Below are 57,671 nucleotides of genomic sequence, written 5' to 3' on the forward strand. Positions count from 1 at the left end.
GCGCGAGCTGACGGGTGATCGACTGCACCTCGTTCATGTCCAATACCGCGAACAGGCAGGTGGCGGCGGGTTGGTCGCCGGTCACCGGAGCTCCGGTCGGCGACGAGAGGGTCACCGTGTGGGTGCCGCCGGCATACTCGGCCGTGCCCGCGCCAACGCTTCCACCCCGCGAAGCACCGGTATCACCCGACTGGACATCGGCGCCCTCCGAATCAGCTGTCCCATGGCTGGCGTCCCCTTGGTCGGCCGCCTCGCGCTCGGTATCGCCCTGATTGCTCGCTGACTCACCATTGCCAGCAGTATCAGTCTCGGCACCGGCATCGGCTTCAACGTCGCCAGCCACCCCAGACGTCTCCCCCGCCAGCGGATGCAAGGCGTGCTCGAAACGGTTGTTTTCAGTGATCACCGCTCCACCGTCGATGCTCAGACCGAAGTCCACAGTGGCCTGCGTGGATACGTACACGTAGCCGACCGAACCCTCGGGCACTTGGATGGTCCACGTGCGCGTGCCATCCGGATTGTCAGCGGCCTTGGCCTCGACCTGCTTGAACGGGGAAACCGCATGTCCCACCAGCACGGAAGCGAACGCGTTCTGGTTCTCGAACGGATTGGCCGACTTGGGCATCGCACTGCCTGCCACGCTTGCCGGCACGCCGTACGCCAGAGGCAGGGCGTTCGGGTTGCGATACACCGCTTCGGCGCCCACGCCGGCGGCATCCAAGACGCGCGTCATGCCAAGGTATTGCGAGCGCCCACTCACGGACTGCGCGGACGAGCCGGACTCATTCCGGGACGAATCCGACGAGCCGGCATCGTCCGAGGCCGCACCGTCAGAAGCAGCACCGTCCGAACCTGTATCCCCCGAACCGGCAACATCTCCGCTCAATCCGCTGAGCGACGCATACTTCACGCCGAGCAGCGAATCGCTGAGTAGGCTGGGCGCGGCATAACGGGTGAGATTCTCGTCGGTCTGGCTGTAGCCGAGCGCGGCGAGGAAATCCACAGCCGCCGCGCTGTTGGCGGACGAGTATATGGACAGCTGTCTGAATCCAGAGGCCATGCCCTCGTTCAGCGCGCCCAGATTGGCGCGGGTGTAGTTCTTCTCGAACCGGTACACACCGTCGTCCAGTTCGGCGAGGCGCTGGGCCTGTGCGCGCGAGTTCGCGGCATAGGCGGTCGCCTGAGACTGCGGATAATCGCGATACACGACGGAGAAAGTGTGATTGGCGGCGATGATGAACTCGGGGATGGTGATGACGACGATAAGCGCGGTCAGTGCGCGCGCCAAACCGGTCCTGATGCCGATACCAATACGAGCCCCCGCACCGGAACCGATACTGCTACCGGCAGTCGTGGCATCATCGCCAGTTCGCATACCGGTCCCATCGACGGTACTGTTGCCGGGCCCGGTAACAGTACCGGCACCGGCAGTATCGGCTGCAATCGCCGCATCCGCAGCAACGCCATCGCGCGAATCCCGCTTCCACGGCAATCGCCCGGCGAACAGCTCGCGGCACGCTACCGAGGCGAGCAACACCATCAGAAACACGGCATAGATGGCCGGACGCGAATAGAATCCTTTCGGATATCGCAGACCGCACCACAGCATCTCCAGAGGAATCAGCCATGTAGAGGCGAGCGTAAATACGAGGATGACCGCCGCGGTTTTGCGCACGGACAGCGCAATCGACGGCAGCACAAAGAACACGATGGCGAGCACGGTCACGGCGAATCCGGCGAACAATTGCGGAATCTGCTCCTCCTGCCATGCGGTAGGGGTGAAGCCGAGCAGCAGTCCCTTGAGATCCGTGCGCGTGCCGAGCTCCCAGATATGGGCGAGCGCTGGAATGCGCGCGAGCGCAATCGCCAGAACCGCGCTGCCGGCAGCGAACAGCGCCACGCATATGCGCCATGCCACCGTGTGCGCGTATGCGTCCACCAAGCCAAACGATGCGTCTCCATCGTGACGGGCGGCGCTGCCGGCCGCCGCACCGGAATCCGACGCTGTGGCTGCAGGCGTCGTTTCGGTTGTCGCAGCCATCTCGCCGACGCCAATACGATCGCGGTCCGCAACCCCCGAAGCCCCCGAAGCCCCCGCAACATCCGCGCGCCGCGCACGCCCGCGCACCACGGCCAACGCAATCGCCGCGATAATCGCCAATACCACCAAAACTCCGGAGACCAGCAGTACCGGCAGGAATCGCTCCACCAGGCCTCCGGCGAGCTGCTGCGCCTGTGCCACGTATCCGCGCACGCGCGACGACATCGCACCCTGGCTGGCGGATTGCGCCTGAATGGTCGGCAGGAACGTCCACATGCTCAGGAACAGGGCGAGCACACCGCAGCCGGCCATGCCCAATACCTTGCGCCAGAGGTTGTTGTCACGGAATCGCGTGCCGGCGCGGGCGGCGAGCGCCATCTGCTCAAGGACGGCGTAGAAGACGAGGAAGAAGATGGTCATGTAGGCCGTGTACCAGCAGACAATCACGGATGCGGCGAGCAGGGCGACGAGCAGCCGCCAGCGGCCATGGTTGATGAACCGGTAGGCGGCCCAGCAGATGAGCGGCAACAGGATGAGGTTGTCAAGCCACATGGGGCTGCGCAGGTTGCTCGCCGTCCATGTGCCGAATACCACGGCGAGGCCGAACATGGCTGCGATGGGTCCGTTGATCTGGAATCGGCGGCGCAGGAAGAACACCATGCTCATCTCGGCCAGTCCGAGCTTCACCGCCACGATCAGCCAGATGAACAACACGATATGCGCTTCATCGAAAAACACGACGAACAAGTTCAGCGGGCTCGCCAGATAGAAGCTGTACAGCCCCCACGTGCCCACGCCCATGCCTTGCGCGAAAGAGAACAACAAGTTCCCGCCCTGCCCCAGCAGGAGGGAGCGGAACCAGACGAAGAAATCGACGTACTGGTAGCGCAGATCGCCGGAGAGGAACGATTCACCGCCGAACGGGTAGACGCCGCGGATCGCACACAGCAATGCAAGCAGCGCGATGGGCAACGCGAAGCAAGCCAGATACCCCATGACGCCGGGAAGCGTTCGACTGGCGCGTATGGGTACCGATGCATTGCTGGAAGACATGTGGCTTATTATAGTGTGGCTGGTTCTGCGAGCTGAGGAGTGAATAATGAGTGACGCTGATGTTCGCACGTTGACGATCATGATTCCCTGCTACAACGAACAGGAGTCGTTGCCGGTACTGTTCGACCGCATGGACAGGCTCATCGCCAACGCACCTGAGCGTCTGCGGTACACGCTCCTGTTTGTGGACGACGGTTCCAAGGACGACACCCGTCCGCTCATCCGCGAATACGCTTCCCGGCATCCCGATGATGTGGACTATCTGTTTCTCTCACGCAATTTTGGCAAGGAAAAAGCCATGTATGCGGGCATCATGCACACGCATACCGATGGATTGGTCATCATCGACGCCGATCTGCAGGATCCGCCGGAGCTCATTCCCGAAATGGCCGAACTCTGGTTCCAGGGATACGAGGACGTGTATGCCCGCCGGCGCAGCCGCGAGGGTGAAAGCTGGCTCAAGAAGGCCACGAGCCGCTGGTATTACAGTCTGCTGCAGAAAATCTCCGGTGTGGAGATTCAGCGGGATACCGGCGACTTCCGACTGCTCGACCGCAAATGCATCGAAGCTCTGCAGCGGCTCGACGAGTCCGAGCGCAATTCCAAGGCGCTGTTCAGCTGGATCGGGTTCAAGAAGATCGAATTCCTGTACGATCGCGACAAGCGCGTCGCCGGCACCACCAAATGGAGCTACCCGAAGCTCTTCCATCTGGCGATGGACGGCATCACCAGCTTCACCATCGCCCCGCTGAAAATCGCCACTTGGGCGGGCTCTCTTATCTCGGTCGCCGCATTCCTGTACGCACTGTTCCTCATCTTCCGCACGCTGATCTCCGGCATTGATGTGCCCGGATACGCCTCGACGATGGTCGTCATGCTGTTCCTCGGCGGCGTGCAGCTCCTCTGTCTAGGCATCATCGGCGAATATCTCGGCCGCGTCTTCATGCAGACCAAGCACCGCCCCAACTACCTCATCGAGGAAAGCCATCTGGGCAATCCAGACGGCGAGAGCCTAGGCAACACGAGCCCGAACCGCCGGCATTGGCCGGAATCGGAATAGCGGATTAACTGATGGCTTGTAATTGGTTGAGTGTATTCTGGCTCCCCTTGTCAGGGGAGCTGGCCCGCGAAGCGGGACTGAGGGGTAGTGAATTCATCGACGTATTTCTGACGCAGGATACTAGCGGACTGTCTCATAATTGGTTAAGTGGTGCTGGTCCCTCTGACGACTACCCCTCAGTCGGCTACGCCGACAGCTCCCCTGACAAGGGGAGCCATACAAGCCGGTATTGGCCTCCTCTGACGAGGGGGCCAATATCACTCGACGAATTTCTGACGCGGCATACTAACGCGCTGGGCAGTTGAGTTGGTAGAGGGCCCAGTCGGCGGCGTAGTCACCGTAGGTGGTGAGGTCGAGGGTGGCGACTGGCTTCAGGGCGCCGGATTCCACGTATTTGGCGATGAGCGCGGCATCATGGAACTGGTTGAACTGCGCCTTGAACTGGAACTCGAGGCTTGGCGCCTGCGGGCCCATCGAGAGGAAATACGTGGGCTGACTCGGGTTGATACCGCAGGCGTTGCCGAGCATCGTGGCGCTGTCGCCGGAGGCGAAATCGCGTTCCACCTGGCCGAAAATCTGACCATGGATGGTGTCTTGCGGGTTATACACCGGATACAGCATGTTCGCGTTGAACAAGGCGGTGGCATACATGGAGCCGTTGAGCGGGTCGGAGATGATCAGCGCATCCGTGCCCGTCACACCAACCATGCGCTTGAGTGCGTCGAACTTGGCGGTGGTGAGCTGCTCGTTGGGGTCGGATTTCTCCAACGACGCGGCATTCGTCAGCGATTCGACCATCATGGCCTTGACCGGGTTGACGGTCTGCGCGCCGATCAGCACCGCAACCATCAGCGATGCGCAAATCGCGGACACTGCGCGGGAAGCCACTACCCGTGCGGTCATCGCGCTGCCGGTCACCGCGTGGGAAGCCACCGCGCTGGGAGTCTCTGCGCTGACGACCACGGTACGGCCAGCCTCCGCGCTGGCGGCCATCGCACTGCCACCCCTCACGGAGTCATCGCCCGCATTCCGCACACGAATCACCCATCGATCAAGGCAGGCGCCGGCGAAGGCGATCAATGGGAGGATACCCAGCGGCAGCATCGTCATCGTGCGCACTTCGTTGCGATACCAGGCGGCGGTCACGACATTCGGAATCGCACCGGTAAGCGTAGCGCCGCATTCGAACACGAACAGCACGAATCCGAACGCCAGCAGCAGCGCCAGCGCATCCTTGCCGAGGGCGACGTCAGGCCGATCGGCAGCACCGAGCCCGCGGACCACCTTCGAACGCGGAACGAAAGGAACAAGGTTCATGACCACCGCCGCAATCGCCGCCACGATCGCAAAAACCAGCAGCGCTATCATCGCCCGACCAGCCACTGTCGGCACATTAAAGGAAATCAGTCCCTTGGCCGGATCTCCGGTCACCATGCCATCGCTGAACGCATAGGTGAGCGAGGTGGGCAGGGTCATGGCGGGCTTGTGTGTATGGAACCACTGCTCGGGGTGGAAGTAGCGTGAATTCTTGTAGATGTTCACCGCGAAGATGAAGAATCCCACTGCGCACACGGCGAGCCCGGCGAACACCGCCGCAATCAGCTTCCACGGCAGACGCACCAGCACGAACGGCAGCATGACGAGGATGTAGGTGAACATCATCTTCGGCTGTGCGCCCGCGACCACCACGAAGGCGAGCAGCGTGAGCAGTCCGGTCTTGAGCAGCCGCTCATTCCGCTCATTCCGCTCTGCGCGCGTGTCCGTGATCGCGTCCATGAAATGTAATGTGGCCAGCATCAGAAACGGCAGCAGATTGCTGGCGAAGCCATAGCTCAACAGCGGACCGGCATAGAGCATCTGATAGGGATTGGCACCGGAGCTCACCGCCAACACCGGTACGGCAAACGCCAGTATGCAGCGCGTGACCACCGAAGCACGGCGGAAGAAATACCGGCACAGCAGCAGCATGCCCAGCGGCCAGAGCAGTCCGGCACCAAGAATCCACACGCAGTTGACGGCATCCATCACAGCCATGCTGCCGGTGAACGCCGGAATGCCGAGCGCGCCGCCAATCGCCACCAGCAGCGCGGCGCACACGTGGAACAGCGGCGGATAGAATCCGTCGTTGGACTGCAGGGTGAGCAGCACCGAGGGGCCATGGTTGAGCAGCTTACGAACAAAGTAGTAATGCGCGGGAGCGTCGATGCCCTGAATCGGCGTGCCCCACAAGGCGCTGGGGAACCAGGCCACCACAATGCAGAACGCGGCGATTACACCGGCGAGTCCGGCCAGCACCGGCAGCATACGAATCGGCCTGCCAGCGCGCGCCTGAGACTGCGTCCCATCAGGAGCCGCAATCGCGGACAATGGCGAACGCACCGTCATCAGTACTTCACGCCACAGTAGGTGACTTCGATGTACCGCGCCGCGAGACCGATGTACTGGCCAGTGACCTGACTCTTGATCGCACCGGTTTCCGGGTCGATGATGCCGCCGGTCGCCGCGTCGATGATGGTGCCGTCGGCCATCTTGTAGGTGTCGGTGGCGGCGTCATAGGTGGAGCCGTCGGATGTATCCGAGCCGGACGTATCGGCGGTGCCGGAGTCGGTCGAAGTACCAGCGTCTGTCGAAGTGCCGGTATCCGCCGAGGAGCCGGTGTCGGCGGCATCAGAGCCGGCATCGGAACCGTTCGCGGAATCGGTCGACTCGGTTGACGTAGCCTCTTCCACCAGCGGCTTGTCTTCGCGCAGCTTCTTCCACACGTCCTCCGCGCCGTCGGCCAGCTGGCTGCGGTTGGGATCATAGATGTATTCGGTGATCGGAATCGTCTGCGAATACAGGCGATTCATATCGAAGTCCTTCATGCTGGCGGCAAGACCGGCAAGCGTGGCGGCGTCGGCCAGGCCCTGGCTCATCTGCACCGACTTCAATGCGGCCTTGGCCAGCTGATAGAGCTGGCCAGACTGGGTCACCATGTTCTTCGACAGCACGGTATTGATCACGCGCCTGATCAGATACTGCTGACGGGTGGTACGCATGGTGTCCGAACCGTCGGTGCCCGCACCGTGGCGCATGCGCGCGAACTGGGTGGCGGTCTGGCCATCGAGGTGATGCATGCCACGGCCCAGCTCGATGCCGGTGTAGCCGTCGCGCGTGTATGTCGGTATGCAGATGTCCACACCGCCGATGGCGTCGATCATATTGGACAGGCCGCTGAAATCAACCACCATGAACTGTTGGATGTTCAATCCGCTGAGATAGTTGACTTCGGCCACCGTGCAGCTCGCCGCCGAGGCGATATCGCCGCCCTGGGCATACGCGTTGGGGAAGATGGAGTTGAACATTACCTCGGACTGGGCGTACATCGTGCCGTTCGACGTCTCGCAGCCCGGCGTGGTCACTATCAGATCACGCGGGATGGAGACCAGATCGACGAACTTGCGGTCCGCCGAGATGTGCAGGATCATCGTGGTATCGGCGTTGTGCAGAGAGGCCAGGTCGGCGTCATCGCCACCCACCGCCGCATTGCCGTCGCCATCGCGCGTATCCTGGCCAATCAGCAGAATATCGATCGCGCTCTTGGCATATGGGTCCACCGGCAGACTTTCGGTCTTCTTGCCGCTAGCAGTTTTCTGGGGCAGAAGGTCGACGCCCTGCTGCTCCACCGTATTGCTGAGGTCCGCCCACGTCACCCCGGCGAATGTGCCGAAGAACGCCAGAACGGCGAGCACCACCAGAGACGTGACCTTGGCTCCAGTGCGGCTCACGCGGTATGCGCCGGTATGGTGCGGACCCTGCACCCTCTGCCAGCCCAGATTCGGGACCGGTCTGCTGCCATGCGCACTGCGTCTTGCCATAACCATTGCCTTCCTTTTCGCGGGGCGCGCGGTTGCTGCAGACGCAGTAATCCGACGACGACCAACGGACCGGCTGCTTTACGGACGGCTAGCGTCTGCCGGAATCCCATATTCCGGCGTTGCAGCCGTCCACCGATCCCGAACGCAGTGCTCCGACGGCTTTCGGCGGAGCCGCGAACGGCCCCTCAAAGCCGAAAGGACTCACGGAACATGGGACTTGCGAAGACATCGCCGGGCAAACCCCACCACCCGGGAGCGCATCGCCCGCGAATTGATAGGTGTACTTTATACGTCGGTGCATAGTGTAACAGAACGGCCTGAAACAACGGATGCCTCCGGTAAACCGCTACATGATTCACAGAATACTTTCAGACTTCATTGAGAGGTATAACAGTATTGCGCAAGACAACGGTCACGAAGCGCAATAATAGTGGAGCCGTATTGATTAGTTGATGAGTTTCGAGAAGCTCGAACCATCCGAATCGTCCGCATCGCATGGACAGGCGTGAGGCATTCGGATGGGTTCGGCTTAGGAGAGGCCTAGGAGAACGGGAGAGGTACACATGTTCGTCCTCAGCAATGCCTGGCGGGCTTTGATGCGGGCCAAAGGACGCACGGCCCTGACCGCGCTGATTACGCTCGCGGTCACGTTCGGCACGGTTGCCGGGCTGGCCGTCGTGCAGGAAAACACCGCGGCGCACACCGATGAATACAACGCGCAGGCGGCCAATCTGGCCATCCGTCCGAGCGCGGCGGCATGGAAGAAGGTGTCCCCCACTGACTCGGCGAGCACCAAGCAGTACATGACGTGGACGTCGTACACCGAATACGCCACGGTAATCCAGCAGGCCGGCGTGAATCTGGACTTCACTGTGACCGAAACCGTGCCGGCGCGCACGACTGGCGACCTCAAGGCAGTCGAGGGCGAGTCCTCGCTGGGCTCCGCATCCGACGACAAAACCGGCGGCCAGCTGCTCTGGCGCGCCTTCTGGACGGCCGACGCGGCCAAGGCGAGCGACTTGGGCACCTTCAAGCTGGTGGACGGCAAGAACCTGAGCTACGACAACCAGTCCTCCGACCCGGACGTAACCAGCGCGCTGGTCTCCTCCGCCTTCGCCAAGGCCAACGGCCTGAAGGTGGGCGACAAGTTCAAGGTGGCCACAGCGGCCGATGCCGATACCACCTATGAGCTCACCGTGCGCGGCATCTACGAGTACACAGCCGCCGCCGACTCCGACAATCCGGTGGTCACGGCCCGTAACCGCGAGAACGCGATCTTCACCAACTATCAGGCGTACTCCAAGGCCGGCTTGGATCCGTCCGCCGACGACCACTCGGTCTCCGGCTGGCAGGTGCCTGACCTGAATGTGGTGTTCAACGTGACGAACGCCGAAACCTACGACAAGCTTGTCGCCGAGCTGAAGAAGGCGAAGCTTCCGGCGTCCGGCTTCGCGATCTCCTCCCCCGCGCTGGATGCGTACACCAAGTCGCTGGAGCCGCTCGATGCGGTGACTGGCAATGTGAAGACCGGCACGATCGTGCTGCTCGTCGTCGGCGGGGTGCTGCTGCTCGCGCTCGTACTGTTCGGCGTGTGGGGGCCGAAACGCGATGACGAGATCGGCATGGCGCTGGTGTCCGGCGTATCGCGCGGACGCCTCGGCTGGCAGTTCATGCTGGAGGTGTTCTTCGAGACGCTGCCGTTCTACGTGATCGGTCTCGTGGCCGGCATCTTCGCCACGAAGCCGCTGGCCGGCGCGCTGATCGGCACCGGCCATGAGGTGACCGTGGCATCCGGCCTCATCTGGAATATGGTCTGGGGCGGTCTCGGCGCCATTCTGGCGCTGGCGATCCTGGCGGCCGTGCGTCTGGCGTTCTTCCGCGCCGACAAGCTGTTCGCTGCCGACGGCGACTGGGGAACCGTGAGCGAGACCGAAATCATTGAGTCTGAGGCTTCAGCTCGGGAATCCGGCAAGTCCCAGACGGACGGGCAGTCCGAGTCCAACGCGAACGAATCCACGACGTCAACCACCCACGATGATGCGGAGGCACAGGCATGAGCGAGAAGAACACTTCCGAGAACACTTCCGAGGAATTGGAGCAGGACGGCGAGCTGAAGGCGCAAGGCGACGACAATCGCTCCCCCGCCGACTTCATCCAGTTCAGCGTCACCTTTGATGACGAGGACGACGACACCGAGGATACCGATGGTGCCGTCGGCACCGAGGGCGCTGCCGCGAACGACATCTACAGCAGCCTCGCGGCTGCGGAGAACGCGGCGGACACTGCGGATGCCTGCGATTCCGCGGAGTCAGTCGCCGACGCAAATACCGCTGACGCCGCGGAATCGCAGGCAAACAACCGCTCCGAAGAAGCAGTCGCCAATACTGCCGCTGCTGCCGGCGATGCCGAGGCCGCCGATGGCCGCGAGCCCAGCGAAGCCGAGGCGGACGCCCTCGCTTCGGCAAACGCCAGCGCCGAGGTCACCGCGCGGAATGCCGCGCGCGTGAACGAGACGCTCGGACTGGCGAAGTCGGAGAAACGATCCACACTGGTGGATCACGAGGACGCCTCGCACAAGGCCGAGCCGACCATGACGCTGGCCTCGCGCATCGATCGCGTGCTGGTAGGCGGCGGCGCGGATGACGTCCTGCTCAAGACCTACCCCACGTTCGCGCTGAACAAGGTCACGCTGGCGGGCGCCAAGGGCAGGGTCAACGTGTTGGATGACGTGGAGTTCGCCTGCTATGCAGGGCATTCGTATGCCCTGCTCGTCAGCGACGACACCGATGCCGGCATTACAGCGGACCTCAAGCGTCGCGCACTGATGGGCGTGATGACCGGTCTCGTGCAGCCCACCTCCGGTGCGGTGATGAACAAAAGCGCAAACATCGCCGAATTGGAGCCGATCGAGCTGCGTGGACACCGTCTGGGCATCGTGCCGCAGCTGCATGCCGTGCAGCCGTATCTGGACGCCGAGCACAACGTGCTGTATGCGATGGATGCCTCGAACCGCAACTTCCTCAAGCCCCGCCCGGTGATCGCCCGCGAGCTGCTCGCCAAGGTCGGCTTCTCCGAGGCCACGACCGGCATGGCGGTGGGCAAGATGCCGCTGGTGCAGCAGCGACTGGTGGCCATCGCACGCGCCATCAGCACCGAGGCGGAAGTGCTGATTCTGGACGAGCCGACGCGCGGGCTGAACGACGACGACACCGTGGCCGTGTTCGCCGCACTGGCCAAGTTGGCGCACAGTGGTGATCCGAAGCACTGCGTCATCGTGCTGACCGCCTCCCGCGAGATCGCCGAGGCCGCCGACACGCTGTTCGAAGTGTGACGCAGACGATTCCGTGCAACGAATAGAGGCAGTTAGAAGGAACCGCATTCATGGAGCCCCTTCTAACTGCCTAACTGCTTTCAGTGAGGTACATTCCCCTTAGCGCAGAAAGGTATCTCCGTTCAGTGAGGTACCAAATAACAGCAATCCCAAGTATAAGCGGCGTCATTTCAACACTTATACTTGGGATTTCATGTTTGTGGTACCTCACTGAAAGCAGTTATCTGTCCGCGCAAGCGGAAAAGCACCTCACTGAAGGCAGATACTCCCATTCTGTGCAGTGTTGACGCATTACAATGCCCCACGCGCGATATTCTTAGGGAGAGTTTGGCTTACACGGAATGGAGCTGGGCACCATGAGCGGATATATCCCCACGTTGGAGCAGATCGACGAGCTGCACAAGAAGATTGCGCCTTCGCAGGCGGCCTATGATCTGGTGCATACGCATTGCGTGATCGTGGCGACCATCGGCTGCCAGATCGTACGACGTCAGAACGCCCTGTTCACTCGCCGATGCACGTTGCCGGCTGGCGGCGAGTCCTTGGTGCCTTCGCCGGACGGCGTGGTCGGCGGCCAGGTGCCGCCCAGACTGTTGGACGAGCATCTGGTGATGATCGGCGGCCTGCTGCATGATATCGGCACGTATATGGTGTTCAAGCATGACGGCACCGACGGCGAACCATTGAAATTCAGCGGCAAGAAGTACATCACGCACGGGCTGAGGGGCTACAGGTACCTGCTCGACGAAGGCGTGGATGAGTCGATCGCCCAATTCGCCCGTAATCATACCGGAGTGGGGCTTACGCGCGAGGCGGTGGTCGCGCAGGATCTGCCGCTGCCGCCGGACGACTATGTGCCCGTGAACCTGGAGCAGGAAGTGGTGATGTACGCGGACAAGTTCAACAGCAAGTCGCTGCCGCCCAAGTTCCTGACCGTGGACGCCTACACCGCCCGCGCCGAGCGTTTCGGCGAGCAGAACAAGCGGCAGTGGCTGGAGCTGGTCGACAAGTACGGCGTGCCGGACATCCCCGCGCTGGCCGAGAAATACCATCAGATTGTGATCTGAGCCAACCGCCGCCTAGTGGCCGCGTCCGTCCTCTTCACAGCCCCACGAGGTAACGAGGGGCAGTAACGAGGGGTATGAGGCATAAGGGGCCTGCCTCAAGTGAATCAAGTGAATCAAGTGAATCAAGTGAATCAAGTGAATCAGATGAATCAGATGGAACGCAGTCGGAAGGTGCCGTTGCGATTGGAGGCCACGATCATCTGGTCGTTCTCCAGTTCCTGCCAGCCTTCCTGGTCGTAGCCGGAGGAAGACACCACGACGCCGTTCTGCTTGCCGTCGCGATCCGTCAGAGTGCGGTAGCGCATCACACGGTAGTCGGCGGCCTGCTCGCCGCGGCCGTATTCGTCGTAGATTTCGACGATGCGCGGGCTGGTCTTTTCACGGCCCGCGGCGCACAAGGCAACCATCTGGTCCTCGGACTGGATGATGCAGTTGTAGCTGGACTTCGGATATGACTGACGCAGTTCGCGCACGGCCTGAGCGACCGCCTCGTCGAGCGGGAAGCCGAAGCCGACGTACTCAAGGATCACCGCGAAGAAAATGGCGGAATCCGAGCGTCCGCCGGTGGAGAGGAAGACGCTGTGGTCGACCGGATAGGAACGGTTGGTCACGATGTTGCGGCCGTTGGCGTCAGAGATATCGCCGTTATGGATGAAGCTCAAGCCATTGGCGTAGAACGGGTGCTGGTTCTCAATGATGAGCGGCAGATTGGAGCTCGCCAGACGCAGGTGCCAGATGGCCCCGCGAGCCGGCTCGCTGGCCAGCGCGCGGAACGCATGATCGAAACGGGCCGCCACCGTGGACTTGTAGATCTTCACGCCGGTCTCGGGCGAGGGTGCGCCGCCATCACGGACGTACGGCGCCTCGCCGGGGTTGGTCAGTTGCGCCACGCCCCAGCCGTCATTGTGGATTTCCGAGAGTTCGCGGAAGTCCTCGACGTTCTTCGCGCCGAGGATGTCGTTGAGGCTCAGGTCCGCACCTGCCGTCGCGTATCCCAGTAATCTGCACATACCAACACAATCTACCGGGCATATCATCCGACTTGCGGGCTGGGTTATAGGGATTGCTTATAGAGCGCGTCCGGCACCGGGGAACATGCCAATGGTCTGTCTATCCGATAATTGGTTATTCCGGCTTCTGACGCGACGCGCGGGCCATGCGCGCCACGGTGTCGGCATCCGCACGGGTGAAATCGGACTTGCCGCGAGGCTTGCCGGAAGCCGGACGACCGCCCGGCGCGGAGGCTTCGGATTCCACCGCCTTGACCAGTTCGCCGAGGCCGTTGGTAGTGTCGAGCGGATCGGGCACGGCCGCGGGGTCGGCTTTCCGACGCGACGGCACCGGACCACGCACGAAATCCGTACGCTTCAAACGCGGTGGCCGCCTCGTGGAGACGAACAACGGCTGCACTTCGACCAGCGGATTGTAGGGGGCTAGGCCGAACCATTTGACCGGAGAGCCGGCCATGTGGCGGATCGCGTACTTGGCCTGCAGCGAGAGGGCGCCGCGCGAGGACACCTTGGATTCCGGCATGAGCGCCTTGTGAATCAGCACGTACCGGATGGTGCCGATATCCGGGTCGGCGTCCACCTTGGGGTAGAGCGAACGCTGCTTGGGCAGTTCGCCGGTTTTGGACAGGTCGTGCATGATCTGGTGGATGTATGCCGGAATGGACTGGGAGACCTTGAATCCCAGACGGAACCGCACGCGGTACAGGTAGCTGGTGCCGAAGTTCTCCACCGAGTATTCGCGGGTGAACGGCTCGTCGGTGGTCTCCACGCTCACCGCCCACCAGGCGCGGGCGCGCTTGGGGTGATCGGCGAAGATGGAGAAGAAGATGTCCGTATCGAGTCGCTTGGTTTCCGAATCGGAGGTCAGGTAGACGATATTGTCCGCGAAATAGGGGATGCGGAAGTCGCTGTGGAGCTTGTCCAACGCGGGCAGGAAGTCGACGGGACGCATGTGGCGCCGCTGTGCGCGTTCCAGCTTGGTGCCTTCGTTCCACGTGTACATGACGAACAGGATGGCCAAGGTCAGCAGCATCGTGAACCAGCCGCCGTGCAGGAATTTGGCCATGGAGGCCACGAAGAACATGATCTGGATGGCGAGGAACACCACGGTGAAGATCACGGCACCGATGCGGCGACCCGAATACCAGAGGTACACGGCGAGCAGCACGGTGGTGGTGATCATCGTGATGGTCAGCGCCAGACCGTAGGCGGCGGAGATATGTTCGGAATCCTTGAAGATGCCGAGCACGATCAGCGTGGAGACGCACAGCACGCCGTTGACCACCGGAATGTAGAGCTGGCCGCGCGTACGGGCCGGGTAACGCACCTGAAGATGCGGCATCCAGTTGAGGCGCGTGGCTTCGGAGACCATCGTGAACGCACCGGTGATCAGCGCCTGCGAGGCGATGACGCCGGCGGTGACGGACAGCACGACCGCCACGTAGCGCACGTTCGGCGTCATCATCTGGAAGAACGGGTTGAGCGTCTTCATCGTGTTGTATTCGGGGTTGCGGCTGTTGGCGAGGATCCATGCGCCTTGGCCGAAGTAATTGCACACGAGCGCCACTTTGATGAACGGCCAAGTGAAATAGATGTTGCCGCGGCCCACATGACCCATGTCGGAATAGAGCGCCTCGGCGCCGGTGGTGGAGAGGAACACAGTGCCCATCAGGGCGATGCCTGCCGCGTTATGCGGGCTGAACAGGAATTTGACGCCGTAAATCGGATTGAGCGCCTCGAACACGGTCCAGTCGTTGGATAGGTTGACCAGGCCCACGACTGCGAGGAAGGTGAACCAGACCAGCACGATGGAACCGAACACGCGGCCGATGGATTCGGTACCGCGCGACTGCACGGAGAACAGCACCACAATGATGACCACGGTGATCATCAGGGTCAGGCTGGGATTCTCCTCGAATACGTGTTCCAACGGCGGCAGCGTCTGCAAGCCCTCCACTGCCGAGCTGATGGAGACGGCCGGCGTGAGCACGGAGTCGGCGAGGAAGGCGGCACCACCCACCATGGCGGGGATGGCCAGCCACGCGCCACGACGGCGAATCAGCGAATACAGCGCGAAGATGCCGCCTTCGCCGTTGTTGTCGATGCGCATGGCGATGAGCACGTATTTCACGGTGGTGATCAGCGTAATCGACCAGAACACCAGCGAGAGCATGCCCAGCACGGCTTCACGGTCCGCGCTGCCGAGACCGCCCTGGCCGGAGAGGAACGTCTGCGCGGTGTAGAGGGGCGAGGTGCCGATGTCGCCGTATACCACGCCGAGCGCCACGATGGCCATGGAAAGCGTGATTTTGTTCGGACCGGACTGCAGGCGTGCCCACCAGCGGCCGATACGGCCGCGCGCCGCGGTGGAGGCGAGTTTCTCGGCTTCCTTGTTCTCCTCTTCACGCTGCTTGGCGATGGCCTCGCGCTCCTCTTTGGTGAGCGTCCGGCGGGAGACTTTGGGGGCGTTGGTGTATGTATCCGCTCGCAGCAAGGCCGCCTCCTCCTGTTTCAGGGCTTTCGCGGTCTGTTCGGCGGCCGTTTTCGCCGGCTGCTGCTTGGCTGCGGCTTTCGGCTCCGCCTTGGCCTGGGTGGTATTGGATTGAGTCGGCTTGGCTTGGCTCGGATTGGCCACAGGCTTGGCCTGGGTGGTATTGGCCTGCGCCGGCTTGGTATTGCGAGCTTTCGGCTGCCCTTTGGTGGCCGGCCGAGCATTCTGATTGGTTGCTGTGCCCTTGACCTGGGGTTTTTGGGCGCGCGCGGCCTGCTCGTTCGATTCAGCCATACGTTCAGTCCTCCGTGCGGGCGTGGAAACCTCAATCCCGCAATATGTCCCGTTTCTCGATTCTCGAAGTATCGAGAGCCATGGTAGCGCCCTAACGAATTCTTAACAACTTCGCCGCATGACAGTCCTATAAGAGGCCTCGTATGGGACAAACTGAGGTACCGCCGCCCTTCAGTACACCTCAGATGCCGTACACCGCGCGCGTGGTCTCCCGCGTACCCCGCGCCACCTCGGCAATCGGCAGGTCGAGCGTATCCGCCATGGCACGCAGCGTGTACGGAATCATGTAGGGCGCATTGGTGCGGCCGCGGTATGGCATCGGCGTCAGATACGGGGCATCGGTCTCCACCATCGCATGGTCGAGGCCCACGATGCGTAGCGATTCGCGGATGCCATCGTTGCCCTTGTAACTCACCGTGCCGGAGAAGCTCAGGTACCATCCCTGCTCGCGCGCGATCTGCGCCATCTCGGCGTCGCCGGAATAGGAATGGAACACCGTGCGCTCAGGCGAACCGTCTGCCAGCAGTGTTTCGATGACCTCGCGATGCGAGTCGCGGTCATGGATCTGCATCGGCAATCCCAGCTCCTTGGCGAGCGCGATGTGCGCGCGGAACGCCTCGCGCTGCAGTTCCTTCGCGCCGTCGCCGGTGCGGAACAAGTCCATACCGGTCTCGCCGATGGCCACCACCTGCTCGGGGTATTGCGTGGTGAGACGATGCACTTCGGTGAGCGCGTCCTCGAAAGACGTGTCATGGTAAGGCTTGTATTTGAGGGGCAGACCATCCGGCCCCGGCACACCGCGATGCCCGTGGAGCACGGACTCATTGGGGTGTATTGCGAGCGCCGCGTGCACGTTACCTGGATGATCGAGGGCCATCTGGACGGCGGTCATCAGGTGCGGCAGCTCGCAACCGCAGTCGATGATACCCCCAATGCCGACAGATTGCGCCTGCGCCAGCAATTGGTCGACGTCGTACACCGGGACTTCGGGCTGCCCCTTCTCCTGCGCCTCATGGCTCATAGCGCGCGCGAAAGGGATTACGGAGGCCACGTGAGTGTGGTTGTCGATGGTCTGGGCGTCGTCCGGCAATGCTTCAGGTGCCGGGGCCCAGCTACGGTCGCGATGGTGGTGCTTGCTCATGGTTTCTCAGTGTAGGCTGTTTCTCAGTGTAGGCTACCGCCAGCAACGCTCGTAAGGCAGTCCGGTAAGACGTTCGACTACACGACGGGTATCGCCAATCTCGGCCGCCTGAACTTGCCGTCTCTTGCCACGAGCGCAACATTCCCGGGAAAGTAGCGCAACCGGCAAGCGAGATGGCCACCATCCTGCCGCCTTTTCTGCCTCATCAGCCCATTTTCTGCCTCATTTTGATAAAATATGATGCAGAAAAGTTCGTATGATGCAGAAAATGAGGCAGTATGAGATCATTCGACTACATCGAATCAGGTAAGACGTTGCTCACCCCGCACACCACGAGTTTGCTTGCCGCGATTCACGAGGCAAAAGGGCGCCAAAGCATACAGACAACGATCAGACCGGATATATTGGAGACGCTGGTTGCCGTCGCGCGCGTCCAAAGCACAGATGCCTCAAACCGCATCGAAGGTATTTCTACCAGCGATAACAGGCTCAACGATCTCGTCTCGGAGAAAGTCACACCGCGCAATCGCAATGAAGAAGAAATTGCCGGTTACCGTGACGTGCTATCAGCTATTCACGAAAGCCACGACTATATTCCGATTACCCCGAACGTCATTCTTCAACTGCACCGCGACCTCTTCCGGCACACACCACTGACCTTTGCGGGGCATTTCAAGGACAGTGACAACGTCATCATCGAACGAGATGCACACGGGACCAGCACCGTGCGATTCGCCCCACCGTCCGCACTTGCCACACCGGAACTGATCGAACGCGCGTGTTCCGCCTACACGCAAGCAATCCGAGATGAACATACCGATCCATTGCTTGCCATCGCCATGTTCATTCTCGATTTCACCTGCATACATCCGTTCAATGACGGCAACGGCCGCATGAGTCGGCTACTCACGCTCCTGATGTTGTACCGCAATGGCTATATGGTCGGCAAATACATCAGTATCGAACACCTTATCGAGCAAAGTAAAAGCACTTATTATGAGGCGCTGGCCGCAAGCACCCAAGGATGGGACGACAACGCCAATGATTATGCGCCATTCACGAACTACCTGCTTGGCATCATACTGTCCGCGTGCAAGGAATTCGACGAACGCATCAATCTCACGGCAGGCGGCAGAACGCAGGGAGCACCGCGAGTAGCCACCAAGGGAACGCGGATTGAAGCACTGCTTGATCAATCCCTAGTTCCACTCTCCAAGGCCGATATTCTCGCTCGCATGCCCGATACCAGCACCACCACCATTGAGCGCACGCTGAAATCACTGTTGGACTCCGGTACGATCATCAAAATCGGTGCTGGTCGCAACACCCGCTATGTGAAACGCCGCTAAACGCATCCTTGTGCGCAACATCTCGTCACTCTTCCGGCGCTCCGCTGGCCACGCGAATCATCGCGTACTGCGACTCGTAGAGGCGGTAGTACGCGCCCTTGGCGGCGAGCAGCTGCGCGTGCGAGCCGTGCTCGACGATCTGGCCGTGATCGATGTAGAAGATCTCATCCGCGTTCTCGATCGTCGACAGGCGGTGCGCGATGATGAAGCTCGTGCGCCCCTTGAGCAGATGCTGCAGGCCGGCCTGCAGCGCCTCCTCGGTGCGCGTGTCGATGTTGCTCGTCGCCTCGTCCAGGATCAGGATACGCGGGTCGGCGAGCAGCACGCGCGCGAAGGCGATGAGCTGGCGCTGGCCGGCCGACAGGGTCGATCCGCGCTCCTCCACCACCGTGTCGTACCCGTCGGGCAGTTCCATGATGAACTCGTGCGCGTGCACGGCCTTCGCCGCCGCCTCGATTTCCTCGTCGGTGGCGTCGAGCTTGCCGTAGCGGATGTTCTCGCGCACGTTGCCGGAGAAGATGAAGGTGTCCTGCAGCATCACGCCCATCTGCCGGCGCAGCGATGCGAGCGTCACGTCGCGCACGTCGTGGCCGTCGATCGTCACCGAGCCCTCGGACACGTCGTAGAAGCGCGACAGCAGGTTGATGATCGTCGTCTTGCCGGCGCCCGTCGGGCCGACCAGCGCGATCGTGCGCCCCGGTTCGACGTGGAAGTCCACGAGGTTGAGGATGTTGCGGCCGTCCTTCTCGTAGCGGAACACCACGTCGTTGAAGTCGACGCGCCCGCGGATCTGCGGCAGGTCCGCCGCGTCGGGCTTGTTGCGGATCTCCGGCGTGACGTCGAGCGTCTCGAAGATGCGCTCGAGGTACGCCGAGCAGGTGATGAGCTGGTTGTAGAAGTTGCCGATGTTGATCACCGGATTCCAGAAGTTGTTCGCGTAGCCGACGAACGCGATGAGCACGCCGGTGGTCACGTTCACGCCCCCGAAGCCCATCACGCCGACGAAGTAGATGAACGAGATGGTCATCACGGAGATGGTCTGCACGCCCGGCCACATGAGGAACTGGATGTGCACGGCGTGCATCCACGCGGAACGCACCTCGCCCTGCTGCTCCTGGAAGGTCCTGAACTGGGCCTGCTCCTGCGCGAAGGTCTGCGTGGTCTTCACGCCGGCGATCGACTCGTGGATGTAGGCGTTCAGGTTGCTCTGCTTGTTGGAGAGCTTCTGGAAGGCGCGCCGCTGGAAGATCTGCAGCACGCGCACCCAGATGATGAGCACCGGGAACAGGATCAGGCTCCACAGGGCCAGCTGCCAGTCGATCACGAACATCACGATCAGCGTGATCACGAAGGTGAACACGTCGGAGATCACGTTGATCAGACCGGAGCTCAGCGTGTCCGAAAGCGTGTTCACATAGTTGACCACGCGGATCAGGATCTTGCCGTGCGGGCGCGAATCGAAGTAGCTGAAGGGCAGCGTCTGGATATGCGTGAAGATATCGCGGCGCATGTCCTTGAGCATGAGCTGGCCGACGCGCGTGATCGCCACCGTGCGGTAGCGCAGCCCGAACTCGTACAGCACGATCAGCGCGGCGAGGATTACGGCGAGGATGCCGAGCTTGCCGAGGTCCTTGTTCGGGATCGCCTCGTCGATCATGATCTTGGTCAGGTACGGCACGGCGACGACGATGCAGCTCATCGAGATGACGACGACGAGAATGCGCGCCACCTGTGCCATATACGGTTTGAGATATTTGCCGACGCGAGCGATGTCGTGGAGGTCGATGGACTCCTCCAGCTCCTCATCCTCGCGGAATGTATTGCGTTGTGCCATAAGTCCTCTTCTAAAACCCCTGTGCGGCGCCGGACTGGAGTCCGAGCTGCTTGTGGTAGATGTCCCAGTAGCGGCCGTGTGCGGCCACGAGTTCGGCGTGGGTGCCGCGTTCGACGATACGCCCGTGCTCGAGCACCAGAATCAGGTCGGAATCCTTGACCGACGAGATGCGGTGGGCGATGGCGACGATGGTCTTGCCGCCGTCCATCTCCTTGAGGTGCTTCTGGATCTCCGCCTCGGTCTCCATATCGACGGCCGAGGTCGTATCGTCCATAATCAGGATCGACGGATCGTCCGCGAGCGCGCGGGCCAGCGACAGGCGCTGCTTCTGCCCGCCGGACAGGCCCACGCCGCGTTCGCCCACGACGGTGTCATAACCCTGCGGCATCGACCTGATGAAATTGTCCGCGCCGGCGATCTGGGCCATTTTCCGGATATATCGGTCGTCGCTATCATCGCTGGCACCAAAACCGATGTTGCCGCCGATGGTGTCGGAGAACAGGAACGTATCCTGCGCCACGATGCACACCTGCGAGCGCAAGGTGGCCAGCGGCCAGTCGCGTGCGTCGATGCCGTCGATGAGCACATGGCCCACGGTCGGGTCGTAGAAGCGGGAGATAAGGCTGACGAGCGTGGACTTGCCCGCGCCGGTTTCGCCGAGGATGCCGAGCTTGGAGCCGGCGGGCACGGTGAAGTCGAGGTCCTTGAGGATCGGGGTCTCCGGGTCGTCCGGGAAGGCGAAACTGACGTGGTCGAAGCGGATGTCGCCCTTGATGCGCAGCGGGCAGGACTTGCGTTCGGCGGACTGCTGGGCACCGGATGTTCCGGAAGCCCCGGGCGCTCCGGTAGCCTCATCATCGTGCTTGACTTGCTCGACGATCGTGACCGCCTGCTTGACGGCTTCGGCCGCGTCGGGCTTCTCCACGATGCGCGGCTGTTCGGTGAGCAGCTTACGAATCTTGATGCAGCTGGCGTTGAATCGCTGCCAGTCGTTGATGAGCCAGCCGGACTGGCGCACCGGGCCGTCGATCATCCACAGGAAGGAGTTGAAACTCACCAGATTGCCGAGGGTCATGTAGCCCTTGATGACAAGAAAGCCGCCGAGGCCGAGCGTGATGAGCTGCAGCGAGAAGCCGAGGCCGTCCAGCCAAGGCATGTACTTGCGCGAGTTGTAGGCCAGGGCCATGTTGCGCTGCATGTAATCATCGTTGTGCTCGTCGAACTTTTCGGTCTCGTACGGTTCGCGCACGAATGCCTTGACCACACGGTTGCCCTCGATGTTCTCTTCGACCATGGAGTTGAGGGAGGCCAGCGAGTTGCGGATGGAGAAGAACAGCGGGTGGGCGTGCGTGGACAGGCCGCGCGTGAGCACAAAAATGAACGGCGTGACGCAGGCCAGGACGAGCGCGAGTCGCCAATCGATAGCGAACATCACGCACAGGGCGCCCACGAACATGACCACGCAGTCGGCGATCTGATAGCTCACCCAACTCAGGCAGTGGCGGATCGCGTCAGTGTCGGAGGTCAGGCGGCTCATGATGTCGCCGGTGCGTGTGTGGTTGAAGTACGTGAAGTCGAGCTCGTGCAGCTTCTCGTATTCGTCGGAGACGAGGCGGTAGACCGAGTTCTGGCCGAAACGCTCCATCCACATCTGGTAGCCGTATCGCGCGCCCACGCGGATGATGGTCATGAGGATCATCAGTCCACACAGACGCGGCAGTTCGTCGGCATGTCCGCCGACGATGACGCGGTCCACGATGATGCCGGACAGAATCGGAATGGTCAGGGCCATCGTGTTGTTGGCGATGAACAGTAGGAGCGCGCCTACCACGCGGGGCAGGTCTGGTTTGCAGTATGGCAGCACCCATTTGAGGTTGCTTGCGCTGGTATTGATTCCCGGATCGACGTACATGTGAGGGGATCACCGTTTCTTGGGGATTGTTTGCTTGTGGTATGGTGCGGCATGCTCCTGCGCCGCACGCGGCAATCGCTGCCGCCACGATTCACGATCAGCCGTGCCGTGCTTCGCACTGCGCCTGTCATTGGCCGCATGACCGGAGCTCTCCTTCATCGGTCGAAGCACGTTCGACTTTCGCAAACGCGTACTAGTCTAGGCGGCCTGCGTCCAATCGCAACAGCCTGCAACTCTGCGTGTTCCCCGCATTAGCAACGCGGCACGACCCAATTCGCGACGCATTCCCCGGAATGTGTCGCGCGAAACGTTGCGCATGCGGCAATGCACGCTCGAGACCTGTTGCATACCAGTCGACCAAATTATAGAATCACAATTAAGTAAATTACGATTGGCTATTCGCTGTTTGTGGTGGGTTGTGGGGGTTAGGCGGTGACTGCTTTGAGGTCGAGTTTGCCGCAGGTCAGGTAGATCATGGTGGCGAAGTAGTCCATGTTCCTGAATCCGCGTGCTCGTCGTTTGACGTTCTGGATGACGCTGTTGACGCCCTCGAGGACCGCGTTGGTGTACGGGTGGGTGAAGTAGGCCAGGATCTCGTTCCAGTGCCTGCGGATCATGCGGGCGAGGTCCTTCATGGGTTCCAGCCGTGAGTGCATCATCCACGAGCACAGGCGGTGCAGGCGCGACCACGCCTCGCCTGGCGTGCGGCTGGTCTCGTAGATGTCCTGCAGGGTCTCGCGCATCTGGCACGCCCGGCCGGTCTTCAGCCGCTGTTTCATGAGAGCGCGTTTGGTTTCCAACTGCAGTTCGCTCAGCCCGGACTCGTTGCGCAGCCACAGGTACTTCGTCCTCTTCAGCAGCCCGTTGGAGCGTCCTTCGGCCTTCCGGACCTTGTCGACGGCCTCGTTGGCGTGCTTGACAACGTGGAACTTGTCGACGATCCGCTCCGCGTTGGGCAGGTATTCACGGATGCCCTTCCGGAACCCCAGGCTCATGTCGCAGGTGACGAGCCGCACGTATCCGGGCACTCCGTTGTGCGCCGTGAAGTCGTCGACGAACCGCTTCACCGTGGTCGAGTCCTTGCCGGCCGTCACGTTGATCACGTCGTGCTCGACGAGGTCGGCGACCACCGTGATGTAGTTGTGCCCCTTGCGGCTGGTCTCGTCGATGCCGACGGCCTCCACGCCCGTGTAGTCCTCGAGCCTGCGGGCCTCGTCCACGTAGTGCGCGATGAACCGCCACAGGCGGGTGTCGGTCTCGTCGACCTGCTCGGCGAGCGTGCTGACCGGCAGGTGGCGGGCCATCTCGACCGCCCACGCCTCGAACAGGAGCGTGAACCCGCTGCCCGGCCTCGCCCACGGGACAGGCACGGTCCTCACGCCATGCTCCGGGCATGCCACGCGCGGCACGCCGGCATGGATGAACGCCTTGTACTGGAAGAAGTTCAGATGCCTCCACACGCGCCCGCGCGTGTCATGCACCGGGCACTCGTCCCGCCGGCACCCCGGCTCGGGGCAACGGAACCGCGAGCCCGTCTCGAAACCGATCCCGATGTGCAACTCCTGCCTGCCGTCGTCGCCGTCCCGGAAATCCACGGACTCGACCCTCCAAGGCTCCCGCAGCTGGAGCGCGGCCGTGAACAAACGCGAGGTATCCATGCCTCCAACCTACCCGACAGACATCACACCGCACACCATCACCCACCACAAACAGCGAAAGGCCTTACGATTCTATTCTGCGAATGCAAATGGCGCAGCATGCCATCCGGTCTGCAGCAGTTGGAAGTGCTGCGCAATCGCGCCAGACTGCTGCACCCCGAAACCAGCCATTACATGCTGTTCTCCAAATCAGGCTTCGACGAGCACGTCGCCGCCCGCGCGGCGCAAGACGGTACAGTGACGCTTGTCGATTTTGCGGATATGGATTAGTCGGTTCACTCCATTGCGGACGGTAAGGGTGAAGTAACAGGGCTGGGTCAATGGATCGAACCTCTAGGACGGGCAACAGACCCAATCCGCGACACATTCCCGGGAAAGTGGTGCGCGTTACATCACGCTCAAACAACCCAGCATATATATGGGCAGGTATTCGGTTCGGCCAACAGTCTCCACGTTGCCATCATGGAACACGTAGGCATGGGCAAACCGATAATTGTCGGTATCCAGTAGGTTGTTCATGGCCCGATGCCGCGTATAGTCCTTGCTTGATTTGATTTCAACCAGTGAAATATCATCCAGACCTTGCTGCACAACAAAATCAACTTCCCCAATACGGTTCTGGTTGAAGTAATGCAGTTCCAATCCCTGTGCAAACAGTTCCTGAGCCGCTGCATTCTCGAAAATCGACCCGTAATTCATACTGGATCGGTGATTCACAATCTCCAAGTCCACACTGCGTATCAAACGGGAGGTCAGCAAACCGACATCGTTCATGTACAGTTTAAACGTGTTCTCGTCGGTATGCTCCGTCAGCGGGTATTCAGGGTTCTGCACGCGCGAAGTAGGCAAGGCGATACCTGCGTTCGCCAACCAATCGAACGCCGTCTGCATATGAGCGAACCTGATATTCTTGCCCAACTTGGAGAACTTGAATCGTTTGTTTTCCGCATTGAGCTGACTTGGAATCGCCTCGTAAATGCTCTTGATATGACGACGTTCCACCAAATCGGAGACATATTTGGTGATGTCGTATTCATAGGTATCGAATATGGCCTGCTGAGTATTGCGGATCTTGACAATATCGGCAGAATCCACGAATGACTGCACTGCGTCGGGCATGCCACCAATCAGCAGATACTTGTACCACAGGTCGGTGAGCCGTTCATGTAGATAATCGGGAACCTCCCGTCGATCCACATAACATTCACGTTTTACGTATTGTGCGACGGAATCGGCATCTCCCGCAACACGTGAGATATGCAAAAGTGCCGCACGCTGAATGGTGATCAGCGTACGGCACTGCGCGAAACGCATGAAATCCGCAGAACGCACGAAACTCACGAAACAGATAAAACGTACAAAACGCAAGCAAGGCGAAGACAACGAGAACAGACAGAGACAGACATCCTACAGGTCAGAACGCCAGCGAACGCACGTAGGAACCAACTTGCGGGCGAACGGGAACCAACGAGCCGTCCGAATCATAATCGAGCGGCGCGAATACCACTTCGCGATGGCAACCATCGCCTCCAGCCCAGCGACCGGCCGGATTGTAGGCGAACCGGTGATACGCGATAATCCATTCGTCGGTACCGGGAATATTCACGATATTGTGATGACCGGTGGCATACAGCTTGCGCGCCGGGTCTTGTTCGATCAGCACGCGCGGTTCGCTCCAGGGCCCATGCAGCGATTCGGCCATCGCGTACTTGACGCAGTATTCCGGCTCTCGGGCGTCGTTCTCCGACCAGCTGGCGTAGTAGATGCCGTTGCGCTTGTGAATCCAGATGGCTTCACGGAAATCGCCCGGCACCCAGCTGAAAGCGCGCGATTCGTCGAACGACAGACAGTCCTCATTGAGCGGCGCGGCCCAAGCTATGCCGTTGCCCCACAGGAAGTACCGGGTGCCATCATCCTCCACGTATACGCCGGGGTCAATGGTGTGGCAATCGAACGTACCTTCGCGCACGATTGGTTCGGGCTCAGGCACGAACGGCCCGCACGGGGATTCGCCCACAGCGGCGCCGATCTGGGAACCGGCCACAAAGTAGAACACGTATTTGCCGTCCGCGCGCTGTACCACGGAAGGCGCCCAAGCACCATCCGAGCCATCCCACCACGGCACATCGCGCAAGTCGAGCGCCGGATATCGCTCCCATGTGGCCAAGTCATCGGACACATACACACTGAACGCGGTGGTGTCCCAATTATCCACACCGTCATCGGTGCAGTACAGGAAATATGGCTCTTCGGGTGTTTGTGTGGGTGTGGAGCACTGGTCCGGCCTTCTGGTTATTGGCGTCCGGGGAGTTGGAGGTCAAGTCCTCCGCATTTGAGCATGACGAGGCTGATGAGGTTGTCGAGGTTGCGGTAGCCGTAGCCGATCTTGATGGTGGTCTTGATCTTGTTGTTGATGGCCTCGAGCCTGGCGTTGGACAGTCCGGAACGGATGGTTGTGAGGATGTCGAAGTGGCGTCTGGCGATCTTCTCGCCGAGCGGGACGAATCCCGGGATGCCGGACAGGAACGCGTCCACGGCCCATTGGCGCAGCATGGGCGCGGCCTCGTCCGCCGTCTGCTTGAGGATCATCCTGAGGCGTTCCTTGAGCTTGTACGCCTCCCAGAGGGTCTCGTTGGTGTTCGCCACGCACTCCAATTGGGCCTTCTGGCCGGCGGTCAGGTCGCCCTCGTTCTTCAGCAGCGCCCATCTGGCGCCCTTGATCGGGTCCTTGGCGCCTTTCCGGGTCGTGCCGGCCTTTCTGGCCTCGCGCCATGCGGCGGTTCGGACCTTGTCGAGCGCGTCGGTCGCCCAGGACACGATGTGGAACCCGTCGAGGATGCGTTCGGCCTGCGGGCACCAGCGGAACGCGCACTCGTCGATCCACCGCGCCCCGTCGCCGGTGATCACCTGGATGGATGCGCGCTGGGCCGGCGTCAGCTGCTGGAAGAACAGGTCGAAGACCTTCTCCCCGTGCCCCGGGTGCATCCAGACCACGCGCCCGCGGTCGTGGTCGACGACGACCGTCATGTACTTGTGGCCTTTTCTGTAGCTGGTCTCGTCCACGCCGATGGAACGCAGATGGTCGAACAGGCCGGCGCCCTGTTCGGCGCGCAGGTCGTCGGCCACGCGCCGGCAGATCGGCCCCACGCTCTTCCAGTCGACGCGAGTCAGGGCCGACACGGCGCTGCGCGGCGCGTGCACGCTCAGCCACGCGACCTGTTGCTCGAAGTCATACGTGTACGCGCTCTTGCGTCTCGCCCACGGCACCATCGCGACCGTCACGCCATGCCCGGCGCAGGCCACGCGCCGAGGCGCGTACTCCAGGAAAAGCCTCGCGCAGCCGATGTCGAGATGCCGCCATCGTCGCGTGGGCAGACGGTCATACGGCCGGCCATGCCCGCCGCATTCGGCGCACCGGCCCGTGTCCCTCGCATACGGGCGGACCGGGACGACGACGGTCTCACGGCCGGTGCGATCCCGTTCGATGCGGGGCGTGCCGATCACGACGTTGGCGGGCAGATGCAGCATGCGCTTGAGCGCGCCGGCTGATATGGTGGGCACAGGCGTTCCTCTGTTCTTCGGTTCTATTTCTTGGCGGAAACAAACCTAACAGGCGAACGCCCCTTCCATACCCGCATACACAAAAGCCCCGGCCACAACGCCGAGGCTCAACACCCCACCACACAAACTGGCGAAGGCTCATAATTACTTGCATTGCTCAATAAATCCGCTGCTGAAAACGCTTCGAAACTTTCGATAATGTACATGTCCAATGGCGTGAACATAAAAGGAGACGACAATGAAGTTCAAGACCATTGCAGCTGCTACGTAGGCCGTTGCGACGCTGATTGGCATGGCTGGCTGCGGCACTTCGAGCAATGCCAATGACGATAAGACCATCACGTTCTGGCACAATGCCTCATCCGGTGACGGCAAGCAGTATTGGGCCGATCTTGCGGCTGCGTTCGAAAAGAAGAACCCGGGTGTGAAGATCGAGATCCAGGCCATCCAGAACGAAGACTTCGCTGGCAAGCTCCAGACCGCCATGCAGGATCCCGCATCGGGTCCTGATGTGTACATGTCTCTTGGCGGCGCGAAGACCCAGGAGATGATCGACGCAGGCCAGTCTCTGGATCTGACGGACAAGATCTCCGATACCGTCAAGACCGATATGAAGACCACCCTTTCCGCAGCCACCTTTGACGGCAAGGTCTATGGTGTTCCGGTCTCCGTTGAGCCAGGCGGCATCTCGTATTCCAAGGACCTGTTCTCTCAGGCGGGAATCACCGAGGCTCCCACCACCTTCTCCGAGCTCAAGGCCGACGCGCAGAAGCTCAAGGATGCAGGCATCACGCCGATTGCGCTGGGTGGAAAGGATGCATGGCCTGCGGCACATTGGTACTACTGGCTGGCATTGCGCGAATGCTCACCGTCCGTGTACTCCAAGGGCACGGAAAAGCAGGACTTCTCCGACAAGTGCTGGACTCGGGCCGGTGACGATCTGAAGGAATTGGCGGACATGGATGTCTTCAATGAAGGATACATGACCACCACGGCCCAGCAGGGTGCCAACTCCTCCGCCGGCTTGCTGGCAAACCACAAGGCCGCCATGGAACTGATGGGTGCATGGGAGCCGGGCGTGCTGAAGGACCTCACCCCTGATCAGCAGCCGATGGCCGATCTCGGATTCTTCGCTTTCCCCTCCGTTGACGGAGGCAAGGGCGAGGATGGTGCTCTGATGGGTGGCGTCACCTACTTCCAGGTGAACCCCGAAGCTCCCGACATCGCCGTCGACTTCGTGAACTTCATGGCCGAAAAGGACAATCAGGAGAAGTACGCAACCGCCTTCTCCACCATCCCCGCTTCGACCGCGGCCCGCGGAGCCGTGAATGATGAATCCCTCAAGGCAGTGCTCGAATTCCTCAACCAGTCCTCCTCCATGCAGCTGTGGATGGACACCGCTCTGGGAACCAATATCGGCACCGCTTTGAACTCTGGTGTGGTCAACATGCTGTCCGGCAAGGGCTCTTCGCAAGACATCGTCAAGGCCATGCAGGACGCGGCGGCCAAGGGCTGATCGCCATCGTAAGGCAGGCTGCGGATGCGGTTGTCACACCGTTTCCGCAGCCGCCATTCGATGAATCGCTAACAACATCTGTGGAGTAAGAGCATGACGAGTACAAGCAACACCAACGTATCCGTGAAACATCGGAGCAAGCGCGTCACCGACGGCAAGGTACGCCGCAACATCGAGATCTTCATTCTTTCCGCACCGGCCATCATCCTGTTCTGCGCTTTTGTGATTCTTCCCATCATTCTGGGCGCGTACTACGGATTCTATAAGTGGAAGGGCTTCGGCACCCCCTCGAAGAACGGAAAGTTCGTCGGGCTGCAGAACTACGTCACCGCTCTGAGCGATCCCAACTTCCAGGCGGCCATCCTGCACACCTTCGAAATCGTCGTTTGCTCTTTGGTCATCCAAGCGCCGCTGGCGATTCTGTTCGCATTGCTGCTCAATCAGAAATTCAAAGGCCGTGCACTGATCCGCACCCTCATCTTCGTGCCCTATGTGGTGTCCGAAGTCATTGTCGGCACCGGCTGGAGCCTGCTGCTGCAGAAGACCGGAGCGGTCAACCAGCTTCTCGGCAAGATCGGTATCGAAGGGCCGGACTGGCTGGCCGATCCGAAGATCGCAATCTGGACGCTGCTATTGCTGATCAGCTGGAAATACATCGGTTTTGCCGTCATCCTCATGCTCGCCGGCATGCAGTCCATCCCCGAGGAGCTGTATGAGGCCGCCAGGGTGGATGGAGCCGGTTTCTGGCAGATGCAGAAGAGCATCACGCTGCCGCTGCTGGCGCCGACCCTGCGCATCTGGGTGTTCTTGTCGATGATCGGTTCCCTGCAGCTGTTCGATTTGGTCTACATCATCTGGGGCCAATACGTATCCACCACGGCGGGAGTGTCCACCATGGCCACCTACATGGTGCGTGAAGGCCGAGGAGCCGGCAACTACGGCTATGGTTCCGCAGTCGCCCTCATTATCTTCATCATCTCCCTGATTGTGGCTTTGACATATCAGCGTTTCGTGTTGAGCCGTGATCTGGACGGTGCGCTGACCGAGCAGAAGCAGGCGAAGAAGCGCGCGGCGAAGCGCGCCAAGGAGGCCCAGCGTCTTGCTGAGGCCGCACAGTGAACGAGGTAAGTGAAATGTCAGCAGCAATCTCCACGTCAACAAAGTTCACCGCCAAGAACGGATACCGGCTTTCGTCCAAGACACCTTGGGGCAACCCTGCCGTGTATTTCTTCTCACTGGTCCTGGTCGCCATCTGCGTCACTCCGGTGCTGTACATCATCTTCGGCGGCTTCCGCACCAATTCCCAGATCACGAACGATCCTGCCGGATTCCCGAATCCCTGGGTCATCGACAACTACGTCGAGGTGATCGCCAGCGACATCTTCTGGGGTGAATTGGTCAACTCACTGATTGTCGGCATCTCGACGATGATAGGTGTGGTAGTGCTCGGCATCATGGTGAGCTTCGTCATCGCCCGATACCGTTTCCGCTATGCGCCCCTGATGTATGCGCTGTTCTCCGCGGGCCTGATGTTCCCGATGACGGTCGGTATCACTCCGCTGTATCTGATGATTCGCAACTTGGGACTGTCGAACTCGCTTGCAGGCATCATTCTGCCGCAGATCGCCTTTGGCCTGCCGCAGACCATCATCATTCTGGTGCCATTCCTCCAGTCCATTCCGATGGAGCTTGAGGAGGCGGCGCTGCTGGATGGCTGCTCGCGTCTCGGATTCTTCGCCCGCATGGTCATCCCGCTGTCCATGCCCGGTGTGGCGACAACAGGCATTCTGACATTCGTCGGAAGCTGGAATTCATACATGCTCCCGCTCTTCGTGCTCAGCAGCGACAGCAAATACACTTTGCCGCTCGGCGTGCAGATGTTCAGCTCGGAACACTCCGTGGACACCGCCCGAGTGCTTGCCTTCACCTCTCTTGCCATGCTGCCCGCCTTGATCTGCTTCACCATCTTCCAGAAGAAGATCGTGGGCGGTCTGACAGGAGCGGTCAAGGGCTGATTCGTGTGACCGACAATCACACCTCGACCATCAACCATCACATTCCATACCTGTACCGCGGGAAGGACGGCTTCCGAGCTGTTTTCGGGGTGATTCCTTTCCCGGAACCTTCCCGCGGCACGCCCTATTCTTTTCAATGAGGAGAAGAACATGAAAATCTCCAACCCGGTGCTTCCCGGATTCAATGCCGACCCCTCGATGATCCGCGTAGGCGACACCTATTACATTGCCAACTCCACATTTGACTGGTGGCCGGGCGTGAGGCTGCATGAGTCCAAGGACATGGTTCATTGGAATCTCCTGCCCAGCCCCCTGAACCGCATCTCCCAGCTGGATATGAAAGGCAATCCCTCCGGTGGCGGTGTCTGGGCCCCGGACCTGTCATATGCGGACGGCAGGTTCTGGCTAGTCTATTCGAACGTGAAAATCGTCAACGGAGCGTTCAAGGATTGCGCGAATTATCTGGTCACAGCCGAAGACATCCACGGTCCGTGGAGCGAACCGATCCGCATCAACGGAGTGGGCTTCGACGCCAGCCTCTTCCATGACGACGACGGGCGCAAATATCTGGTTCAGCAGACTTGGGACTTCCGCGAATACCATCACGCTTTCAACGGCATCACCTTGACCGAATTCGATACGGCAACCATGCAATTGAAGCCGGAAACAGCCCGTACCATCTGGCAAGGCACCGATGTCAAGCTCGTCGAGGGACCTCACCTCTACAAAATCGACGGCTGGTACTACCTCTTCGCGGCCGAGGGCGGCACACAGTATGAGCATCAGGAATCCGTGGCCCGCTCGCGTACGCTGGATGCCGATTCCTTTGAAGGTGATCCGCACAACCCGTTCATCTCCAATTTCGATACACCTGACACCTACCTGCAGAAGCAAGGACATGGCGCATTGGTGGAGACCCCCGGCGGTGAATGGTATTACGCTTCCCTGTGTGGGCGCCCATGGAGGCATGATACGGAATCATCCCACGGAGTGCGCGGATGGTGCACACTCGGACGGGAAACCTCAATCCAGAAAGTCGAATGGGATGAGGACGGCTGGCCATATGTGGTCGGTGGACATGCCGGTGAACGGTATGTCGAAGCCCCACATGATGCCATCGTCACCGATGCCCCTACTGGCCACTCCCAGCATGATGAGTTCGAGTCGGATGTTCTCGACCCCAATTGGAACACGCTGCGTGTGCCGTTTACCGATGCCATGGGGCATGTGGGCGGTGGGGCGCTGACCTTGCGCGGGCAAGGTTCGCTGTCCAACCTGTTCGAGCTTTCGCTGATCGGACGCCGTTGGCAGGCCTTCGACTTTGACGCCGAAACCAAAGTGACCTTCAATCCGGACAACTACATGCAAATGGCCGGACTGGTGAATTTCTACAACCACATCTGCTGGTCGTGGGCATTCGTCACTTGGTGCGAGGATTGCGGCAGACGGGTGATTGAGGTGGCCCAGAACGATTTTGACGGGTACACCTCATTCCTCAAAGACAAGGCCATCGCAATACCGGACGACGTCGAATCCGTATGGCTTCGTACCAAGGTTCGTACCAAGACCTACACCTACGAGTACTCATTCGATGGCGAAGCCTGGCATGAGATTCCGGTCACCTTGGATGCCGCAGTGCTTTCCGACGATTATGTGGCCAGCCATTATGGCGGTTTCTTCACCGGTGCCTTTGTATGCCTTGCCGCCGTGGACCTCGCCGGTTATGGCAAGGAGGCCGTATTCGATTACTTCGATTACCGGGAGACTGAAGCCGAATAGAAGGATCCCTGATGGGATCTGCAAGCTTGGAGCCGTGCGTGGGGCACGACTCCAAGCGTTGTTCCGATAGAGCCGGAACAACGCATCCATGTTGCCGAAATGAAAGGAGACAAGCATGGAGCACAGTCAAGAGTATCGGAATGGCGGGATGCGACGATGGTCCCGCATTGCGATTGCTGCGTCTACGGCATTGCTGCTGATGGGCGGTGCACTTGTTCCCAGTGCCTATGCACAAGAGCAGCCGGCGGCGTCCGAGACTCCAAGTTCGATCAAGGACGCCTATGGCGCACTCGGCATGAATGCCGGTGTGGCCATCGATACCCGAGAGGTCGGCAATGATGCGGCCAAACAGGTCGTGCTGAAGAACTTCAACCAGATCACGGCGGAAAACGATATGAAGCCTGAATACTGGTACAACGATGCTCACGAATTCAGCATGCCGGAGAACGCGAAGACGCTGCTCCATTTCGCTGCGGACAATGGTTTGGCGGTATATGGCCACGTATTGGCTTGGCACAGTCAGACGCCGGATTGGTTCTTCCAGGCCGATGAGAACTGCGCGGATCAGAATCCGACTGCGGGCGTTATCGAAGGCTGCGCGTTGGCCAGCAAGGATCAGATGCTGGAGCGCGAGCGTGCGCACATCGAAAATGTCGCGAAGGCCATCGCCGACGAGTTCGGCAAATTCGGCAGTGACACGAATCCGATCAAGGCGTTCGACGTGGTGAATGAGACCATCAATGACGGCGATAGTCCGGAAACCAATGGTATGCGTAACTCGCTGTGGTATCAGATCACCGGCGAGGATTACATCGACAAATCATTTGAATACGCCAACCAGTACCTGAACGGTGAATACGCCGAACCTGGCGTGACCCATCCGGTGACGCTGTTCATCAATGACTACAACACTGACAGTGCCGGCAAACTGGGACGTTATCAGTCATTGATCAAACGACTGGTCGAGCGCAACGTACCATTCGACGGCATCGGTCATCAGATGCACATCCAATTGACCACCAGCACAGCCAACGTGGAGAACGCGTTGGAGACCATGAGCGCTTTCGGCAAGAAGCAGGCCATCACCGAGCTGGATGTGGCCACCGGCACTCCCGTCACACAGGCCAAGCTGGTTGAGCAAGGCCAGTTCTACTACAAGATGAACCAGATCATCAAAGAGCAGCAGGAGAAGCACCACCAGTTCTTCTCGGTGAGTGTGTGGGGTGTCAATGATGGCAGGTCATGGCGAAACTCCGAAGGAGCTCCGCTGCTGTTCAACGACGAGTATCAGGCCAAGCCCGCCTACACCGGTTTCATCGGCGACAAGGACAATCTGCCTGAGACCATCAAGACGATGAACGTGTTCAAATCCGCCGAAGCCACGGTGGATGCGGCACTGCCTTCCGATGGCACTACGGCAGGTTCGGCCTCCATCTGGTCGAAGCTTCCTTCCGCGCCGTTCGCTAAGAGCGAGGGTGCGGTGACCGGCACATTCCTGTCGTACTGGAATGACGGCACCCTGACCACTTATACGGATGTCAACGACGCGACCAGAACCGAAGGCGATGCCGTGACCATTACCGTCGGCGATGCACGATATGTGGTCGACCGTCTTACCGGCAAAGCCGACAACGGCGCCACTGCCACGGTTGCCGAGCGTGCTGACGGCACTGGTTACCAGGCCGTGGTGACCGTACCTGCGGCCACTGCCGAAAACACGACCATCGACGCCAATGTGCAAGCCACCGATGCCGCCACCAATGAGACCAATGGGTGGAATGCCGGTAACGTCAAGGGCACCATGTCGTTGATTCAGCAGCTGTACTACACCGAAACCAATGCGGTTCCGGCAGATGCGCAGGCGCCGGTCGTTGACGGTGATGGTGCGGATGTCGTGTGGCAGCAGGCGAATGAGGTGTCGCTGGACGCGGTCACCTCGGGAGTCGGTCAGGTGGAAGCCCAGGCCACTGCCAAAACACTGTGGAAGGGCGACAAGCTCTACGCACTGGTGCAGGTCAAGGATCCGAATGTGAGCCTGACCAACAGCAACCCATGGGAGAAGGACTCCGTCGAGGTGTTCATCGACCGTGGCAATACCAAGGGCACGGCATACACCGATGACATCCAGCAGATTCGTGTCTCCGCGGACGGCAAGGAACTCTCCTTCGGCTCCGGCGCCGCAACGGATGTGCAAGCCGCAAGGGTCTCTTATGGTGCGAAGATCGTGGATGGTGGCTATTCGGTCGAAATAGCCATCGACCTGGGCGAAGGTGACCATGCGGGAACCTTCCAGGGTCTTGATTTCCAGATCAACGATGCCAAGGACGGTGCCCGAGTGGGCACTCTCAACTGGGCCAATCTCAAGAGCGACGGTTACAAGACCGCCGAAGATTGGGGTGTCACCCGTCTTGTCACCGAGAAGCAGACGCAGCCGGTCAGCCCTGATGACGGCAAGGACAATGCCGGCGATAACAATGTCGGCGATGCGGGCAACAAGCATTCCAACACCGCTGCCAAGCAGGATGGCACATCGATCGCCGACACCGGCTCCAGCGTGCTGTCAATGCTGGCGGGAGCGATTGTGCTGCTCGCCGTTGCCGGTGCACTGACTGTCTTGCGTAGGCATTTGCTGTGAGACAGTTGAGCATCTGAATTGATTCGAACGGATGCGGCCGTTCTGCTCACACACACTGTGCGGCAGATGGCCGCATCCGACGAATTGCGCAAAGACATGCACGTCGCTCGTCAGCCTATTCATACGAAAGGAAGGACATATGCTGCGATTGCCAAAGTTGTTGGACGACGGCTGCGTACTGCAATCGTCCATGCCGGTCGCCATATGGGGGTGGGCGGAGCCGGGATGCCGCGTATCGGTCGGGTTGCAAGGGCAAACCGTTGCCGGGACGGCAGACCAGCATGGTTCCTGGTCCGTGGAATTGGATCCGTTGACTAGCGGTGGCCCATATACGCTCTCCGTGCGAGCTGAGGATTCCGAACGCATGGACCGTGAAGTCTATGTGGGCGAGGTCTACCTGTGTGCCGGTCAATCCAATATGGAACTCCCCATGGCGTGGGTGAAACCGGAATATCCCAGTGAATTCGAACGTGAGCCTGATACCTTGCTGCGACAATACAAGGTTGTTCCCCAGTACGATTTCGAGGGGCCGCGGCACGATCATGAGCAGGCGGGCTGGTCGGTATGCGATGAACAAGGTGTGTCCGGCTTCAGCGCAATCGGCTATTTCTTTGGCCGTATGCTGCGGGAACATCTCGGCGTACCGGTGGGACTATTGAATGTCTCTCTGGGAGGGTCTCCCATTGAATCATGGATGAGTGCGGAGTCGCTGCAGGACTTCCCTGAAATACTGCAGAAGCTGCAGCCATATGCAGGGAAAGGCGTTGCCGAAGAGCGCAGCCGCAAGAGCATAGCGGCTCGGGATCATTGGTATCAGCAGCTTGGATATGACCAGGCGCCCCATACCGGAAGCTGGCTGCCATTGGGCCAATGGGATTGGCGGCATGACAAGAGTGTTGACGCAGATCCGAAGCTCCTGCAGTGGTGTCCGATGTCATTGCCGAACTTCTTCTCTGACCAAGGTCTATCGGGATTCCGCGGTGAACTTGAATTGCGGAAAACCGTATATCTTCCGGCTTCGGCGGCTGGGAGGCCGGCGTTGTTGCAGCTGGGCACCATGTCCGACGCCGAACATACCTGGCTGAACGGCCAGCTGCTAGGAGGGCGGACGAATCAGTATGAGCCGCGCGATTACGACATTCCCGCCGGCGTGTTGCGAGAAGGACGCAATGAACTGCTCATCAGGCTTGTATGCGAGCATACTGCAGGCCGTGTGACGCCCGGAAAGTCCATGACTCTGACTGTCGGCGATGATGTGCGTGATCTTGGCGGTGTGTGGCAATATGCTGTGCGCCATCAAGCTGATCAGGATTGCCCATGGGAGGATTTCGCTCGTTGGAAGCCAGTTGGTCTGTATAACGCCATGCTCGCTCCGTGCATGCTATATCGTGTGCGTGCGGTGCTGTGGTATCAAGGAGAGTCAAATACCGGTGGTTTTGCTCCTCTTTATCAGGATATGCTTGCCGATCTGATTGATTCATGGCGCAATGGTTGGAATCAGAAGCGGCTGCCGTTCCTGATCGTCCAACTACCGAACTTCGCCATCGATTGTATCGGAGAGGATGGCGGCTGGCCGGTCGTGCGCGAGGCGCAGTGGAAGGTTGCCCGAATGGTGCCTGATGCAGCCACTGTCGTCACTTTGGATGCGGGAGACTGGAATGATTTGCATCCGGCGCATAAAAAAACGATTGCAGAGCGTCTCTTCCAAGCGGCCCGGCAACTGGTGTACGGTGAATCGCTGCCGGTCAGGCAGCCTCAGCTGACCGAAGCAAAGGTGTCAGATGGGTCCGTGGTGCTTGCTTTCGGGGATTATCCGATTGCCTCGAACAAGGGAGATGCTGCTGCGGGATCGGTTCCCAGCCGCATATCCACCATTGACGGACACGAACCCGGAGAATTCGCATTTGTCTGGTCCGATGGCGGTACTGTATCGGCAAACGCCTCAATAGAAGGCAGCCACATAACCTTGCCGATGCCGAATCGCACGCCTGATGAATTGCGCTATGCATGGCGCAACAATCCGGATGACGGGTTGCTTTGCAACGAGTATGGCGTCTTGGTGGCACCGTTCCGATTGCGTTTGCATGACCTCGCCCTAGGGCAGCGACGGCAATCCCGTGAGGTACAATAAGAACAACAAAGGAAATAAGGAGATTGTGATGACGGATACCAACGGCGGTGCGGCACAGTCGCTGTTCGCTGCATGCGGATATTCCTGCAGCCAGATTGATGCGCGTGTGGCACAGGTCTGGCATGAGATTTTCGAGGGGCCGAACAAGTTCTATTGGCAGACGGATGACGGCCTTGGTTATGTGATGGACACCGGCAACAACGATGTACGCACCGAAGGCATGAGCTATGCGATGATGCTCGCCGTGCAATACGACCGGCAGGATGTGTTCGATCGTTTGTGGGGCTGGGTCATGAAGTACATGTACATGGCCGACGGTCATCATGCCCACTACTTCTCTTGGTCGGTGCGTCCGGATGGTTCCGGGCGTGCGGATGGCCCGGCGCCGGATGGTGAGGAATACTTCGCGATGGATCTGTTCCTTGCCGAACGACGATGGGGCGGACGCGATGGCATCTATGATTATGCCGCCTGTGCCCGTGAGCTGCTGCATTATTGCGTGCACAAAGGGCGTGACGAATCCGGCGAGCCGATGTGGAACGCCGGAAACAAGCTCATCAAGTTCATTCCCGAAACCGAATGGAGTGATCCGTCGTACCATCTGCCACATTTCTATGAGATATTCGCCGCGCATGCAGATGAACGGGATCGTGAATTCTGGCATGAGGCGGCTTCTGCAAGTCGCGCGTATCTGGAGGTGGCGTGCGATGCACGGACAGGCATGAATCCTGAATACGCGCTATATGACGGCACGCCGCATACCGAAGAACGATTCGGACGGCATGATTGGTTCTTCTCGGACGCCTACCGAACCGCGGCCAATATCGGTCTGGACGCAAGCTGGAATGGCGTCACCGATCCGATACTGTGCGATCGCGTCGCCGCATTGCAGCGTTTCCTCCTGACTCACGATCGTACGTGCGCCTATGAGGTGGATGGCACTCCGATTGATGAGCGGGTACTGCATCCGGTCGGGCTCCTTGCCGCTACGGCTCAGGGATCTCTGGCGGCGATGCATTCGGTGGAACCGGATGCCGTGGCCAATGCCCGGTCCTGGGTTCATATGTTGTGGAACACGCCTATGCGCGTGGGACATCGTCGTTATTACGACAATTTCCTGTATGCATTTGCCGTACTGGCGTTGAGCGGCGTCTATCGGTTCGAATGGTGATGAGGAGCGGATATGAGCGGCGCCAAAGAGGCCATCGCGGCGACTGATATTACCGGCCGTAATCCGGTCATATACAGTGATTTTCCGGATCCGGACATCATACGGGTCGGTGACGTCTACTATATGGCGTCAACCACGATGTTCCTTATGCCTGGGTGCGACATTCTTCGCTCTTATGATTTGATTCATTGGGAATTCGTGGCGCACGCCTATGACGAACTCGAGAGCACCGCTGCCGAGCGGCTGGAGGAGCCGGGGCGCAACGCGTACGGCTGCGGAATGTGGGCGCCTTCATTGCGTTATCACGATGGGATGTTCTCCATTGTGTTTACCGCCAACGATACGCAGAAGACATATATGTTGGAAGCCACCGATCTGGCAGGTCCGTGGTCGAAGCGTGTGATTGAGGGCTTTTATCATGACAACAGCGTGCTCTATGACGACGATGGCCGCGTATATATCGTCTATGGCAATATGCAGCTGCATCTGACTGAATTGGAGCCGGACCTGAGCCGCCCAAAACCAGGAGGGCTCAATCGGGTCATCGCGCAGGACGATCCCGAATCCGACCTTGGCTATGAGGGTAGCCATATTTACAAACATGCAGGCCGTTACTACGTATGGACTTGCCATTACAGACGTGGGCACCGTAAAACCGAAGCCTGTCTGATGTCCGATGCTTTGGACGGTCGGTTTGTATCACGGGAGATTCTTGATGACGATCTCGGGTTCCATGGTCTGGGTGATGCTCAGGGTGGCATGGTCGATACGCCGGACGGCCGATGGTATGCCTTCATGATGCATGACCGGGGAGCGGTCGGCAGAGTGCCGACAATCATGCCGATGCGGTTTGGGGAGGATGGTTTTCCCATACTCGGCATCAATGGAACGGTTCCGCTCGAAATACATACGCCAACCGGCGCTGCGGAACGATGCTATGCGCCACTGAACGGCGATGATGATTTCCGCTATGACTCCGATGCGGATGGTGACGTATCGTCCAGTATGCTGAAGCCGTTCTGGCAGTTTAATCACATTCCTCATCGTGAAGCTTGGTCGGTAACTGATCAACCTGGTTCCTTGCTGTTGCGCGGCGTCAAGGTGACTCAGAGTCTCAACCATGCCTGGAATACGCTGACACAGCGTACAGTCGGTCCACGTTGCATGGCGGAGGTCGCAGTCGATGCCTCCAAGCTGAAGACCGGTGACTTCGCGGGTTTGGCGGCAGTGCAGGGATATTACCGGTTCATTGCCGTGACCAAAACCCGTGACGGTGCGTTCAGAGTGAGTGTACAGGGCAAACCTCGCACTGATGGGTCGATCTGGGGCGATGGCGATTACGACAATCCCGCTACCGAATATGATTCGGCGGAATTGTTTGGCTCTTCAGTGGTGTTGAAGGCCATTTATGACTTCACCGACAAGAAAGACGAAGTCGCTTTCGAGTATTTGGATCCCGCGTCGCCGAATCCGTGCTGGACGCGCTTGGGCGGCGTGCACTCCCTGTATTACACGCTGGATTACTTCATCGGCTGTCGAATAGGTCTGTTTCTGCTGCCGACCGAGGAATGCGGCGGTTCAGCCGCCTTCAGCGCTTTTCGTTTCTTCGGGCCGGAAGAAACACCTGAATTGCAGTAAACGAGATACGGCATTCGCACGCGTCGATACGAGAGAAAGGTTCTATCTGTATGAACAACGAAATCTGTATGCACAACGAAACGGTTCAATCATTGTCGGCAGACGCGCACACGCGCATTACGGCCAACCCTGTGATGCGGGGCATGTATCCGGATCCCTCATGGATATGGGATGACGTGCGCGGTGAGATCGTGTTGGTCAACTCGTCATTCGAATTGGTGCCTGGACTGCCTATTCATGTGACGCGGGATCTGGTGTCTTGGGAACACGTCGGCGATGCGGTGGATCAGGCGATGGCCCATCGGCTGCTGATTGACGGGGTTGAGGATTCCGGTGGCCTGTATGCACCCACCATCCGGCGCATCGGCGAGCGATATGTGATTGTCTGCACCGTGGCGCGTGTGAACGAGCCGCAGGCGCTCGCCGCTGGATGTCTACCGGAGGATATTGATCACTGCCATGCCGCTCAAGGCAATTTCGTTATCACAGCCGATTCGTTGGAAGGGCCGTGGCATGGCCCGTATTGGGTTGCGGGTGCAGAAGGCATCGACCCGGACATCTTCGAAGACAGTGATGGAACCGTTTGGTGGACGCAGACCCGCCCGGCGGTCAAGCCGCAATGGGAGGGACAGACCGAGGTCTGGACGCAGCCAATCGACCCTGGTAACTGGATGCTGCAAGGCCATAAAACCGTGATCTGGCGCGGATATGGAGTCAATGCCGTATGGGCGGAGGGGCCGCATCTGTATCGTTTGGGCGATTGGCTGTACCTGATGACCGCCGAAGGTGGCACGAGTTTCGAGCATAGCGAGATGATAATGCGCACCTATGCGCCCCGTGGTTTTGCGGCGGCACTGCATGGGTTCGAGCGGGAGCTTGCCGCTCACGATACATGGATCGAGCCGTCGCGTGAAACCGAACACAGTGTTGTGGGACAATATGATCGCCTGTTCGAAGCGTGCAAGAAGAATCCAATACTCACGCATCGTCATCTGGGCAATGGCGAATTGATTCAGTGTGTGGGCCATGCCGATCTGCTATGTCATCCTCAAGCTGGTTGGCTCCTCACTTGCCTTGGCGTACGTGAAACGCCAGGTGATGAAAAGGGGGAGCTGTTCAGCTATCTGGGTAGGGAGACGTTCGTCGCGCCGGTTGTCTGGGAGCGTAATCCTGCCTCATGGAAGCTGGAGGGCAATGGTCCCATCAAACAGGATGATGCTTCGGATCCCGGTTGGCCGGTGGTCGCCCCTGGCGCGGGGCGGCTGCCTGATGCACTTGCCGTCACCATGAACGATGACGGTTCGTTGCATGCTGTGGAATCTCTTGCGCAGTGTGTTGGAAAAACCATGGATGATGCCCGCGGCTCTTACATCTGCGCTGAGCGCATCGGTTCGCAAGACGATCGTTTGATTGGTGTCCGCGGTCGTGACGGCTACCGGTTCATGCGGGTGGATTCACTTGACTATGCGGTAATGGTTCGCCCGGGTCATGAACTGATGTTGCATCAGGATTCCACGCATGCCGTGACGATGAGACTTGTTGATGGCCGACTGCAAGCATCCATTGTCGATCGGGGCGAGGAATCCCTGTTGGATTTGGGGCATGCCGAACCAGGGGAATGGTTCGGCATCCATCTGCGGAATAACCGTCTGCGATTCCTCGCCGTCCGGGTGTCGGCTGCGGACATCGACAATGCCGGTCGTGATGTGACGATGATCGTTCATGCCGACGTTTCGAAGGCTCGCATGCTGGGACAATGCGATGCACGCTTCTTGAGCACAGAGTGGGCGGGTGGATTCGTGGGATGCCTTGCTGGTATCCGGGTCATTCCCAGCCGCTGATGATAGCCGAATGATTCACTGCCGTCCGCCGGATTATACGGGCGGACGGCATGGCGTTTCGGCTTGCGATAATTGCACTCATGCTATATGGTTAAATCATCAAATTAAATATGTGACTATTCAAACAACACCTGCAACGTCAATGGAGATATTGTCATGAACGCTCATCAGAAGCTGCTGTTCTCATTCGCTGCACTTACCGTGGTCTATGCCGTGCTGTTGTTCGTGGCGCCGATCGCGGCTCCGGTCGGGGTCGTTCTCACTGCCGCCGGGCTTGTTCTTGTTTCGACCAGATATGTCTGGAGACCCAAGTTCCTGGCGTTGTTTGAGGCAGCGGAAGAATCCCGCTGAACTCTGTCTCGGGCTTTCTCTGCGCCGGTCTCGGGCGAGGGCGTGACAGGTACGGCAATAATCCAAACAAAAAAGGCGTTATGCGCGTGGTGCCTCATGGAACCATGCGCATAACGCCTTTTACCATAAAAACGGGAAAGCCTACTTCTTCTTGGCCTTCTTCACTCGCTTGGGCACTGCGGTGGGCTTCTTGGGCTCAAGGAACGGCCATTTGGCCAGCGCCCATGCGTGCAGCGGCGGAATCTTGCCGATGGCGAAGCCGATGACCAGTCCGATGACGATGCCCCAGGTCTCCAGATCGCGGCCGGCGACCAGCAGGCCGATGAACACCAGCGCTATCACGAAGCAGAGCATCTGTGATGCTTTCGACTGCTTGTCGGTGACCTGGTCTGCCTTCATCGGGATAAGCCCCAGGAACAGGCCGCACGGAATGCAGACGACGCCCAAAACAATGCTGATGATAGTTGACATGGTTGCAGTTGCCTCCATTACGCTTAGTGTTCCTGTGCGGAAGAATGACCGGAGATGTCGGAATCGGTCTTATCTTCCGCATCTTCCGCTTCGCTTTCGGCTTGGGCGTTCTTGCCGTCGCCCTGATTGGAGGAATCCTCCTCGCCGCCCCTGCCGGGTTGGCGCCACCATAGGATCAGGGCATTGACGAGGCAGAACACGGCGGCGATGCCGATGCACACCAGGAAGATGATGGTCGTGGTGCTCAATGCCGTGCCGTTCGACACCGCCTCTTTGACGGACTGCCAGATCCAGACAATGCATGCCATGGCGATCAGGGCATACGTCATCATGCGTGAGCGATCATTCATCGATTTCTCCAGACGTTATCCAAATGTCTTGATTATAGGTCGCATCGCCTGACGTCTGTGCATATGGCAAAGCCGCCAATCGAATCCTCGACGGCGACCAAGGAGGAGAATGGCCGCCGCCAAGGATTCGATTGGCGGCTTCGACGAATCAATCGTTATTCAGTTGTTATCAGTTGTTACCAGCTTGATTGCAGTTGATCACCCACGAGCCTTGGCGTAGGCGGCGTACACGGCTTCGGTGGGCTCGCCGGTCTCCACGCCCTCGATGGTGAGCTTCCATGCCGGCGGCTCGGCTTCACCCGAAAGCACCCAGGCGGCCTGACGTGCCGCACCGATCGCCACATACTCGTCGGTGGCCGGGCGGGTCACATCCATGCCGAGGATAGAGGGGGCCAGTGTGCGGATCGCCACGGACTTTGCGCCGCCGCCGATCAGCAGAATACGGTTGATTTCAGCACCGAGCGAACGGATGAGCTCAAGGCAGTCGCGCTGCGAGCATAGAAGGCCTTCGACGAATGCGCGCGCCAGATTCTCCTTGGTGGTGTTGTGCAGCGTCAGGCCGGTCAGGCTCGCCTTAGCATCCGGGCGGTTCGGTGTGCGCTCGCCGTCGAAGTATGGCACCAGCGTGATGCCGCCTGCGCCTGGCTCGGATCTGAACGCCAGCTCGGCCAGCTCGTCGTAATCCACGCCGAGGGCGGCGCGGCCGGCGTCAAGGATGCGAGAGCCATTGATGGTGCAGGCTAGCGGCAGATAGTGGCCGGTGCAGTCAGCGAAGCCGGACACCGCCCCGGTCAGGTCGTAGACCGGGTTCTCGGCGATGGCTGCAGCCACACCGGAGGTGCCGAGCGAAATGGACACATCGCCGACTCCCATGCCGAGACCCAGCGAGGCCATGGCATTGTCGCCGCCGCCGGGGCCCAGGATGCAGCCGCCATCGATGTTCTTGCCGGCAATGGCGGGGGAGGCCTTGACCGGTGCGGCTTGCGTGGGGCCAAGTACCTGTGGCAGCACGATCTGTTCGGCATGGTCGCGCGCCGCTTCCTCGCCCTCGGCTGCGGCAAGGACCATAGCGATCAGATCGCGGCGGTATTCATTGTGGGCGGCGTCATAGTAGATGGTGCCGGACGCGTCCGAGCGGTCGGTGAACAGGGCTTCAAGATGGGCGTCCTCGCCTTCGGACACCGGCCCATAGCCGGCGATGCGCCAGCTCAACCAGTCATGCGGCAGACAGATGGCGGCGATCTTCTTGGCGTTCTCCGGCTCGTTCTCGGCGACCCAGGCCACCTTGGTGAGGGTGTAGGAGGCCACGGGGGAGGAGCCGACGGCCTTGACCCAGCGCTGCTTGCCTCGGGCGATGACATCCTCCGGTTCGCCGTCTTCCGCGGGCGCTTCGCCGAGCTTTTCGATCAAAGCGGCGGCCTGGGGCGCGGAACTGATGTCATTCCACAGCATGGCGTCGCGGATCACATTGCCCTGCTTGTCCAGAATCACCATGCCATGCTGCTGTCCGCCGACCGCAAGGGCGGAAACGTCGTCCAGCCCGCCTGCCTGCTCGGCGGCCTGAAGAAACGCCTGCCACCAGAACTCGGGATTGACCGAAGTGCCGTCCGGGTGCTTGGCCTGCCCGAACCTCACCTGTTCGCCTGTTTCAGCGTCGGTGATGCGCACTTTGGTGGATTGGGTGGACGTATCAATGCCCGCAACCAGGATTGTTGCCATAAGTTGTTCCTCCTCGACGAGGCTGGGGCGCCTGCCCGGCGCGCCTGAATGAATGGTGCCGGTATCATTGTATCAATAAGTTAGACGAATGAACTATAGTGTGTTCGTGTTGCAGCGTTCATGCCATTGATCGTTGTGCGTCGATGCGGCGGAAAGCCGCCGCGGCATGTAATGAAGCCTGCCGTGGTCGGTGCCGATGGCGCATAATGCATAATGGATGAACTTATGTCGTTGCGGTCGGCAAATCTTCAGTTTGGGGATGTGCCGGCCCGGCGGTTTGCGGCGGCGGATGTACGGTGAGGAGATGATGCGCGATGGGCGGACTACGCAGAATAAATCAGGAGGATTTGCGCAACCATAACCTTTCGGTGACGCTTGACACGATGCTGCGCGCGGACAAGCCGATGAGCCGCGCCGATCTGGCCAAGGAAACGGGACTCACCAAGGCGACGCTGTCGCTGTTGTCCGCACTGCTGCTCGATAGCGGTATCGTGCGTGAAGGCGAGCCGGTGGCGAATTCCCCCTATGGCAGACCGAGCACGCCCCTGACCATTTGCGGCGGAAGCGTGGCTGGAATCGGCCTCCAGATCAATACCGACGGGTACGGTTGCCTGGCGCTTGATCTCAATGGCGACACTTTGGGCAAGGAATGGGTCGATGAGGACATGACCGACACCGACCCCAATGTGATCTTCGCCAAATTCGATGCGATGACCTTCCCGCTCGAACGCAAACTGAAGCGCAAGGGATACAAGGTCGTGGGGGCCGGCCTTGCCCTGCCCGGCATTGTAACTGGTGACATGCGGCTGCTTGTGGCGCGCAACCTCGGTTGGGAGAACGTGGATCTGGGGCGGTTCAATATCGTGCGCAGGCTTGACGCCGTGGCCGGCAATGAAGCCATGATGGCCGCCATAGCGCAGATTCCGGGGTATGCCACCGTACGCGCCGATTTCCTGAACGTGGTGAATCGCACCGATTCGTTCATTTATCTTTCGACTGATATCGGCATCGGCGGCGCTGTGGTGCGTGACGGCACTGTGGTGACCGGTTCCCATGGCTTCGCCGGGGAGATCGGCCATGTATCCGTGGCGATGGATGGCCCGCTGTGCCGGTGCGGCCGCCACGGTTGCCTGGAGGTGTTCGCCGGCCGCCGGGCTTTGGTGGAGGCTGCCGGAATCGCCCAAGGTGATGAGGCCACCAGTGCCAAAGCCATCGAGTCATTCCTGAATAGGTGGCGATCGGGGGATGCGTTGGCCGCCACGGTGGTGGACAAAGCCGTGGACGCGCTGGTTTCCGCCATCGCCTCCGCAGTGAATCTGACGGATGTCGACACGGTGCTGCTGGGCGGATTGTGGTCCCATTTCGGAGATGAGCTGGGCAATGTGCTCGAAGGGCGATTGCGTTCGGAGATCTTGGGCTATCCGGCTATCCAGATCCGCGTCTGTGTGCCGCCGGTGGCGCAGCATCCCTCGATGTACGGTGCTGCGGAACTGGGGTTGCGCAGGTTCATCGACAACCCGCTGGAATACCTGACGGAGCAAGGGAAGTAGCGAAGGGCGCGGCATGGGCTGGCCGCCGTGCTACACTTTTGCGAGTTGGCTTTTGCCGATGCAAACCAATGTGGGGCCGTAGCTCAGTCGGTTAGAGCATGCGACTCATAATCGCCCGGTCCAGGGTTCAAGCCCCTGCGGCCCCACTCATTACTCGCAGCAATGCCGCCGTTCTTGGATTCATCCGAGGCGGCGGTTTTTAATATCTGCTCAGCCGTAAACGGCGTCAAATCAGTGCGCACGAGCGTATCAATACTCACATTGAAGAAATCAGCAGCGTTGCACATGTCCTCAAAAAACCACGTCTGTTTGTTCTGAAGCATCTTCGACAGGGCTTGAGGAACTTTATCCATGCATTCGGCTAGATCCTTCTTCTTCTTATGAGAGACAGCCAAGAACAGATTAATGTTCGCTACGGCAATCTTCTGCCGCTCTAGTCCATTACTTGTTTTCCTCAGCATTGTGTTAACCATGTCTTCATTATAAACCATAGGTTTAGTTCTGACGACACGCGGAATTGTTTTAGTGTCAGCGCACTTGTGCTTTACTGTTTAACTGTGAGTTTAGTAATCAGCGAACAAAGAGTGATTGCGCGAAGAGTGCGCGGCCTGTTAAGAGCCAACCACCTAACACAGCGCGAACTAGCCGAGTCCGTCGGCATGAGTGAACAAGCAATGTCAAACAAGCTTCGCGGCCTGAAGAACTTCACTCTGCGAGACGTGTCCCGCATGGCATCAGACCTAGACGTTTCGCTTGATTACCTCACTGGTCGTTCTGACTGCCCGAAGCCGTTGGAGGTGAAGTGATGTCTGTGTTTGGTAAGGGCTCCCGGAATCATTTCGACGTGGACCGCTTCGAGGTGGACGACACGTTTGGTTTCCGTATCAGTGTTGATGGCGATTACTTCACTGTTGCCGGTATGAGTCTGGGTGACCTCGTGACCATCAACAAGCACATTGCCGAAGCGATTAGGAAGGGGCGTAGAAATGCGCTTTGAGATATCACAGGAGCCTAAGGACGTGCGGCCGGGTGATATCGCGGTTATGCGTCTCGTGACCACTAAGGGCGCCGCGAAGTGGATGTGCGGCACTGTGCGTTGCTTCACGGATGACGAGGAAGACCCCGCAATCGTGCTTACCACGGGCAAGATTCCCGAGTATGACGGCTACGCGCTGGTGTTCGGTATCAGGCCGATACCGGACGTTGAGCAGTTGGCTGTTGACGAAGACGGCGAGGTGGCGGCATGACCACGGGCCAGAAGATTGTGCTGCTGCCGTTGTGCTTGTTGCTGATGGTGGCGGCGTTGTCGTGGCGGTTATGGCTTATCGCTCTTGGCTTCGCGGTGGCGGTTGCGGCCGTTGTGTGGCTCGAAACCGAGGAAGGGACCGATTGTGAGAGGGATTAGAACCGTTCTGGCGGCACCGTTCGCGTTGCTGGCGTTCGCGCTTGTGACTGTTGCCATGTTTTGCGCCCGAGCCGCCATGTGGGTTGGCGGCGGTTACAGGGGTGCGGTGAAAGTGGAGGCCGAACTATGAGCATGTTCCAGACACCGACGCGCGTGTGGGCGAACGCTCACACCGAGTATCCGGGATTGTTCGAGCTGCATTCGGACAGCGGCGACATAGCCGTGAATCAAGTGGCGACGCGGCAGACGCTTGAGGCGCTGCGCGCGTCCATCAACGAGGCCCTGGCCGAAGACGATTTGCGGCGTCGAAGACGCTAGCAATGTGCCGATAACTGAATGTGCCGTAATCGGTGAACGACCCTAGGTAAGCCGTAGCACGACAAAGAACCCTAGCGCGCCTTGCCCAGCGCGTTACAAACACGCCGCATGTGGTGCGGTGGTTAAGACGGCGGCGGGGACGCCATGCGGGATTACTGAACGACTTGGGGCGCATTGTCAGGGCGCAACAGGGTGCAGTACCGCCATGCGTGGCGGGCCTCTTGTCGTGACCTTGCGCGCGGGCTTCGGCCCGCTGACCTATGCGACGGCCGTGGCTCCGTTTTCAGAGCTTTGCAATCGCGTGGCGAACCTTGCGGACATTGGAACGGCGAAGCCTTGCGGCTTCGCCGTTTTCCTTTGTTTCGCGTTCAGGTTCCCCGCTCTAACCGCCCACCATTTTCAGAGACACAAACAATCAATCTGACCACGCCAACAACGAGACGAACGAAACGAGGTAACGAAATGGGATATGCAGTCGATTACAAACCACGCAAGACAAGGGCGCGGCGTCAAGTCCCGAAGAACAAGGCGCAGCGCACGAAGGACATCAAGAACGCTATCCGCTGGAATCTCGGACGACTGGAACACGACACCGTGAGCAGCGACACCGTTAGCCGTCCAATGGCTATCCAGCTCTTGAACCTGAACAAGATCGCGCCGACCGCCGACCCGACCGGAGACCACGTTATGCAGCAGCTCATTAGCGAGGGTATCGTGCTGCGTCCCAAGAAGCGCGCCGGGGTGCAGGTGTTCGACCGCGACGACCTCGTGCGTTCCCTCAGGGCGTGGGCGGGCGTCAAGTGAGCGGCGGTAGGCTCAGCCCGCGCGCGAAGCTGACCACGGCACAGGCGGCGCGATACCTGCACTTGTCGCAAAGGCAGATGGAACGTATGAGGGGCGACGGCACCGGGCCGATATGGTTCAAGGCAGGCGACAAGATCAATAGCCCTTGCATGTACGAGGTGTACGACCTTGACGTGTGGGTGCGCACTCAGAAGGCGAAGTGATGGCGAGACGGCAGACCATAGATCCGCTCATTAGGGCGAAGGTCATAGAGACGTGGGGTAATGCGTGCTGGCTGGAATTGCCGGGCTGTACGCGCGTGGGCACCGAAGACGATCACATCGTGCCGTACTCGCACGGCGGTATGGATACGGTGTCTAATATCCGTCGCGCGTGCAAGCACTGCAACGCATCAAGGCAAGATCGCGTCTTGTACGGCTATGGTGCCCGGCTGCATATGGTGGTGGTGCCGCCCGGCAGCTGCGACCGTGAGGCGGTGGACTACATCGACAGTCACAAGGCGCAGGGCGACCCCGTGGTATCCTTCAGCGCCTTGGCCGCTGCAATGGGCCTCACGTCGCCTAGTCTTGCCGAACGGCGTGCGGTGGCTATGGCGTGGTCGGGCGCTTACAGGCAGTTCGCCATAAGCCAGGAACCTATCGACGTGTGGTGCACGCGAACGACGCCTAGCAGCAAGCGGCACCCCCGCATGTTGGAGGAATGGATAGCGCTCGATTACGACGTGAGGGTTATCGACCCCGGCTTTAGTGTCGAGTGGGAGAGGGCGAAGGACGACGCCACACGCAAGCGGGTACGGCAATGGTACGCGCTGCACTTGTCTCAAGAGCTTGTGGACACACGGCAGCAAGAGCGTCGCGCGAAGCTCGTTGCCCTTGGCCTTCGCAGTGATCGCGCGCCCGCGTCGTCGCGGCCGCAATGGTGACCCGGTTTTTTAAACGGCGACTCCGAAGGAAGACCCCGCGCCCACTTTTTCACTCTCTCGAACCGGACAAAAAAATCTAGAAAACGGCGGAATGCCAACGAAAACAAGCAATCGAACGAGGTAACGGAATGCAAATGACGCTAGAAGGTTTTGAAGACTACTACGGCCCCAACGAGGGCCTACAGGAACGCGCCACGAAGGAACTTATCGACAGTTTCGTGGAAGGCCGTGCCCTGAACCCTAGCGCCCGGTATGTGTGCAAGACCATGATCAACATTGCTAGGAACTTCGACGCCCTGAACGCCAAGGGCCGCGACACATCGCGCGTCATGGCGCAGCTATTGGCGTGGTATCAGGAATTGGAAACCAAGTTCCCGGCAGAAAAGGAGATCGACCCCGCTCTTGCCGGACTGCTGCAAGAGGCTCAGGCATGACCACGCCCATGCGCGGCGGCACCCCGCGCAACCATGACCGTAGGACGGACGGCCACATAGTCGCCAAGTTCGCGCAGCTCTTGGGAACGCCATTGCTGCCGTGGCAACGCATGGTTGCCGACGTGGCGGGCGAAATCGACCCCAACACCGGCACGTATTACTACGATACGGTGATACTTAGCACGCCTAGGCAGTGCGGCAAATCGACGCTTGTGGACGCGGTGGACACACGTAATGCGCAGTGGGGGCCTAACCGGTTCATCTACTATCTTGCGCAGACCGGCAAGGACGCGGGCGACCACTTCAAGAAGTACTTGAAGACCATACAGGCGTCACCCTTGGCGGCCATCACCACACGGCCGTACCTTGGCGCGGGAGACTTACGCCAACCGTTCGCCAACGGCAGCGTGATAATGCCCAAGAGCGTGACGAAGGTGGCGGGCCACGGCGTTCAAGGCGACAAGATCACGCTGGACGAAGCGTTCAGCCTCAGCGAGGAAACCGGCAACACCATTCTTGACGGCTTCATGCCCACGATGGCGACAAGGCTTAAGGCCACCGGCGTGCAGCCGCAACTATGGATAACATCGACCGAAGGCACAGCGGAATCGACGTTTTTCAACCGCCGTCTTGACACATGTAGGGCGGGCGAGCAATCACGTCGCACATGTTGGTTCGACTTCGGACTACCCGCCGACGAAGACCCTGAAGACCTTGACGCCATCATGCGGCATCATCCAGCGGCGGGCCTCTTGTGGGACAGATCGCAATTGGCGGACTTCCGGGAACAGTTCAAGGGCAACCCGGCCGGTTGGGCGCGCGCGTTCGGCAACCGACGCGACGAAGGCATAACCGACAGGGCGATTGACGAAACGACGTGGGCGCAGACCGTCACCGCACCCATAAGCCCCGCCGACCTGGACGACAGACCGGTGGTGTTCGGCGTGGCCGTGGACGTGGACAGCACCCACACCAGCATCAGCGCCGGAATCGTGAACGGCGACGGCACCATAACAACGCAGCTCCTGAAGATACTGGACGGCACCGGCTACGCGCCTGAAGAGCTACGGCGTCTATGCGCCACCTATGGCGCGCCGGTGGTGATCGACAACAGGGGCACCGCCGCCGACCTATCCGACCGGCTGCACCACATGACCGACAAGGACGGCGACCCCGCCATAATGTTCGTGGACATGGACGCCGCCGACTACCTGACCACCGGCCAAAGCTACGTATCAGGACTAGCCAACCGGGCGATATGGCACGCGGCCGACGCCGACCTTGACGCCAGCGCTGCCAACTCGGCACGCAAGTGGGCGGGCGACGCATGGCGCGTGAGCCGACGCGGCAGCACCGGGCTGACGTCACCCTTGGAATCGTGCATGTTGGCGGCATGGGGCGCGGCCCACCGTCCCGAAGAGGCCGGGCCGCTGCAAATCTTCTAGCCCCGCGCGGCGGCGATTGGCGGCGATTGGCGGCGATTGGCGGTACTTGGCGGTACTTGGCGGCACTTGGCGGCACGATGGTAGACCACCACCGTGCCGCCGTCGCATACTCGGCCACATGAACCTATGGCAGCGTATGAAGATCGCGGGCCGCGTGCTGACACGCGGCGCTGACGACGACATGCCGGACGGCATCAAACCGCCCGCGCGCGCCACCGTGTGCGACCCGCTCTCACTCAGTACCGTTTTTCGTGGCGTTCAGGTGCTTCAGACCGCAATCACCGGTCTACCCATTCATGAAATGCGCGGCGGTGTCAAGCTGGACACCGTCAGCTCTCTTGTGCTCCAGCCCGACGTCAACAGAAGCCGTCGTGACTTCCTGGCCGACATGGTGGCGTCTATGGTCATCGATGGAAACGCTTTCGTTCGGCTTGTGCGCTTCGGCGGCGACATCGTGTCCTGCGAGGTGCTGCCGCCCGCGCTTGTCGTCGTGTCGGACGACGGCAACGACCCCGCCGCGCCGAAACTGCGCTATTCCTATCTCGGCAAGGACTACGGCCCCGCCGACATCGTGCATTGCAAGTTCCTGAATGTGCCCGGCCGCCTACGCGGCCTTGGCCCCATCTCGGCGGCACGCGAGGAAGTGGAAGGCGCGCAGATGGCCCGCGACTACAAAGCCAAGTTCTACACCGACAGCAGCAACATCAAGGGCTATCTACAGACCGAGGACAAGGTGACGCCCGAGATCGCCAAGAACGCCAAGGAAGCGTGGAAGGCGACCGGCACCGCCGCCGACATCAAGGTACTGGGAAGCAAGCTGAAATACGTGCCGCTGGACATGAAACCGGCAGACCTTCAGTTTTTGGAGACGCAGAAGTTCGACACCACGCAGATCGCGCGACTGTTGGGCATCCCGGCGTCAATCATGCTTGCCGCCGTTGACGGCTCGAACCTGACCTATAGCAACATCGAGCAATCTTGGATTGAGTTCGCAGACTACACGCTAGCCGCTTACGCGGGCGAGATCGAGGAACTGTTCAACCGTCTCTTGCCGCGCGGCCGGACGGCTGCGTTCGACTGGGACAGCAGCCGCCGCGCGGACATGTCAGACCGTTACGCGGCCTACGCTTCGGCGCTCGGCGCGGGATGGATGGACGTCAACGAAATCAGGGCGCGTGAGGCGCTGCCGCCAATGATCGCAACACCGCAAACGGAAGGGGTGACCAATGAGGCATGAAATCGGATTGAAGGGCCTATGCCTGCGCGCAGCCGAAGAAGGCGACGGCCGGACGCTGGAAGGCGTGGCCGTCCCGTTCGGCCAAGTCATAGACACGTGGGACGGTGCCGAGACGTTCGACGCCGATTGCGTGTTTGACGATGTGGACGACGCCAAGCTCTGCTATCAGCACGGCGAGCTCATCGGCCGCATCACCAACGCCGACAGCCGGGCGGACGGCCTGCATATCACGGCCCGCATCTCCGACACGCAGCGAGGCAGGGACGTGGTGGCACTCTTGCGAGACGGCGCTCTTGACAGCCTCAGCGTCGGTTTCATCCCCGTGGAGAGCGAGACCGACAAGGATGGCGTGACCCACCGCCGCCGCGTGCGGTTGCTCGAGACATCGGTGGTGTCATGGCCGGCCTACGAGGCCGCGAAAATCACCGGCCAACGCAGCGCCGACCCCACGAAAACGTGTACCAAACCGGAAAACGACAAGGAAAACGAGGAAACCCGTATGGAAACGGAACTCAACGAGGCCCTTGAGGCCATCAAGGAAGAGCAGCGAAGCATGAAGGCGGCCATCGCCAAGGGCGTGAACGCTGAAGCGCCGAAGGTGCTCGGCGGCGAATACCGCACGGCCGGCGACTACCTTCAGGCCCTCTACCGTGGCGACGAAGCGGCAGTGAAGCTCATGCACGAATGCCGCGACCTTATCGCAACCGGCGACACCGGCAACAAGGTGGCATGGATTGCGGACGACTTGCGCCTTATCGAGATGCGCCGCAAGGTCACGAACATCCTCACTCACGACACGCTGCCGGCCAAGGGCATGACGATGGAGTACAACGTGGTATCTACCGACACCACGAACGTTGGCAAACAGACGGCCGAAGGCGGCGCGCTGCCGTTCGGCAAGGTCACGTTCGGCACGAAGTCGGTGAACATCGACACCTATGGCGGCTACACCACTCTGTCTCGTCAGGTGATCGAGCGCAGCACCACGCCCATGCTCAACACCGCATTGAACGCTTTGCGCAACGCCTACGCCAAGGCCACCGAAACCGCAGTGCGCACCTACCTGTACAACACCATCGCGTCACAGCGCGACGCGGCCACCGGCGCGAACAAGATCGACGCGCCCGCCACGCTCACCGCCATGAGCATCGACCAGTGGGCCGCCCTGATTATGGACGCCGCCGAACTCGCTGACGACCGCAACGTCAGCCTGACCCGTCTCTGCGTATCCAAGGACGTGATGGCCGCGCTCATCAAGCTCAAGGACACCGGCACCCGCTTCTTCGACCTGTCAGGCGACGGCAGCGACACCATCGGAGACTTCGACCTCACAGGCATCGCCGGCCGATTCCTCCGACTCCCCGTGCAGATGCTTCCGAACGCGCCCGCTGGCACCGCCTGCTTCATCGACCCCGAAGCGGTCACCGTATGGGAGTCGGGCGGTCCGACCCAGCTCAGCGACGGCGACCCGACCAAACTCACCGAAAACTACAGCGTCTATGGATACATGGCCATCGCTGCCACCCAGCCGCTCGGCCTTATCCCGGTCAAGTTCGCCCCAAAAGCGTGACGCCCACCGGCATCAAGGCCACACCGGCCAGTATGACCATCAAAGTGGGTGAAACCGCCAGCATCGAAGCAACTGTCACACCAGACACGGCACCGCAGACCGTGACCGCCGCCGCCAACAGTAACGACATCATCAGCATAGGGGGAAACCGATGAGCACCATCAGAATCACCGGGAAACAACCGGGAACAACCAACGTCACGATTGCCAGCACAGTCAACCCAGCGGTGAAAACCGTCGTGCCAGTCACCGTGAAAAGCCTCAACCTGCTTCGGTACGGGCCCGCGTCGGGCAACGGCCTGAACGTCACCGTGAACAAGGACGGCTCTCTTGACCTTGCGTCAGCGCAGGCAATCGAGGTAGGCAAGGGCGTGGTCTGGCCTGCGCTGGACCTGACCGCGTACATCGGCAAGACGCTCACCCTCGGCTATGAGGGCGACCTCGCCGGGTTGCCCGGCGTGATTGTCAGCTTGCGCAAAGCGGACGGTTCGGATGGCACCGGCATCTACCAGGGCCGCAATAACCAGCCGCTCACTGTGACCGCCGACAACGCGAAGACCCTGCATCTGAGGATTTATAAGGGAGGGGAGAACGCCACTGCGCTGAACGGCAACCTGAAGATTAGGCTCACCGAGGGTTCTGCGCCGCAAGCGTGGATGCGCCCCGACGTGACGAATATCTCGGGGGGGGGATTTGAGCTAAAGAACCTGTTCCCCGCATTGGATCCGGGCACCAAGAGCGGCGTCACCTGCACTCGTGACGGCGAATCATACACGCTCACCGGCACACCCTCCGAGTGGGGAGGCTTCGCCAAGAAAGCCACACTGCAGGCGGGCGACTACCGGCTCACCACTTCAGGGGCGGACAAGCCTAGGGTTACCTGCATCCTGCCGGACGGCACGCAGTACAACTCGCCCATCAGCTTCACGCTCACCGAGCCTACGACATGCACATTGCAGATCACCTTCAGCCCGAATGAGACATATGACAATGCGACTGTCACGCCGTACCTGAGAAGAATCTAAAAGGAGTCAGCAATGACGGACTGGCAAACATACGAGGCGGCGGTACGCGACGAAATCGGAGTGCCGGCCGGCGACACCGACCGAGTGCGCCGCGCCATCGACAACGCTATCGGCTATGTGAATGGCGCGATAGGCGGCTACAGCGTGCCCGAAACAGTGAAAACTGATTGCGTGACCGCCTGCGCGGCCGACCTATACAACGCCAGGGACGCACGATTGGGCGTGATGAATGTGGGAGACTCCACGCTCGAACCCTACCGCATCAGCACCGACCCGTTGCGCAGCGTATGGCCGAAACTCAACGCGGTGGGTGTCCCCACCGGGGGCATGGTGATCGCATGAGCACGCAGACGGTACGCGAACGCGACCAATTGATTGAGAAGCTTACTGAAATGCTCGGCGATATGGCCAATGTCGTCACCCTCGACGCGCAGGAAGCCAGACCATTGCCAGGTAAGGTGTCTGTGCTCATCGACCCGCCAACCATCAGCTTCGAGGGATGGCAGTACGTCAACCGCACATGGCGCATCGCGATCATCGCAGCGACGCCCACCACACAGGCCGACGCCTTCGACCTGCTTATGGAAGCCCTCGAACGGCTTCACGAACGGCATCTGAACATGAAGGAAGCACAACCCGCGTCCTTCAGTCTTGCGGGCGTCGGCAGCCTCGCCGCCTACGAGATCACACTCAACCCATTGGAACTCATAGAAGAAGGAGAATGACCATGGCCACTAGAACACTCGGCCCCGGCAGCCTGAAGATCGGAGCAACCTCTTCGGCCCGCGACTTCAGCGCCGATGTCATCAACACCGCACTGGAGCCGTCCACCGACACGGAGGACAGCGACAACTTCCTTGATGGTCACACCGAAGGCGGCTTGCAGACGGAGACATGGGCGCTCACCGGCAGCATCAAGGAAGACTTCAGCATGGACGGCCTACAGGTTTGGTGCCTGAACCACAGCGGGGAGACGCTGCCGTTCGAATGGGTGCCCAACACCGAAGGCACCATGAAGCTCACCGGCAGCGTGGTGGTCAGCTCCATCAAGTTCGGCGGCGACGTAAAGACCCGCAACAGCAACGACTTCAGCTTTACCGCGCTGGATGTGGAAGCGAAGGCATACCCGGACCCAAAAGCCTGACCGTCTCACCAACAGCAGCGACTCTTAAGTCAGGGGAGACGGTAGCCCTATCAGTCCGCATCCAACCGGCCAGCGCGGACCAGACCGTGACCGCGCTGCCGGCAGACCCGAACATCGCGGCCGCCGTGGCCACGTTGACATGACCGGCAACATCGCCTCGAACGGCGCTGCAAGCATCCAGCTCAAGGGCGCCGGCCAACTCGCGCGCGGCCTCAAAAAAGCCGGCGTGGACATGAAAGACCTGCGGCAGATCAACAAACAGGCCGCGCAAGTCGTCGTGCCCGAAGCCAAGAACCTAGCCCCGAAGGGCAGGACCGGCAAACTGGCCGCGTCGGTGCGCGCCGGCGCCACGCAAAAGGCGGGCGTCGTGCGCACCGGCAGCAAGCGCGTTCCCTACGCGGGCGTCATCAACTACGGATGGCCCAAGCACAACATCAAGCCCACACGCTTCGCAAATCAGGCAGCGAAGAACACGGAACCGCAATGGACGCAACTCTACGCGGACGCCGTGCAGAAGATCATAAACCGAATCGCAACAGGAG

49 protein-coding genes and 1 tRNA gene (2 of these 50 running past the window's edge) are annotated in these 57,671 nt (G+C 60.1%); 35 read left to right on the forward strand and 15 right to left on the reverse strand.

Translation table 11 applies throughout. The features are described from left to right. Positions 1–3,094: the 5' portion of a YfhO family protein gene (locus BREU_RS09825; protein ID WP_044095949.1), read on the reverse strand. Its footprint begins 596 nt before the window's first position; 3,094 of the gene's 3,690 nt are visible here — the first part of the coding sequence; the start codon lies at positions 3,092–3,094; its stop codon lies off the left edge, out of view. Between the two features lie 46 nt (positions 3,095–3,140). Between BREU_RS09825 and BREU_RS09830 the strand changes: the two genes are divergently transcribed. Then, the gene (locus BREU_RS09830) at positions 3,141–4,154 is read left to right on the forward strand and encodes a glycosyltransferase family 2 protein (protein ID WP_044090435.1); all 1,014 of its coding nucleotides are present in this window, start codon (positions 3,141–3,143) and stop codon (positions 4,152–4,154) included. Between the two features lie 285 nt (positions 4,155–4,439). Here BREU_RS09830 and BREU_RS09835 read toward each other — a convergent pair whose 3' ends face one another. Beyond that, positions 4,440–6,539: a DUF6541 family protein gene (locus tag BREU_RS09835; RefSeq protein WP_152598628.1), complete on the reverse strand. Its 2,100-nt coding sequence runs from the start codon at positions 6,537–6,539 to the stop codon at positions 4,440–4,442. Then, complete coding sequence (locus tag BREU_RS09840; RefSeq protein WP_044090437.1) at positions 6,539–8,011, reverse strand: LCP family protein; 1,473 nt, start codon at positions 8,009–8,011, stop codon at positions 6,539–6,541. The genes BREU_RS09835 and BREU_RS09840 overlap by 1 nt, the downstream gene beginning before the upstream one ends. A 563-nt stretch (positions 8,012–8,574) precedes the next feature. On the opposite strand from BREU_RS09840, the gene BREU_RS09845 reads away from it, so the two are divergent. From BREU_RS09845 to BREU_RS09855, 3 genes are all read left to right on the forward strand, one after another. Next, positions 8,575–10,068: an ABC transporter permease gene (locus tag BREU_RS09845; protein ID WP_044090438.1), complete on the forward strand. Its 1,494-nt coding sequence runs from the start codon at positions 8,575–8,577 to the stop codon at positions 10,066–10,068. Then, the gene (locus BREU_RS12110) at positions 10,065–11,342 is read left to right on the forward strand and encodes an ATP-binding cassette domain-containing protein (RefSeq protein WP_044090439.1); all 1,278 of its coding nucleotides are present in this window, start codon (positions 10,065–10,067) and stop codon (positions 11,340–11,342) included. The genes BREU_RS09845 and BREU_RS12110 overlap by 4 nt, the downstream gene beginning before the upstream one ends. A 356-nt stretch (positions 11,343–11,698) precedes the next feature. After that, positions 11,699–12,409 (forward strand): HD domain-containing protein, encoded by a 711-nt coding sequence (locus tag BREU_RS09855; RefSeq protein WP_044090449.1) that lies wholly within the window; start codon positions 11,699–11,701, stop codon positions 12,407–12,409. A 149-nt stretch (positions 12,410–12,558) separates the two neighbouring features. Here the strand turns inward: BREU_RS09855 and BREU_RS09860 are convergent, their stop codons facing one another. The 3 genes from BREU_RS09860 to BREU_RS09870 all read right to left on the reverse strand — a co-directional run bounded on the left by BREU_RS09860 (position 12,559) and on the right by BREU_RS09870 (position 17,345). Continuing rightward, a complete protein-coding gene (locus BREU_RS09860; protein WP_044090441.1) occupies positions 12,559–13,419 on the reverse strand; it encodes a class II glutamine amidotransferase in 861 nt (286 codons plus the stop codon). Positions 13,420–13,534: 115 nt separating this feature from the next. After that, positions 13,535–16,204, reverse strand: coding sequence for a KUP/HAK/KT family potassium transporter (locus tag BREU_RS09865; protein WP_308810340.1), 2,670 nt, complete (start codon positions 16,202–16,204; stop codon positions 13,535–13,537). 181 nt (positions 16,205–16,385) lie between these two features. Next, complete coding sequence (locus tag BREU_RS09870) at positions 16,386–17,345, reverse strand: TatD family hydrolase (protein WP_044090442.1); 960 nt, start codon at positions 17,343–17,345, stop codon at positions 16,386–16,388. Between the two features lie 278 nt (positions 17,346–17,623). Here BREU_RS09870 and BREU_RS09875 point away from each other — a divergent pair, with 278 nt between their 5' ends. Further along, complete coding sequence (locus tag BREU_RS09875) at positions 17,624–18,694, forward strand: Fic family protein (RefSeq protein WP_044090443.1); 1,071 nt, start codon at positions 17,624–17,626, stop codon at positions 18,692–18,694. 25 nt (positions 18,695–18,719) lie between these two features. Here BREU_RS09875 and BREU_RS09880 read toward each other — a convergent pair whose 3' ends face one another. From BREU_RS09880 to BREU_RS09890, 3 genes are all read right to left on the reverse strand, one after another. Further along, entirely contained in the window at positions 18,720–20,528 is a 1,809-nt protein-coding gene (locus BREU_RS09880; RefSeq protein WP_044090445.1) for an ABC transporter ATP-binding protein, read from the reverse strand. Between the two features lie 10 nt (positions 20,529–20,538). Beyond that, positions 20,539–22,440 carry an ABC transporter ATP-binding protein gene (locus tag BREU_RS09885; RefSeq protein WP_044090448.1) on the reverse strand — a complete coding sequence of 634 codons (1,902 nt, stop codon included), beginning with the start codon at positions 22,438–22,440 and terminating at the stop codon, positions 20,539–20,541. A gap of 425 nt (positions 22,441–22,865) precedes the next feature. After that, entirely contained in the window at positions 22,866–24,098 is a 1,233-nt protein-coding gene (locus tag BREU_RS09890; protein ID WP_081886676.1) for an ISL3 family transposase, read from the reverse strand. A gap of 99 nt (positions 24,099–24,197) precedes the next feature. On the opposite strand from BREU_RS09890, the gene BREU_RS09895 reads away from it, so the two are divergent. Then, the gene (locus BREU_RS09895) at positions 24,198–24,368 is read left to right on the forward strand and encodes a hypothetical protein (RefSeq protein ID WP_003829636.1); all 171 of its coding nucleotides are present in this window, start codon (positions 24,198–24,200) and stop codon (positions 24,366–24,368) included. A gap of 117 nt (positions 24,369–24,485) precedes the next feature. Here BREU_RS09895 and BREU_RS09900 read toward each other — a convergent pair whose 3' ends face one another. The 3 genes from BREU_RS09900 to BREU_RS09910 form a co-directional block, all read right to left on the reverse strand. Next, on the reverse strand, positions 24,486–25,412 hold the full coding sequence (locus BREU_RS09900; protein WP_238567064.1) for a DUF4143 domain-containing protein: 927 nt from the start codon (positions 25,410–25,412) through the stop codon (positions 24,486–24,488). A gap of 100 nt (positions 25,413–25,512) precedes the next feature. After that, positions 25,513–26,394 (reverse strand): family 43 glycosylhydrolase, encoded by an 882-nt coding sequence (locus tag BREU_RS09905; protein ID WP_044095951.1) that lies wholly within the window; start codon positions 26,392–26,394, stop codon positions 25,513–25,515. Then, positions 26,391–27,659: an ISL3 family transposase gene (locus BREU_RS09910; protein WP_156100228.1), complete on the reverse strand. Its 1,269-nt coding sequence runs from the start codon at positions 27,657–27,659 to the stop codon at positions 26,391–26,393. The genes BREU_RS09905 and BREU_RS09910 overlap by 4 nt, the downstream gene beginning before the upstream one ends. Before the next feature lie 292 nt (positions 27,660–27,951). Between BREU_RS09910 and BREU_RS09915 the strand changes: the two genes are divergently transcribed. From BREU_RS09915 to BREU_RS09960, 10 genes are all read left to right on the forward strand, one after another. Then, entirely contained in the window at positions 27,952–29,175 is a 1,224-nt protein-coding gene (locus BREU_RS09915; RefSeq protein ID WP_238567066.1) for an extracellular solute-binding protein, read from the forward strand. A gap of 93 nt (positions 29,176–29,268) precedes the next feature. Continuing rightward, positions 29,269–30,294: a carbohydrate ABC transporter permease gene (locus BREU_RS09920; protein WP_044089649.1), complete on the forward strand. Its 1,026-nt coding sequence runs from the start codon at positions 29,269–29,271 to the stop codon at positions 30,292–30,294. A 14-nt stretch (positions 30,295–30,308) separates the two neighbouring features. Next, positions 30,309–31,190: a carbohydrate ABC transporter permease gene (locus tag BREU_RS09925; protein ID WP_044089650.1), complete on the forward strand. Its 882-nt coding sequence runs from the start codon at positions 30,309–30,311 to the stop codon at positions 31,188–31,190. 150 nt (positions 31,191–31,340) lie between these two features. Then, positions 31,341–32,969: a glycoside hydrolase family 43 protein gene (locus BREU_RS09930; protein ID WP_044089651.1), complete on the forward strand. Its 1,629-nt coding sequence runs from the start codon at positions 31,341–31,343 to the stop codon at positions 32,967–32,969. A 115-nt stretch (positions 32,970–33,084) separates the two neighbouring features. After that, the gene (locus BREU_RS09935) at positions 33,085–35,604 is read left to right on the forward strand and encodes an endo-1,4-beta-xylanase (protein ID WP_081886677.1); all 2,520 of its coding nucleotides are present in this window, start codon (positions 33,085–33,087) and stop codon (positions 35,602–35,604) included. Positions 35,605–35,968: 364 nt separating this feature from the next. Then, the gene (locus BREU_RS09940; protein ID WP_238567067.1) at positions 35,969–37,735 is read left to right on the forward strand and encodes a sialate O-acetylesterase; all 1,767 of its coding nucleotides are present in this window, start codon (positions 35,969–35,971) and stop codon (positions 37,733–37,735) included. Between the two features lie 28 nt (positions 37,736–37,763). Beyond that, positions 37,764–38,906 (forward strand): glycosyl hydrolase family 8, encoded by a 1,143-nt coding sequence (locus BREU_RS09945; RefSeq protein ID WP_044089656.1) that lies wholly within the window; start codon positions 37,764–37,766, stop codon positions 38,904–38,906. Between the two features lie 12 nt (positions 38,907–38,918). Then, positions 38,919–40,544 carry a glycoside hydrolase family 43 protein gene (locus BREU_RS09950; RefSeq protein WP_044089658.1) on the forward strand — a complete coding sequence of 542 codons (1,626 nt, stop codon included), beginning with the start codon at positions 38,919–38,921 and terminating at the stop codon, positions 40,542–40,544. A gap of 68 nt (positions 40,545–40,612) precedes the next feature. Next, positions 40,613–42,385 (forward strand): glycoside hydrolase family 43 protein, encoded by a 1,773-nt coding sequence (locus BREU_RS09955; RefSeq protein WP_044089660.1) that lies wholly within the window; start codon positions 40,613–40,615, stop codon positions 42,383–42,385. 156 nt (positions 42,386–42,541) lie between these two features. Next, positions 42,542–42,736, forward strand: a complete 195-nt coding sequence (locus BREU_RS09960; RefSeq protein WP_044089661.1) for a hypothetical protein — start codon at positions 42,542–42,544, stop codon at positions 42,734–42,736. A gap of 141 nt (positions 42,737–42,877) precedes the next feature. On the opposite strand, the gene BREU_RS09965 is transcribed toward BREU_RS09960, so the two are convergent. From BREU_RS09965 to BREU_RS09975, 3 genes are all read right to left on the reverse strand, one after another. Continuing rightward, on the reverse strand, positions 42,878–43,207 hold the full coding sequence (locus BREU_RS09965) for a hypothetical protein (protein ID WP_238567068.1): 330 nt from the start codon (positions 43,205–43,207) through the stop codon (positions 42,878–42,880). Positions 43,208–43,230: 23 nt separating this feature from the next. After that, a complete protein-coding gene (locus BREU_RS09970; RefSeq protein WP_044089663.1) occupies positions 43,231–43,557 on the reverse strand; it encodes a hypothetical protein in 327 nt (108 codons plus the stop codon). Between the two features lie 198 nt (positions 43,558–43,755). Beyond that, positions 43,756–45,276, reverse strand: a complete 1,521-nt coding sequence (locus BREU_RS09975; RefSeq protein WP_044089664.1) for a xylulokinase — start codon at positions 45,274–45,276, stop codon at positions 43,756–43,758. A gap of 314 nt (positions 45,277–45,590) precedes the next feature. On the opposite strand from BREU_RS09975, the gene BREU_RS09980 reads away from it, so the two are divergent. From BREU_RS09980 to BREU_RS10055, 19 genes are all read left to right on the forward strand, one after another. Continuing rightward, on the forward strand, positions 45,591–46,826 hold the full coding sequence (locus tag BREU_RS09980) for an ROK family protein (RefSeq protein WP_044089665.1): 1,236 nt from the start codon (positions 45,591–45,593) through the stop codon (positions 46,824–46,826). Positions 46,827–46,898: 72 nt separating this feature from the next. Further along, positions 46,899–46,972 (forward strand) — tRNA-Ile (locus BREU_RS09985). A 453-nt stretch (positions 46,973–47,425) separates the two neighbouring features. Beyond that, positions 47,426–47,632: a helix-turn-helix domain-containing protein gene (locus BREU_RS11725; protein ID WP_269147453.1), complete on the forward strand. Its 207-nt coding sequence runs from the start codon at positions 47,426–47,428 to the stop codon at positions 47,630–47,632. Beyond that, on the forward strand, positions 47,632–47,823 hold the full coding sequence (locus tag BREU_RS09990; RefSeq protein WP_044089667.1) for a hypothetical protein: 192 nt from the start codon (positions 47,632–47,634) through the stop codon (positions 47,821–47,823). The genes BREU_RS11725 and BREU_RS09990 overlap by 1 nt, the downstream gene beginning before the upstream one ends. After that, positions 47,813–48,073: a hypothetical protein gene (locus BREU_RS09995; RefSeq protein ID WP_044089668.1), complete on the forward strand. Its 261-nt coding sequence runs from the start codon at positions 47,813–47,815 to the stop codon at positions 48,071–48,073. Before BREU_RS09990 ends, BREU_RS09995 begins: the two co-directional genes overlap by 11 nt. Further along, positions 48,070–48,231, forward strand: a complete 162-nt coding sequence (locus tag BREU_RS12015; protein ID WP_156100230.1) for a hypothetical protein — start codon at positions 48,070–48,072, stop codon at positions 48,229–48,231. The genes BREU_RS09995 and BREU_RS12015 overlap by 4 nt, the downstream gene beginning before the upstream one ends. A 126-nt stretch (positions 48,232–48,357) precedes the next feature. Next, on the forward strand, positions 48,358–48,549 hold the full coding sequence (locus tag BREU_RS10000) for a hypothetical protein (protein ID WP_238567070.1): 192 nt from the start codon (positions 48,358–48,360) through the stop codon (positions 48,547–48,549). 462 nt (positions 48,550–49,011) lie between these two features. Next, a complete protein-coding gene (locus BREU_RS10005) occupies positions 49,012–49,353 on the forward strand; it encodes a hypothetical protein (protein ID WP_044089669.1) in 342 nt (113 codons plus the stop codon). Positions 49,354–49,555: 202 nt separating this feature from the next. Next, on the forward strand, positions 49,556–50,275 hold the full coding sequence (locus BREU_RS10010) for an HNH endonuclease (RefSeq protein WP_044089670.1): 720 nt from the start codon (positions 49,556–49,558) through the stop codon (positions 50,273–50,275). A gap of 134 nt (positions 50,276–50,409) precedes the next feature. Further along, positions 50,410–50,709 carry a hypothetical protein gene (locus BREU_RS10015; RefSeq protein WP_238567071.1) on the forward strand — a complete coding sequence of 100 codons (300 nt, stop codon included), beginning with the start codon at positions 50,410–50,412 and terminating at the stop codon, positions 50,707–50,709. Further along, entirely contained in the window at positions 50,706–52,154 is a 1,449-nt protein-coding gene (locus BREU_RS10020; protein ID WP_238567072.1) for a hypothetical protein, read from the forward strand. Before BREU_RS10015 ends, BREU_RS10020 begins: the two co-directional genes overlap by 4 nt. A 136-nt stretch (positions 52,155–52,290) precedes the next feature. After that, positions 52,291–53,391 carry a phage portal protein gene (locus BREU_RS10025; RefSeq protein WP_238567073.1) on the forward strand — a complete coding sequence of 367 codons (1,101 nt, stop codon included), beginning with the start codon at positions 52,291–52,293 and terminating at the stop codon, positions 53,389–53,391. Continuing rightward, positions 53,381–54,961: a phage major capsid protein gene (locus BREU_RS10030; RefSeq protein WP_044089674.1), complete on the forward strand. Its 1,581-nt coding sequence runs from the start codon at positions 53,381–53,383 to the stop codon at positions 54,959–54,961. Before BREU_RS10025 ends, BREU_RS10030 begins: the two co-directional genes overlap by 11 nt. A 32-nt stretch (positions 54,962–54,993) precedes the next feature. After that, positions 54,994–55,116 carry a hypothetical protein gene (locus BREU_RS12545; RefSeq protein ID WP_269147451.1) on the forward strand — a complete coding sequence of 41 codons (123 nt, stop codon included), beginning with the start codon at positions 54,994–54,996 and terminating at the stop codon, positions 55,114–55,116. Next, positions 55,113–55,985, forward strand: coding sequence for a hypothetical protein (locus BREU_RS10035; RefSeq protein ID WP_044089675.1), 873 nt, complete (start codon positions 55,113–55,115; stop codon positions 55,983–55,985). Before BREU_RS12545 ends, BREU_RS10035 begins: the two co-directional genes overlap by 4 nt. Positions 55,986–55,997: 12 nt before the next feature. After that, positions 55,998–56,327, forward strand: coding sequence for a hypothetical protein (locus tag BREU_RS10040; RefSeq protein WP_044089676.1), 330 nt, complete (start codon positions 55,998–56,000; stop codon positions 56,325–56,327). Beyond that, entirely contained in the window at positions 56,324–56,710 is a 387-nt protein-coding gene (locus BREU_RS10045) for a hypothetical protein (RefSeq protein WP_044089677.1), read from the forward strand. The genes BREU_RS10040 and BREU_RS10045 overlap by 4 nt, the downstream gene beginning before the upstream one ends. A 2-nt stretch (positions 56,711–56,712) precedes the next feature. Then, a complete protein-coding gene (locus BREU_RS10050) occupies positions 56,713–57,129 on the forward strand; it encodes a hypothetical protein (RefSeq protein WP_052382117.1) in 417 nt (138 codons plus the stop codon). Between the two features lie 139 nt (positions 57,130–57,268). Then, a protein-coding gene (locus BREU_RS10055) for an HK97 gp10 family phage protein (RefSeq protein WP_081886678.1) crosses the window boundary here: on the forward strand, positions 57,269–57,671 show its 5' portion. Its footprint extends 14 nt past the window's final position; the window shows 403 of its 417 coding nt (coding positions 1–403); its start codon is at positions 57,269–57,271; its stop codon lies beyond the right edge, outside the window.

Source organism: Bifidobacterium reuteri DSM 23975, assembly GCF_000741695.1.
GTDB lineage: Bacteria > Actinomycetota > Actinomycetes > Actinomycetales > Bifidobacteriaceae > Bifidobacterium > Bifidobacterium reuteri.

Coding starts and splice junctions, on each gene's coding strand:
- BREU_RS09890 (WP_081886676.1), bottom strand. CDS start 24,098: ATGGATACCTCGCGTTTGTTCACGGCCGCGCTCCAGCTGCGGGAGCCT.
- BREU_RS09900 (WP_238567064.1), bottom strand. CDS start 25,412: ATGCGTTTCGCGCAGTGCCGTACGCTGATCACCATTCAGCGTGCGGCA.
- BREU_RS10010 (WP_044089670.1), top strand. CDS start 49,556: ATGGCGAGACGGCAGACCATAGATCCGCTCATTAGGGCGAAGGTCATA.
- BREU_RS09920 (WP_044089649.1), top strand. CDS start 29,269: ATGACGAGTACAAGCAACACCAACGTATCCGTGAAACATCGGAGCAAG.
- BREU_RS10000 (WP_238567070.1), top strand. CDS start 48,358: ATGAGCATGTTCCAGACACCGACGCGCGTGTGGGCGAACGCTCACACC.
- BREU_RS09875 (WP_044090443.1), top strand. CDS start 17,624: ATGAGATCATTCGACTACATCGAATCAGGTAAGACGTTGCTCACCCCG.
- BREU_RS09955 (WP_044089660.1), top strand. CDS start 40,613: ATGCACAACGAAACGGTTCAATCATTGTCGGCAGACGCGCACACGCGC.
- BREU_RS09865 (WP_308810340.1), bottom strand. CDS start 16,204: ATGGCTGAATCGAACGAGCAGGCCGCGCGCGCCCAAAAACCCCAGGTC.
- BREU_RS09950 (WP_044089658.1), top strand. CDS start 38,919: ATGAGCGGCGCCAAAGAGGCCATCGCGGCGACTGATATTACCGGCCGT.
- BREU_RS09855 (WP_044090449.1), top strand. CDS start 11,699: ATGAGCGGATATATCCCCACGTTGGAGCAGATCGACGAGCTGCACAAG.
- BREU_RS09945 (WP_044089656.1), top strand. CDS start 37,764: ATGACGGATACCAACGGCGGTGCGGCACAGTCGCTGTTCGCTGCATGC.
- BREU_RS09885 (WP_044090448.1), bottom strand. CDS start 22,440: ATGTACGTCGATCCGGGAATCAATACCAGCGCAAGCAACCTCAAATGG.
- BREU_RS10035 (WP_044089675.1), top strand. CDS start 55,113: ATGAGCACCATCAGAATCACCGGGAAACAACCGGGAACAACCAACGTC.
- BREU_RS10045 (WP_044089677.1), top strand. CDS start 56,324: ATGAGCACGCAGACGGTACGCGAACGCGACCAATTGATTGAGAAGCTT.
- BREU_RS09860 (WP_044090441.1), bottom strand. CDS start 13,419: ATGTGCAGATTACTGGGATACGCGACGGCAGGTGCGGACCTGAGCCTC.
- BREU_RS09935 (WP_081886677.1), top strand. CDS start 33,085: ATGGAGCACAGTCAAGAGTATCGGAATGGCGGGATGCGACGATGGTCC.
- BREU_RS09980 (WP_044089665.1), top strand. CDS start 45,591: ATGGGCGGACTACGCAGAATAAATCAGGAGGATTTGCGCAACCATAAC.
- BREU_RS09840 (WP_044090437.1), bottom strand. CDS start 8,011: ATGGCAAGACGCAGTGCGCATGGCAGCAGACCGGTCCCGAATCTGGGC.
- BREU_RS10020 (WP_238567072.1), top strand. CDS start 50,706: ATGACCACGCCCATGCGCGGCGGCACCCCGCGCAACCATGACCGTAGG.
- BREU_RS09995 (WP_044089668.1), top strand. CDS start 47,813: ATGCGCTTTGAGATATCACAGGAGCCTAAGGACGTGCGGCCGGGTGAT.
- BREU_RS09960 (WP_044089661.1), top strand. CDS start 42,542: ATGAACGCTCATCAGAAGCTGCTGTTCTCATTCGCTGCACTTACCGTG.
- BREU_RS10025 (WP_238567073.1), top strand. CDS start 52,291: ATGAAGATCGCGGGCCGCGTGCTGACACGCGGCGCTGACGACGACATG.
- BREU_RS09880 (WP_044090445.1), bottom strand. CDS start 20,528: ATGGCACAACGCAATACATTCCGCGAGGATGAGGAGCTGGAGGAGTCC.
- BREU_RS09925 (WP_044089650.1), top strand. CDS start 30,309: ATGTCAGCAGCAATCTCCACGTCAACAAAGTTCACCGCCAAGAACGGA.
- BREU_RS10040 (WP_044089676.1), top strand. CDS start 55,998: ATGACGGACTGGCAAACATACGAGGCGGCGGTACGCGACGAAATCGGA.
- BREU_RS09930 (WP_044089651.1), top strand. CDS start 31,341: ATGAAAATCTCCAACCCGGTGCTTCCCGGATTCAATGCCGACCCCTCG.
- BREU_RS09830 (WP_044090435.1), top strand. CDS start 3,141: ATGAGTGACGCTGATGTTCGCACGTTGACGATCATGATTCCCTGCTAC.
- BREU_RS10050 (WP_052382117.1), top strand. CDS start 56,713: ATGGCCACTAGAACACTCGGCCCCGGCAGCCTGAAGATCGGAGCAACC.
- BREU_RS12545 (WP_269147451.1), top strand. CDS start 54,994: ATGACCATCAAAGTGGGTGAAACCGCCAGCATCGAAGCAACTGTCACA.
- BREU_RS09970 (WP_044089663.1), bottom strand. CDS start 43,557: ATGAATGATCGCTCACGCATGATGACGTATGCCCTGATCGCCATGGCA.
- BREU_RS09895 (WP_003829636.1), top strand. CDS start 24,198: ATGCCATCCGGTCTGCAGCAGTTGGAAGTGCTGCGCAATCGCGCCAGA.
- BREU_RS10015 (WP_238567071.1), top strand. CDS start 50,410: ATGACGCTAGAAGGTTTTGAAGACTACTACGGCCCCAACGAGGGCCTA.
- BREU_RS09870 (WP_044090442.1), bottom strand. CDS start 17,345: ATGAGCAAGCACCACCATCGCGACCGTAGCTGGGCCCCGGCACCTGAA.
- BREU_RS09845 (WP_044090438.1), top strand. CDS start 8,575: ATGTTCGTCCTCAGCAATGCCTGGCGGGCTTTGATGCGGGCCAAAGGA.
- BREU_RS09835 (WP_152598628.1), bottom strand. CDS start 6,539: ATGACGGTGCGTTCGCCATTGTCCGCGATTGCGGCTCCTGATGGGACG.
- BREU_RS09915 (WP_238567066.1), top strand. CDS start 27,952: ATGGCTGGCTGCGGCACTTCGAGCAATGCCAATGACGATAAGACCATC.
- BREU_RS09940 (WP_238567067.1), top strand. CDS start 35,969: ATGGACCGTGAAGTCTATGTGGGCGAGGTCTACCTGTGTGCCGGTCAA.
- BREU_RS12015 (WP_156100230.1), top strand. CDS start 48,070: ATGACCACGGGCCAGAAGATTGTGCTGCTGCCGTTGTGCTTGTTGCTG.
- BREU_RS09990 (WP_044089667.1), top strand. CDS start 47,632: ATGTCTGTGTTTGGTAAGGGCTCCCGGAATCATTTCGACGTGGACCGC.
- BREU_RS09975 (WP_044089664.1), bottom strand. CDS start 45,276: ATGGCAACAATCCTGGTTGCGGGCATTGATACGTCCACCCAATCCACC.
- BREU_RS10030 (WP_044089674.1), top strand. CDS start 53,381: ATGAGGCATGAAATCGGATTGAAGGGCCTATGCCTGCGCGCAGCCGAA.
- BREU_RS10005 (WP_044089669.1), top strand. CDS start 49,012: ATGGGATATGCAGTCGATTACAAACCACGCAAGACAAGGGCGCGGCGT.
- BREU_RS12110 (WP_044090439.1), top strand. CDS start 10,065: ATGAGCGAGAAGAACACTTCCGAGAACACTTCCGAGGAATTGGAGCAG.
- BREU_RS09965 (WP_238567068.1), bottom strand. CDS start 43,207: ATGTCAACTATCATCAGCATTGTTTTGGGCGTCGTCTGCATTCCGTGC.